Source organism: Microbacterium sp. H1-D42 (assembly GCF_022637555.1).
Taxonomy (GTDB): Bacteria; Actinomycetota; Actinomycetes; order Actinomycetales; family Microbacteriaceae; genus Microbacterium.
Map to the genome: position 1 here is coordinate 1,128,077 of NZ_CP093342.1, position 56,193 is coordinate 1,184,269.

At 68.3% G+C, this 56,193-nt stretch carries 56 protein-coding genes and 1 tRNA gene (2 of these 57 only partly in view); 39 read left to right on the forward strand and 18 right to left on the reverse strand.

What is annotated here, in order from left to right:
- The 10 genes from MNR00_RS05330 to MNR00_RS05375 all read left to right on the forward strand — a co-directional run.
- A protein-coding gene (locus tag MNR00_RS05330) for a heparan-alpha-glucosaminide N-acetyltransferase domain-containing protein (protein ID WP_241928130.1) crosses the window boundary here: on the forward strand, positions 1–874 show its 3' portion. The gene continues 218 nt to the left of window position 1, outside the view; 874 of the gene's 1,092 nt are visible here — the last part of the coding sequence; the start codon falls outside the window, past its left edge; the stop codon is at positions 872–874.
- Between the two features lie 66 nt (positions 875–940).
- The gene (locus MNR00_RS05335) at positions 941–1,744 is read left to right on the forward strand and encodes a CPBP family intramembrane glutamic endopeptidase (RefSeq protein ID WP_241928131.1); all 804 of its coding nucleotides are present in this window, start codon (positions 941–943) and stop codon (positions 1,742–1,744) included.
- A gap of 1 nt (position 1,745) precedes the next feature.
- On the forward strand, positions 1,746–2,468 hold the full coding sequence (locus MNR00_RS05340) for a hypothetical protein (protein ID WP_241928132.1): 723 nt from the start codon (positions 1,746–1,748) through the stop codon (positions 2,466–2,468).
- Complete coding sequence (locus tag MNR00_RS05345) at positions 2,455–2,751, forward strand: transcriptional regulator (protein WP_241928133.1); 297 nt, start codon at positions 2,455–2,457, stop codon at positions 2,749–2,751. The genes MNR00_RS05340 and MNR00_RS05345 overlap by 14 nt, the downstream gene beginning before the upstream one ends.
- 54 nt (positions 2,752–2,805) lie before the next feature.
- A complete protein-coding gene (locus tag MNR00_RS05350) occupies positions 2,806–3,642 on the forward strand; it encodes an aldo/keto reductase (RefSeq protein ID WP_241928134.1) in 837 nt (278 codons plus the stop codon).
- 45 nt (positions 3,643–3,687) lie between these two features.
- Entirely contained in the window at positions 3,688–5,475 is a 1,788-nt protein-coding gene (locus MNR00_RS05355; protein ID WP_241928135.1) for a DUF255 domain-containing protein, read from the forward strand.
- A complete protein-coding gene (locus tag MNR00_RS05360; protein ID WP_241928136.1) occupies positions 5,475–6,113 on the forward strand; it encodes a GyrI-like domain-containing protein in 639 nt (212 codons plus the stop codon). Before MNR00_RS05355 ends, MNR00_RS05360 begins: the two co-directional genes overlap by 1 nt.
- Positions 6,114–6,167: 54 nt before the next feature.
- Entirely contained in the window at positions 6,168–7,100 is a 933-nt protein-coding gene (locus MNR00_RS05365; protein WP_241928137.1) for a hypothetical protein, read from the forward strand.
- On the forward strand, positions 7,097–7,444 hold the full coding sequence (locus MNR00_RS05370) for a GntR family transcriptional regulator (RefSeq protein ID WP_241928138.1): 348 nt from the start codon (positions 7,097–7,099) through the stop codon (positions 7,442–7,444). Before MNR00_RS05365 ends, MNR00_RS05370 begins: the two co-directional genes overlap by 4 nt.
- 81 nt (positions 7,445–7,525) lie before the next feature.
- On the forward strand, positions 7,526–8,449 hold the full coding sequence (locus MNR00_RS05375) for a DUF808 family protein (RefSeq protein ID WP_241928139.1): 924 nt from the start codon (positions 7,526–7,528) through the stop codon (positions 8,447–8,449).
- Positions 8,450–8,492: 43 nt separating this feature from the next.
- On the opposite strand, the gene MNR00_RS05380 is transcribed toward MNR00_RS05375, so the two are convergent.
- From MNR00_RS05380 to MNR00_RS05390, 3 genes are read right to left on the reverse strand one after another with little or no spacing between them, the layout of a single operon-like run.
- On the reverse strand, positions 8,493–8,711 hold the full coding sequence (locus MNR00_RS05380) for a hypothetical protein (protein WP_241928140.1): 219 nt from the start codon (positions 8,709–8,711) through the stop codon (positions 8,493–8,495).
- Positions 8,712–8,748: 37 nt separating this feature from the next.
- Positions 8,749–10,296 (reverse strand): phospholipid carrier-dependent glycosyltransferase, encoded by a 1,548-nt coding sequence (locus tag MNR00_RS05385; RefSeq protein ID WP_241928141.1) that lies wholly within the window; start codon positions 10,294–10,296, stop codon positions 8,749–8,751.
- Between the two features lie 9 nt (positions 10,297–10,305).
- Positions 10,306–11,292: a magnesium transporter CorA family protein gene (locus MNR00_RS05390; protein ID WP_241928142.1), complete on the reverse strand. Its 987-nt coding sequence runs from the start codon at positions 11,290–11,292 to the stop codon at positions 10,306–10,308.
- Between the two features lie 22 nt (positions 11,293–11,314).
- Between MNR00_RS05390 and rsmI the strand changes: the two genes are divergently transcribed.
- Together rsmI and MNR00_RS05400 are read left to right on the forward strand one after the other, a co-directional pair.
- Complete coding sequence (rsmI, locus tag MNR00_RS05395) at positions 11,315–12,130, forward strand: 16S rRNA (cytidine(1402)-2'-O)-methyltransferase (RefSeq protein WP_241928143.1); 816 nt, start codon at positions 11,315–11,317, stop codon at positions 12,128–12,130.
- Positions 12,131–12,265: 135 nt separating this feature from the next.
- Positions 12,266–12,892 (forward strand): class I SAM-dependent methyltransferase, encoded by a 627-nt coding sequence (locus MNR00_RS05400; RefSeq protein WP_241928144.1) that lies wholly within the window; start codon positions 12,266–12,268, stop codon positions 12,890–12,892.
- Positions 12,893–13,079: 187 nt separating this feature from the next.
- On the opposite strand, the gene MNR00_RS05405 is transcribed toward MNR00_RS05400, so the two are convergent.
- Positions 13,080–13,637 carry a hypothetical protein gene (locus MNR00_RS05405; RefSeq protein ID WP_241928145.1) on the reverse strand — a complete coding sequence of 186 codons (558 nt, stop codon included), beginning with the start codon at positions 13,635–13,637 and terminating at the stop codon, positions 13,080–13,082.
- A gap of 156 nt (positions 13,638–13,793) precedes the next feature.
- Between MNR00_RS05405 and metG the strand changes: the two genes are divergently transcribed.
- From metG to MNR00_RS05420, 3 genes are read left to right on the forward strand one after another with little or no spacing between them, the layout of a single operon-like run.
- Positions 13,794–15,386, forward strand: coding sequence for a methionine--tRNA ligase (gene metG, locus MNR00_RS05410; protein WP_241928146.1), 1,593 nt, complete (start codon positions 13,794–13,796; stop codon positions 15,384–15,386).
- Positions 15,387–15,396: 10 nt separating this feature from the next.
- Positions 15,397–16,275 (forward strand): TatD family hydrolase, encoded by an 879-nt coding sequence (locus tag MNR00_RS05415; RefSeq protein WP_241928147.1) that lies wholly within the window; start codon positions 15,397–15,399, stop codon positions 16,273–16,275.
- A gap of 24 nt (positions 16,276–16,299) precedes the next feature.
- Complete coding sequence (locus MNR00_RS05420) at positions 16,300–16,884, forward strand: GNAT family protein (RefSeq protein WP_241928148.1); 585 nt, start codon at positions 16,300–16,302, stop codon at positions 16,882–16,884.
- A gap of 9 nt (positions 16,885–16,893) precedes the next feature.
- Here MNR00_RS05420 and MNR00_RS05425 read toward each other — a convergent pair whose 3' ends face one another.
- Positions 16,894–18,150 carry an MFS transporter gene (locus MNR00_RS05425; protein WP_241928762.1) on the reverse strand — a complete coding sequence of 419 codons (1,257 nt, stop codon included), beginning with the start codon at positions 18,148–18,150 and terminating at the stop codon, positions 16,894–16,896.
- Between the two features lie 82 nt (positions 18,151–18,232).
- On the opposite strand from MNR00_RS05425, the gene rsmA reads away from it, so the two are divergent.
- The 13 genes from rsmA to MNR00_RS05490 all read left to right on the forward strand — a co-directional run bounded on the left by rsmA (position 18,233) and on the right by MNR00_RS05490 (position 33,010).
- Positions 18,233–19,114 (forward strand): 16S rRNA (adenine(1518)-N(6)/adenine(1519)-N(6))-dimethyltransferase RsmA, encoded by an 882-nt coding sequence (gene rsmA, locus MNR00_RS05430; RefSeq protein WP_241928149.1) that lies wholly within the window; start codon positions 18,233–18,235, stop codon positions 19,112–19,114.
- The gene (gene mgrA, locus MNR00_RS05435; RefSeq protein WP_241928763.1) at positions 19,108–20,175 is read left to right on the forward strand and encodes an L-glyceraldehyde 3-phosphate reductase; all 1,068 of its coding nucleotides are present in this window, start codon (positions 19,108–19,110) and stop codon (positions 20,173–20,175) included. The genes rsmA and mgrA overlap by 7 nt, the downstream gene beginning before the upstream one ends.
- Positions 20,176–20,191: 16 nt before the next feature.
- Positions 20,192–21,124 carry a 4-(cytidine 5'-diphospho)-2-C-methyl-D-erythritol kinase gene (locus MNR00_RS05440; RefSeq protein ID WP_241928150.1) on the forward strand — a complete coding sequence of 311 codons (933 nt, stop codon included), beginning with the start codon at positions 20,192–20,194 and terminating at the stop codon, positions 21,122–21,124.
- An 84-nt stretch (positions 21,125–21,208) separates the two neighbouring features.
- Positions 21,209–22,600: a threonine/serine exporter family protein gene (locus MNR00_RS05445; protein ID WP_241928151.1), complete on the forward strand. Its 1,392-nt coding sequence runs from the start codon at positions 21,209–21,211 to the stop codon at positions 22,598–22,600.
- A gap of 65 nt (positions 22,601–22,665) precedes the next feature.
- Positions 22,666–23,478 (forward strand): phosphotransferase, encoded by an 813-nt coding sequence (locus MNR00_RS05450; protein ID WP_241928152.1) that lies wholly within the window; start codon positions 22,666–22,668, stop codon positions 23,476–23,478.
- 12 nt (positions 23,479–23,490) lie between these two features.
- Entirely contained in the window at positions 23,491–25,278 is a 1,788-nt protein-coding gene (locus MNR00_RS05455) for an ABC-F family ATP-binding cassette domain-containing protein (protein WP_241928153.1), read from the forward strand.
- A 10-nt stretch (positions 25,279–25,288) separates the two neighbouring features.
- Positions 25,289–26,287: a LysR family transcriptional regulator gene (locus MNR00_RS05460; RefSeq protein WP_241928154.1), complete on the forward strand. Its 999-nt coding sequence runs from the start codon at positions 25,289–25,291 to the stop codon at positions 26,285–26,287.
- A 159-nt stretch (positions 26,288–26,446) separates the two neighbouring features.
- Positions 26,447–27,901 carry an MFS transporter gene (locus tag MNR00_RS05465; RefSeq protein ID WP_241928155.1) on the forward strand — a complete coding sequence of 485 codons (1,455 nt, stop codon included), beginning with the start codon at positions 26,447–26,449 and terminating at the stop codon, positions 27,899–27,901.
- Positions 27,898–29,091, forward strand: a complete 1,194-nt coding sequence (locus MNR00_RS05470) for a CoA transferase (protein WP_241928156.1) — start codon at positions 27,898–27,900, stop codon at positions 29,089–29,091. The genes MNR00_RS05465 and MNR00_RS05470 overlap by 4 nt, the downstream gene beginning before the upstream one ends.
- A gap of 12 nt (positions 29,092–29,103) precedes the next feature.
- Positions 29,104–30,252, forward strand: a complete 1,149-nt coding sequence (locus tag MNR00_RS05475; protein ID WP_241928157.1) for an acyl-CoA dehydrogenase family protein — start codon at positions 29,104–29,106, stop codon at positions 30,250–30,252.
- A gap of 1 nt (position 30,253) precedes the next feature.
- Positions 30,254–31,021: an SDR family NAD(P)-dependent oxidoreductase gene (locus MNR00_RS05480; protein WP_241928158.1), complete on the forward strand. Its 768-nt coding sequence runs from the start codon at positions 30,254–30,256 to the stop codon at positions 31,019–31,021.
- Positions 31,022–31,067: 46 nt separating this feature from the next.
- On the forward strand, positions 31,068–32,222 hold the full coding sequence (locus MNR00_RS05485) for a thiolase family protein (protein ID WP_241928159.1): 1,155 nt from the start codon (positions 31,068–31,070) through the stop codon (positions 32,220–32,222).
- A 2-nt stretch (positions 32,223–32,224) separates the two neighbouring features.
- Entirely contained in the window at positions 32,225–33,010 is a 786-nt protein-coding gene (locus tag MNR00_RS05490) for a crotonase/enoyl-CoA hydratase family protein (protein WP_241928160.1), read from the forward strand.
- 23 nt (positions 33,011–33,033) lie between these two features.
- Here the strand turns inward: MNR00_RS05490 and MNR00_RS05495 are convergent, their stop codons facing one another.
- Entirely contained in the window at positions 33,034–34,695 is a 1,662-nt protein-coding gene (locus MNR00_RS05495) for an FAD-dependent oxidoreductase (RefSeq protein WP_241928161.1), read from the reverse strand.
- Positions 34,692–36,545 carry a PAS domain S-box protein gene (locus MNR00_RS05500; RefSeq protein WP_241928162.1) on the reverse strand — a complete coding sequence of 618 codons (1,854 nt, stop codon included), beginning with the start codon at positions 36,543–36,545 and terminating at the stop codon, positions 34,692–34,694. Before MNR00_RS05500 ends, MNR00_RS05495 begins: the two co-directional genes overlap by 4 nt.
- A 151-nt stretch (positions 36,546–36,696) precedes the next feature.
- Here MNR00_RS05500 and MNR00_RS05505 point away from each other — a divergent pair, with 151 nt between their 5' ends.
- The 3 genes from MNR00_RS05505 (at position 36,697) to MNR00_RS05515 (ending at position 39,426) form a co-directional block, all read left to right on the forward strand.
- The gene (locus tag MNR00_RS05505) at positions 36,697–37,608 is read left to right on the forward strand and encodes a MetQ/NlpA family ABC transporter substrate-binding protein (RefSeq protein WP_241928163.1); all 912 of its coding nucleotides are present in this window, start codon (positions 36,697–36,699) and stop codon (positions 37,606–37,608) included.
- Between the two features lie 97 nt (positions 37,609–37,705).
- Positions 37,706–38,767: a methionine ABC transporter ATP-binding protein gene (locus MNR00_RS05510; RefSeq protein ID WP_241928164.1), complete on the forward strand. Its 1,062-nt coding sequence runs from the start codon at positions 37,706–37,708 to the stop codon at positions 38,765–38,767.
- The gene (locus MNR00_RS05515) at positions 38,767–39,426 is read left to right on the forward strand and encodes a methionine ABC transporter permease (protein WP_241928165.1); all 660 of its coding nucleotides are present in this window, start codon (positions 38,767–38,769) and stop codon (positions 39,424–39,426) included. Before MNR00_RS05510 ends, MNR00_RS05515 begins: the two co-directional genes overlap by 1 nt.
- A gap of 9 nt (positions 39,427–39,435) precedes the next feature.
- On the opposite strand, the gene MNR00_RS05520 is transcribed toward MNR00_RS05515, so the two are convergent.
- Both MNR00_RS05520 and MNR00_RS05525 read right to left on the reverse strand, forming a co-directional pair.
- Complete coding sequence (locus MNR00_RS05520; RefSeq protein ID WP_241928764.1) at positions 39,436–40,374, reverse strand: pseudouridine synthase; 939 nt, start codon at positions 40,372–40,374, stop codon at positions 39,436–39,438.
- Between the two features lie 16 nt (positions 40,375–40,390).
- Complete coding sequence (locus MNR00_RS05525; RefSeq protein ID WP_241928166.1) at positions 40,391–40,885, reverse strand: MarR family transcriptional regulator; 495 nt, start codon at positions 40,883–40,885, stop codon at positions 40,391–40,393.
- A 102-nt stretch (positions 40,886–40,987) separates the two neighbouring features.
- Between MNR00_RS05525 and MNR00_RS05530 the strand changes: the two genes are divergently transcribed.
- The 6 genes from MNR00_RS05530 to MNR00_RS05555 all read left to right on the forward strand — a co-directional run bounded on the left by MNR00_RS05530 (position 40,988) and on the right by MNR00_RS05555 (position 46,403).
- Positions 40,988–41,059 (forward strand) — tRNA-Gln (locus MNR00_RS05530).
- Between the two features lies 1 nt (position 41,060).
- Positions 41,061–42,491 (forward strand): bifunctional UDP-N-acetylglucosamine diphosphorylase/glucosamine-1-phosphate N-acetyltransferase GlmU, encoded by a 1,431-nt coding sequence (gene glmU, locus MNR00_RS05535; RefSeq protein WP_241928167.1) that lies wholly within the window; start codon positions 41,061–41,063, stop codon positions 42,489–42,491.
- A gap of 11 nt (positions 42,492–42,502) precedes the next feature.
- Positions 42,503–43,537, forward strand: a complete 1,035-nt coding sequence (locus MNR00_RS05540; RefSeq protein WP_241928168.1) for a ribose-phosphate diphosphokinase — start codon at positions 42,503–42,505, stop codon at positions 43,535–43,537.
- The gene (locus tag MNR00_RS05545) at positions 43,534–43,977 is read left to right on the forward strand and encodes an FMN-binding protein (RefSeq protein WP_241928169.1); all 444 of its coding nucleotides are present in this window, start codon (positions 43,534–43,536) and stop codon (positions 43,975–43,977) included. Before MNR00_RS05540 ends, MNR00_RS05545 begins: the two co-directional genes overlap by 4 nt.
- Positions 43,978–43,981: 4 nt before the next feature.
- Positions 43,982–44,833: an FAD:protein FMN transferase gene (locus tag MNR00_RS05550; protein WP_241928170.1), complete on the forward strand. Its 852-nt coding sequence runs from the start codon at positions 43,982–43,984 to the stop codon at positions 44,831–44,833.
- Between the two features lie 34 nt (positions 44,834–44,867).
- Entirely contained in the window at positions 44,868–46,403 is a 1,536-nt protein-coding gene (locus MNR00_RS05555; RefSeq protein ID WP_241928765.1) for a flavodoxin reductase, read from the forward strand.
- Here the strand turns inward: MNR00_RS05555 and MNR00_RS05560 are convergent.
- The 4 genes from MNR00_RS05560 to MNR00_RS17205 form a co-directional block, all read right to left on the reverse strand.
- On the reverse strand, positions 46,397–47,902 hold the full coding sequence (locus MNR00_RS05560) for an ATP-binding protein (RefSeq protein ID WP_241928171.1): 1,506 nt from the start codon (positions 47,900–47,902) through the stop codon (positions 46,397–46,399). The genes MNR00_RS05555 and MNR00_RS05560 overlap by 7 nt on opposite strands.
- A 9-nt stretch (positions 47,903–47,911) precedes the next feature.
- The gene (locus MNR00_RS05565; protein ID WP_277884365.1) at positions 47,912–48,640 is read right to left on the reverse strand and encodes a response regulator transcription factor; all 729 of its coding nucleotides are present in this window, start codon (positions 48,638–48,640) and stop codon (positions 47,912–47,914) included.
- Positions 48,641–48,714: 74 nt separating this feature from the next.
- A complete protein-coding gene (gndA, locus tag MNR00_RS05570; RefSeq protein WP_241928767.1) occupies positions 48,715–50,124 on the reverse strand; it encodes an NADP-dependent phosphogluconate dehydrogenase in 1,410 nt (469 codons plus the stop codon).
- Between the two features lie 143 nt (positions 50,125–50,267).
- Positions 50,268–50,393 carry a hypothetical protein gene (locus MNR00_RS17205; RefSeq protein WP_277884366.1) on the reverse strand — a complete coding sequence of 42 codons (126 nt, stop codon included), beginning with the start codon at positions 50,391–50,393 and terminating at the stop codon, positions 50,268–50,270.
- A 224-nt stretch (positions 50,394–50,617) separates the two neighbouring features.
- Between MNR00_RS17205 and MNR00_RS05575 the strand changes: the two genes are divergently transcribed.
- Together MNR00_RS05575 and pth are read left to right on the forward strand one after the other, a co-directional pair.
- Positions 50,618–51,232, forward strand: a complete 615-nt coding sequence (locus tag MNR00_RS05575) for a 50S ribosomal protein L25/general stress protein Ctc (RefSeq protein WP_241928172.1) — start codon at positions 50,618–50,620, stop codon at positions 51,230–51,232.
- 100 nt (positions 51,233–51,332) lie between these two features.
- Positions 51,333–51,917 carry an aminoacyl-tRNA hydrolase gene (gene pth, locus MNR00_RS05580; RefSeq protein WP_241928173.1) on the forward strand — a complete coding sequence of 195 codons (585 nt, stop codon included), beginning with the start codon at positions 51,333–51,335 and terminating at the stop codon, positions 51,915–51,917.
- A gap of 27 nt (positions 51,918–51,944) precedes the next feature.
- Here the strand turns inward: pth and MNR00_RS05585 are convergent, their stop codons facing one another.
- From MNR00_RS05585 to MNR00_RS05605, 5 genes are all read right to left on the reverse strand, one after another.
- Complete coding sequence (locus MNR00_RS05585; RefSeq protein ID WP_241928174.1) at positions 51,945–52,454, reverse strand: hypothetical protein; 510 nt, start codon at positions 52,452–52,454, stop codon at positions 51,945–51,947.
- Positions 52,447–53,424 (reverse strand): tryptophan--tRNA ligase, encoded by a 978-nt coding sequence (gene trpS, locus MNR00_RS05590; protein WP_241928768.1) that lies wholly within the window; start codon positions 53,422–53,424, stop codon positions 52,447–52,449. The genes MNR00_RS05585 and trpS overlap by 8 nt, the downstream gene beginning before the upstream one ends.
- 72 nt (positions 53,425–53,496) lie before the next feature.
- Entirely contained in the window at positions 53,497–54,390 is an 894-nt protein-coding gene (locus MNR00_RS05595; protein WP_241928175.1) for an exodeoxyribonuclease III, read from the reverse strand.
- 9 nt (positions 54,391–54,399) lie between these two features.
- A complete protein-coding gene (locus MNR00_RS05600; RefSeq protein WP_241928176.1) occupies positions 54,400–55,662 on the reverse strand; it encodes a YihY/virulence factor BrkB family protein in 1,263 nt (420 codons plus the stop codon).
- 21 nt (positions 55,663–55,683) lie between these two features.
- Positions 55,684–56,193, reverse strand: the 3' portion of a protein-coding gene (locus MNR00_RS05605; protein WP_241928177.1) for a succinate dehydrogenase iron-sulfur subunit. Its footprint extends 279 nt past the window's final position; only the last 510 of its 789 coding nucleotides appear in the window; the start codon falls outside the window, past its right edge; the stop codon is at positions 55,684–55,686.

The following is a 56,193-nucleotide window of genomic DNA, read 5'->3' on the forward strand; positions in this document are numbered from 1 at the left end:
GGTGACGCTGATGACGAGGCGCGGGCAGATCCCCGAGGCGCAGATCGCAGCGGTGCGGCTCCGGATGCTGGGACGCGGCGCCACGATCTTCGTGATCGGTGTGCTGCTCGAGGCTCTGAGCACGTCCATCGCGATCATCCTCACTCTCTACGGGGTGCTGTACCTCGTGCTCATTCCCGTGCTGCGGTGGCGCAGCTCGTCGCTCATCATGCTGGCGGTGCCCCTCGGCCTGCTCGGACCAGTGCTGCTGGCCGCACTCGCGCCGCTGCCCGATGACGCGATGGGTCCTGTGCTGGAGTTCCTGCTTCGGGGCTCGTATCCGATCACGGTGTGGCTGTTCTTCGCCCTGATCGGGATGGCGCTGGGTCGGCTGCAGCTGCTGCACATGACGACGGCGTTCTGGTTCACGGGGGCGGGGCTCGTTCTGCTGGTTGTTGCGCATGCGCTGGCGGCCATGCCGGTGCGGGATCGGATGCTGCATGCGGCGGTGTTCGACCTGGAGCCGCACTCGGGGTCGATCCTCGAGCTGCTGGCTGCACTCGGCATGGGATTGCTGGTGACCGGCGGCAGCCTGCTGCTGGCGCGTCCGCTGCGCTGGCCATTGCTGCCCGTGGCTGCGCTGGGGTCTATGCCGCTGAGCGCATACACCGCCCACGTCGTGTCGTACTTCGCGATGGCGGGGCCGGAGGGGTGGCTGGCGTCGCCTGACATCCTGCTCTGGTCGACAGTCATCCTGTTCGCTGCCACCACCCTGTGGTCGATCCTGATCGGGCGCGGCCCACTGGAGACTCTCGTCGCGCGCGTCGGGGACGCTGCCACGCTCATGCGCGCCAGGCACGACGGAGACGGTCGCATGGAGCCGACTGGCCGTTGACCCACAGTGGCCTCTTGCTCGCAGGTGGCCATTGACAGCCAAAGTGGTTTGCGTTACAAAGTAACCATGGTCGCGACGACGAGAACCACACCGGAGAGGGGCGATCTGCCTGTGCGCCCGGGCCTGGTCACCACAGGCTGGGCCGTCGGTCTGCCGCTGCTGCGGATCGCTCTGGTCGCGATCGCCTCGATGCTGGTGTGGCTGATAGCTGGAGCCCAGCCCGACGCCTTCCCTCCGTCGCCACTGCTGTCGTCGATCGCGATGCTGCCGGTCAACATCATCTGCCTGCTGCTCGTGATGCGCCTGGTGCGCCGTGAGGGTGGCAGTGTGCGGGCGATGTTGGGGTGGCAGACTGACCGCATCTGGCGGGATCTGGCCTGGGGGCTGCTCTGGCTGGCGGTGATGTACCTGCCGTTCGTCGGCGTGATGATCGGCATCATGGCCTTGAGATTCGGGCCAGACCTGTTCGACTCCTTCGAGACGGTGTTCGTCAGCGGTGCGCTGCCGGATCTTCCGCTGGGAGTGTGGGGCGTGCTCGGCGCCATCTCGGCGCTCACCTTCGCGCCGCTGAACGCGCCGGCCGAGGAGCTCGTCTACCGCGGCTACGCGCAGGGGCGGCTCGCGCGCCGTCTGCCGCAGGCGCTGGCCATCGCGATTCCGGCGATGCTGTTCGGCATCCAGCACATCTGGTACGCGCCGACGCCGGATGCGGTGCTCATCTTCGTCTGCTGCTTCACCATCTGGGGACTGATCTCCGGTCTCATCTATCGCTGGCAGGGTCGGCTGATGCCGCTGGTGTTCGCGCACGGCCTGGTCAACCTCGCCTTCACCCTGCCCGCACTGTTCATCCCCTTCATGATCGGAGCCTGACATGACCATCCCGGATGACTCGTCGCAGAACGAGGCCCCTTTGAGTGACGATTCCCCCTTGGTCGACGATGCGCCCCTGTCCCCCGCGCAGATGCTCGCTCTCGCCGAAGGGCAGCAGCGTCAGGTGGCCGCCCGCACGGCGGCGTTCGTGCCTTGGCTCCTCGCGGCCTGGGGCGTCGCGTGGCTGGTCGGCTTCGTGGTGCTGTGGCTGGACGCGGGGCGGCATCCAGAGGATCCAGTTCCCACTCTCGCCGCCGGCTTCACATTCGCAGCCCTCCTCATCGCCGCTGGCGTTCTGTCGACGGTGCTCGGTGCACGGTCGGGCAGGGGGCTGCGAGGCACGAAGCAGTCCGCGTTCACCGGCATCGTGTACGGCAACACCTGGTGGCTCGGAAGCATCGCGATCTGGGTGATCGGGCAGGGGCTGGTCCAGCACGGCATGCGCGACGCTCTGCTGGTCACGTTCTACCCGAGCGCGTTCATCCTCTTCGCCGGCGTCATGTACCTGGCGGCCGGACTCATCTGGCCTGCCGCCCCGATGCTCGTGCTCGGCATCTGGTCGGTCATTCTCGCCGCCGTGGGCGCCGTGCTCCCGCATCCGACGGCATTCCTCGTCTACGGCATAGCGGGAGGCGGCGCGTTTCTCGCCGTGGCAGCGTGGGCAGCGTGGTGGCAGCACAGCGAGCGGCGCCGCCTCGGGATCGCCGGGGATGACCGTGGCTGAACTGGATCCGGTCATTCACGCACAGGCGCGTCTGCGGATCGTTGCGGCGCTGGCGACGATCGACGCGGCGGATCAGATCACGTTCCCCCGACTGCAGGAACTGCTCGACATGACAGCGGGCAACCTCTCCACGCACCTCCGCAAACTCGAGGATGCGGCCTACGTCGCTGTCGAGAAGACGCACAAGGGGCGCACGCCCGTCACCTACATCGCGCTGACCACCACAGGTCGGCGTGCATTCGAGGATTACACCGCTCAACTGCGGGCACTGCTGGGCGGATGAACGCCCATGACAGCATCCGATGCGCCCTGTCATGACAACCTCTAGGCTGAGGGCATGACCATCCCCACTCTCGAACTGAACGACGGCAACACGATTCCCCAGCTCGGCTACGGCGTCTTCCTGGTGCCGGCCGATGAGGCCGAGCGCGCGGTCAGCGACGCGCTCGAGGTCGGCTACCGCCACATCGACACGGCGGCGATCTACAAGAACGAAGAGGGCGTCGGCGCCGCCATCGCGAAGAGCGGTATCCCGCGCGACGAGCTGTTCATCACCACGAAGCTGTGGAACGACCGCCACGACGGCGACGAGCCGCGTGCCGCGATCGCTGAGAGCCTCGACAAGCTCGGCCTCGAGCAGGTCGACCTCTACCTGACCCACTGGCCGACGCCGGCCAAGGACAACTATGTGCACGCGTTCGCCAAGCTCATCGAGCTGCGCGAGGCCGGTCTGACCAAGAGCATCGGCGTCTCGAACCACCTCGTCGCGCACCTCGAGCGCGTGGCGGCAGAGACCGGTGTCGTGCCAGCCGTGAACCAGATCGAGCTGCACCCCGCCTACCAGCAGCGTGCCGAGGTCGCCTGGGGTGCCGAGCACGGCATGCTCACCGAGGCGTGGGGCCCGCTCGGTCAGGGCAAGTACGACCTGTTCGGCACGGCGCCCATCGCCGAGGCCGCTGCTGCGCACGGCGCCACGCCCGCTCAGGTGGTGCTGCGCTGGCACCTGCAGAAGGGCATCATCGTCTTCCCGAAGTCGGTGCGCATCGAGCGCATGCGCGAGAACCTCGACGTGTTCGGCTTCGAACTGTCGGATGCTGAGATCGCCGCCATCGATGGGCTCGACCCGCTGGACGGCTCGGGCCGCGTCGGCACGCACCCGAACGAATTCAACTGATCGCCAGTCCCCCCGGCCGGTTGTCGTCACGAGTAGCGTGAAGGCATGACCAACCGGCTGGCGGGGACTCTCAGTCCGTACCTGCGCGCACACGCCGAGAATCCGGTCGACTGGCATCCGTGGGGCGCCGACGCATTCGACGAGGCGACGCAGCGCGATGTGCCGCTGCTCATCTCGATCGGGTACTCCACCTGTCATTGGTGCCACGTCATGGCGCGCGAATCGTTCTCGGACGCCGCGACGGCAGCGCAGATCAACGCCGGTTTCGTGCCCGTGAAGATCGATCGCGAAGAGCATCCCGACGTCGACGCGGCCTTCATGTCGGCGGCGTCCGCGTTCACGCAGAGCCTCGGCTGGCCGCTGACGGTCTTCACGACGCCGGACGGTCGCGCGTTCTACGCCGGCACGTATTTCCCGCCGGCCGCGCGCGGCGGCCTGCCCTCCTTCCGCGACGTGCTCACCGCCGTGACCGAGGCGTGGACCCAGCGGCGCGGCGACGTGATCGAATCATCGGATGCTGTCGCCGGCGCCCTGCGCGAGGCGGCCGCCCGCACACCCTCGCCCCTGCCGGATGATGCTGCTCTGCGCGCAGCCGCGGCGAAGATCCTCGAGCGCGAGGACCGGCTCTTCGGCGGATTCGGCGGAGCGCCGAAGTTCCCGATGGCGACGACGCTGCGGTTGCTGCAGCATCCGATCGCCGCTGGATCGGATGCCGTCGCCCGGGCACTCACCGCGATGGCCGGATCCGAACTGCGCGACGACGTCGACGGCGGATTCTTCCGCTACGCGACCCAGCGCGACTGGACCGTGCCGCACTACGAGCGGATGCTGACTGACAACGCGCAACTGCTCGAGTCCGCGCTCGACGCTGACCGTGACGACATCGTCCGCGGCATCGCGGGATTCCTGCTCGGCGTGCTGCGGCGCGATGGCGGCGGATTCGGCGCCGCCCAGGACTCGGAGTCGTGGATCGACGGTGAGCGCAATGAGGGCGGGTACTACCGCCGCGAGGCGGCCGGCCGCGCAGGTCTCGATCCGCCGGCCGTCGACGGCAAGGTGCTCACCGGGTGGAACGGCCTCGCCATCGGTGCGCTCGCCCGTGCCGGCGCGCGCCTGGGGGAGCAGGCGTGGGTGGATGCTGCGGCAGCGGCAGCATCCGACGTCCTCGCCACCAACCGCGACGCGCACGGCGCGCTGGTGCGCTCGTCGCTCGACGGCGCGGCGTCCGACGCCGTCGCCACCAGAGCGGACATCGGCCTGCTCGCCGAGGGGCTGTTCGCTCTGGCGCTGGCATCGGGGGACCCGGCTTGGGCGACGCGGGCGCTCGCCGTCTTGCACGCCGACGTGCAGCCCGATCCGGTGCTGGCCACCTACGGAATCCCGGCGGGTGCTGATGAGAGCGACGGCGATCTGCCCTCAGGGACGGCGGCGCTGGCGTCCGCTCATCTCACCGCGTGGCGCCTGGGTGCCGGCGACACGCACCGTGAGCGCGCCGAGGCGCTGACTGCGGGGCTGATCGGCAGGGCTCTCGCGCAGCCGCTCGCCTTCGGTGCGGTCCTGCGAGTCGCAGCCGGGCTCGCCGAGGCTCCACGGCAGGTCATCGCCGTGGCATCCGATCGCACCGGCGCGCTCGCCGCGGCGGCGCTGGCCGCCGACGCCGACGTCGTCGCTGCCGTCACTCCGGCGCAGGCGCGCGAGTTCTCGGATGCCGGGTTCGCACTCTTCGATGAGAAGGACGCCACTGATGGTGTCGTCTACGATTGCCGGGCGTTCGTGTGCCTGCTGCCGGTGTCGGAGCCCGCCGAAGTGCGGCGTGAACGGGGAGAGGGCTGATGGCGAAGGTCGATCTCAAGAAGACGCTCGACGCGTACCAGGCGAAGCGGGGCGAGTTCCGTGTCGTCGAGGTGCCAGAGATGACGTACCTGATGGTCGACGGGCGGGGCGATCCGAACACCTCGCCGGCGTACACCGCGGCGCTGGAAGCGCTGTATCCCGTCGCGTACGCGCTGAAATTCGCCAGTGCGCGCGAGCTGGATCGCGACTACGTCGTGCCACCGCTGGAGGGACTGTGGTGGGCAGACGACATGACCTCATTCACCTCGGCGCGCGACAAGTCGCAGTGGCATTGGACCATGATGCTGATGGCGCCGGAGTGGGTTCCTGCGGCGATGGTGAGCGCCGCCGTGGCGAAGGTCGCGGCGAAGAAGGACGCGCCTGCGCGGCTGGACGAGGTGCGGCTCGAGTCGCTGACCGAGGGACTGTGCGTGCAGACGCTGCATCTCGGGTCGTTCGACGACGAGGCGCCGGTGCTCGCGCAGATGCATGACGAGTTCATCCCGGATGCCGGGCTGGAGCTCACCGGAAGGCACCACGAGATCTACTTCAGCGACTTCCGGCGCGTGGCGCCCGAGAAGCTGCGCACGCTGCTGCGGCAGCCAGTGCGGAAGATCGGTCCTGTGTCACCTGCTTGATACACCACGCGACTTCTGTGTACCATCACATCAGTACACGAAGGAGGTCGTCTCATGGCTGGTCCAGCAATCATTCTCTACGCACTGCTCGTCATCGGTGCGGTCGTCGTGGTGTGGCTGATCACCCGTCGTCGTCGCACAGCAGAGCTTCCGTACCTCTCGGGAGGCGAGGCGAGGCGCGCGCCGGTGATCACCGCCGCACGGCGCCGGGCGCTCATCGCCGTGCTGTTCGCGGTCGTGGTGTTCCTGGTCGGCGCCATCGCCGCGGTGTCGATCCCGAACCTGCTCGGGATGCCACTGGCGGTTGCGCCGCTGATCGCCGGCGCGGCGGGGCTGCTGCTGTACGCGGCGACTCCGCCCCGCAGCGTCGAGGTGCCCGACGATCAGCCCCGCACGGCCGGACTCGCCAGACGATCGTGGCTGACCGTCATCCCCGGCGGCTGGCTGCACGCGTCTGTGGAGATCCTGGTCATCTTCGTCGCTGTCATCGTGTTCTGCGGTCTCACTGCGGACGTCGACGAGCAGGGCCGCTCCAGGGCCATCCGATTCGATGCCGTCGATCAGTCGTCCACGGCGTCTCCGTACCCCGGATGGTTCTACGGCGTCCCCGCGCTCATCGCCCTCGCCGTGCTGGTGGTGGCGACGATCGTCGCGCTGCAGCGGATCGGCGCGACTGCGGCGTTCCCACACCCCGACGACGTCGACGCCGACACGCAATGGCGCCGCGCCTCGGCATCCGTCGTGCTCTCCCTCTCGACGGGAGCGGTGCTGTTCCCGCTCGGCGGCATCTCGATGACCGCCGGATTCGCCATGAACAACGCGATCATCGAGAGAGCGACGCCCGTCGTCTGGGACGTCATCGCCGACGTGCTGGTGATCATGGGCATCCTCTCGCTCGTCCTCAGCGTCGTCGCGGTGACGCTGGCCGCCCTCACTGCCTTCACGATCGGCGACAGCGTCGCGCGCGTCGAGAAGGCACGGCGATGATCACCGTCGATCCGGGCAGCGCGCTCGCGCCGTTCGAGCAGATCCGCGTGCAGCTCGCCGACAGCATCCGATCAGGTGAACTCGGCGACGGGCATCGGCTGCCATCCATCCGCCAGCTCGCCGGCGACCTGCGGGTGGCCGCGGGAACCGTCGCCAAGGCCTACGCACTGCTCGAAGACGAGGGACTCGTGCAGACCAGTCGCGCGTCGGGCACACGCGTGAGCGCGGGGCAGGCGCATTCGGATGCAGTGCATGAGGCGGCCCGGGTGTTCGCGGCGGCGGCGGACGGGCTCTCCCTGGAGCAGGCGCTCGGCGCCGTCCGCGCGGTCTGGGCCGCGCGCTGAGTCACACGCGCGATACGCGCGCCCAGTAGTCTTATCGCCTGCGGCGCGCTTCTTCTTCTTGCGCCGCGGGGAAGGATCCAGATGTCGGTTGGTCTGTTGGCGGTCGTCGACGATATTCTCAGCGCCGCGATGAAGGCATCGGCGAAGGCTGCGGGTGTCGTGATCGACGATGCCGCGGTCACGCCCCAGTACGTGCAGGGGCTCACACCGGCACGCGAGCTGCCGGTCGTCGGCAAGATCGCACTCGGATCGATCGGCAACAAGTTCCTCATCATCATCCCCATCGCGCTGCTGCTGACCGCCTTCGCGCCGTGGGCGCTGCCATATCTGCTGATCATCGGCGGCACGTACCTGTGCTTCGAGGGCGCCGAGAAGGTGCTCGAGTGGTTCGGATTCGGGCACGGGCACGCCGATGAAGGCGCGCGCGATGAGAACCGGCTGATCTGGGGAGCGATCCGCACCGACCTCATCCTCTCCACCGAGATCATGCTCATCTCGCTCGCGAGCCTCGACAAGGACTTGGGGCTGTGGCAGACGCTCGGCGTGCTCGCGGTGATCGCGGTGATGATGACGGTCGTCGTCTACGGGGCGGTGGCGCTGCTGGTGAAGATCGACGACGTCGGACTGAAGATGGCGAAGAACCCGGTGCGCCGCGTGCGGCACACCGGCACGCGCATCGTGCGGTCGATGCCGACCGTGTTCCGCGTGATCAGCGTCATCGGCACCGTCGCGATGCTCTGGGTCGGTGGGCACCTGGTCGTCGTCAACCTCGGTGAGGTGGGCCTGCACTGGCTGGCCGACCTGCTGCACGGCGTCGAAGACCTTCTGGCCGCGTTCGGCGGCTTCGTCGTGTGGCTCGGCGGCACCGCGCTGTCGGCGGTGGTCGGCCTGATCGTGGGTCTGATCGTGGTCGGGGTGGTGCTCGGCATCGGTCGGATGCTGGGCAAGAAGCCCAGCTTCGACGAGGGCCACCGCACGGAGAAGGTGGGCGCGGAGGCGCACTGAGCGTGCCGATCTGGCGCCCGCTGCGTCGGGCCCGGGTCTCGCTTCAGTTCTGATTGCGGGGATGCCCGCGCGCCGTGCGCTCATTGCCGCGTCGGTAGTTGCCGGTCAGGCGCGCCATCAGCAGCTGTGGGTCCTCGGACTGCACGCGGGCGAGGAAGTCCGTCGCCTTCGCGCCGCGGAGGGTGGCGGCTCGAATGCCGTGATGCAGGATCACGACGTCGTCGCCTCTGACGATGTGCTCGAAGCCATGTGGTGCGGGCATCCGTCCATTCTGCCGGAGGCATCCGGTGACGGGCGGGTCAGATCCAGCCGGGCAGCCAGTTGTGGATGAGCCAGAAGTCGTAGGGCACGCTCATGCCGGTCCACACCGGGTAGAAGAACGCCGAGACCAGCACTGTCGCCACCAGGAAGACCGCGACGGTGCGCTGCCCGGCCTGTCGGCGGTGCAGCGGTCTGTCTGCATGCCCGGCCAACTCGCGCAGGGCGATTGCGAGCGCGATCACCAGGAACGGCACCATCACGACCGTGTAGAACTGGAAGATCGTGCGGTTCGGCACCAGCAGCCACGGCACGTAGGTCGCCAGCAGCCCCACCAGCGGGTAAGTGAACATCGGACCCACCGGGGCGCGCTCGATCAGCCCGCGCACGAAGCGGTACAGCAGGTAGAGGCACGCGGCGACGCCGCCGTACCAGATCAGCGGGTTCGGCACCGAGGAGATCACCGCGATGCAGTGGTCCGTTCCGCACGGAGCAGGATCGTCGCCGACCCAGATCGCCGTCGGACGCAGCAGCAGCGGCCACTGCCAGGCCGGGCTCGCATAGGGGTGCGGGCTGGCCAGCCCGACGTGGAAGTTCAGCATCGACTCGTGGTAGTTCCACAGCGCGATCAGCGGGTTCGGGTTCGCGCCGCGGTCGTAGCCGCCGGCGGTGACCAGCCAGCCCGTCCACGACACCAGGTACGTCACGAGTGCCGGGCCGACGAGCAGTACGAAGGACGCCAGGCCCTGACGGAACACGGCATCCGTCGGCCACAGCACGATCCCTGCCCGGCGCCGCGCGAGCCCGTCGGTGATGACGACATACAGACCGAGCGCCGCGAGTGCGTACAGACCCGACCACTTCACCGCCGAGGCCGCGCCCAGCGCGATGCCCGCAGCGATCAGCCACGGCCGCGCCCACAGCACCGGACCGAGCATGCGCTGCTCGTCGGCGGGGTTCTCGACCAGGGGAATCGTGCGCCGCCGGTCCAGCAGCACGAACAGGAACCCCAGCACGATGAAGAAGGTCAGGATGCCGTCCAGCAGGGCGATCCGGCTCAACACGATCGCCACGCCGTCGACCGCCAGCATGGCGCCCGCGATCGTCGCGACGGTGCGCGAGCGGGTCAGCTGCAGCGCGATCAGATAGACCACCAGCACTGTGAGCGATCCGAGCAGGGCTGTCGTGAGCCGCCAGCCGAAGCTCGACCCTGGCCCCATCAGCGCCATGCCGAGACCGATGATCCACTTGCCAAGAGGGGGATGGACCACATACGAGCCCTCGGTCTGCAGCGCCGAGTCATCGCCCCCGGGCAGCTGCGTGTTCGCGTCGTCGCCCCACTTGCCCTCGTAGCCGAGGTTCCACAGCGACCAGGCGTCCTTGACGTAGTAGGTCTCGTCGAACATGATCTCGTGCGGGTGGGCGAGGTTCGTCAGGCGCAGCACCGCCGCCACCAGTGTCACCAGCGTGGGCGCCAGCCAAGACAGCATCCGCGATCTGGCAGCATCCGCCACCACCGCGTTGCGCATGCGCTCCCACGCCGTCGCGCGCGCCTGTGGAGGCGGCAGCAGCGAGTCTGTCGAGGTCACCCGATCAGCCTAGGCGGCTCCGGCGTCCGAGCCCGTCCAGCCGCGGCGTCGGAACCACAACCACATCAGGCCGGCCGAGAGCGCCATGGTTCCGAGGCCCAGCCCGATGAACGACCACGGACCGACCAGAACGCGCGAGACCAGCCATCCGAAGTTCATGCCGAAGAACCCAGTCAAGAAGGTCAGCGGCAGGAAGATCGACGCGATGATCGCGAGCTGCTTCGAGGTCTCTCCCTGACGATTCGCGACCGTCGACAGGTAGAGATCCGTGCAGCCCGACACCATCTCGTGGTACGAGTCGAGCTCATCGGTGATGCGGATGAGATGGTCGTAGATGTCGCGGAAGTAGTCGTGGCTGTCCGGCTCGAGCCCGGCGAGATCCGCGATCACCTCGATCTCCCGGCCGAAGACGTCCCGCATCGGGACGACCGCGCGACGCAGCTTCATCAGCAGTCGCTTCAGACGGAATGTCGCATCCAGCTCCGCCCGGCCGGCGCCCGCGACGATGGCATCCTCGAGCGCGCTGATCTCCTCGTCGAGGTCGGCGAGGATCGGGAAGTAGCTGTCGATGATGACGTCGAGGATCTTGTAGACGTAGTACCGCTCCGACTTCGGCACGTTGGAACTCGCCAGCAGGGTCTTCACATGCTGCAGGTCCTGGAACCGCTTGCCGTGCACAGTGATGATGAAGTCGCCGCTGAGATGACAGTGCACCTCGGCGAGTGGATGCTTGTTCTCCCGCTCAGGGTGCACCTCGACGCCCGCGCGCAGCACCAGCAGCGCGGTGTCGCCGTAGACGTCGAGCTTGGGGCGCTGTCCGAGGTTGACGCTGTCTTCGACGGCGAGCGGATGCAGGCCGAGCAGCCCGCCGAGGTGCTCCAGCTGCTCCTGCGTCGGTGAGACGAGATCGAGCCAGAAGAACTCGTGTCGATCCTTCAGGCGGCGGATCTCGTCGTCGTCGATCGAGTCCAGGATCCGGATTGCTGGTGCGCTCACGGGCCCAGCCTAAGCTGGTCGGGTGATCATCCTCGCGGCCACTCCGATCGGCAATCTCGGCGATGCCTCGCGCAGACTCATCGAGGTGCTCGAGAACGCCGAGATCGTCGCCGCAGAAGACACTCGCACCACCCAGCGGCTGCTCAAGGCTCTGCAGATCGAGAACCGCCCTCGGCTGATCGCCCTGCACGATCACAACGAGAAGCACAAGGCGGCCGAGCTGGCAGCGCTCGCCGCCGAGCAGGATGTCGTCGTCGTCAGCGACGCGGGGATGCCCGCCGTCAGCGACCCCGGTTACGGCGTCGTCGCCGCGGCGATCGAGGCAGGCGTCACGGTCACCGCGATCCCCGGCCCCAGTGCCGTGCTGATGGCGCTCGCGATCTCGGGGATGCCCACCGACCGGTTCACCTTCGAGGGCTTCCTGCCGCGCAAGCCGGGGGAGCGTCGCCAGGAGCTTCGGATGCTGGCATCCGAGCCCCGCACCATGATCTTCTTCGAATCACCATCCCGGCTCGCCTCTTCGCTGGCCGACATGGGCGGCGCCTTCGGCGCCGAGCGTCGGATCGCCGTGTGCCGTGAGCTCACGAAGCTGTACGAAGAGGTGCGTCGCGGCACGGCCGACGAGCTCGTCGCCTGGGCCGAGCAGGGTGTGAAGGGCGAGATCGTGGTCGTGGTCGAGGGCGCGGCTCCCGTCTCGGTGTCTGCGGAGGATGCCCTGGCGCAGGTGCAGGCCCTCGTGGCATCCGGAACCCGCCTGAAGGACGCCACCGCCGAGGTCGCCGCCGCCACCGGCCTCAGCTCGCGGGACCTCTACCAGGCCGCCCTCGCCGCCCGCTGATGGCCGGCCGGCCCGTGCCCTCCACCCCAGCACCTGGCTCGTCGAGAGCACGACACCTCGCCGAGTGCACGACTTCTTCACGCCAACAACCCGTGCAATCGGCAGGAACCCGTGCACTCGGCGAATGAGTGCGGCGTGACGGATGCGCGCGTCGGCGCTGCCTACGACACCAGGGCCGCGGAGTACATCGCGCTCGCCGGAGACCTCGAGCAGATGGCGGCGGAAGACCGGGCGGTGATCGCCGCGTGGCGGGACGCCACGCCGGGTCGTCTGCTGGATGCCGGCTGCGGGCCAGGGCACTGGACGCAGTTCCTGCACGAGCGCTTCCTGCACGGCGGACACCGCGATGTGCTGGGCGTGGATCTGTCCGAGCAGTTCATCGTGCACGCGCGGTCGACCTATTCGGAGATCGAGTTTCTCGAGGGCTCGTTCGCCACACTGCCTGTGCCGGATGCGTCGCTCGGAGGCATCCTGGCCTGGTACTCGCTGATCCACACTCCGCCCGAGGACCTGTCCGCGATATTCGCCGAGTTCGCTCGCGTGGTCGCACCGGGCGGCAGCATCCTCATCGGCTTCTTCGACGGCACCCCGCGCGAGCCCTTCGCCCACGCGGTCGCACCCGCATACTTCTGGTCCACGGATGCCCTCGCCGAGCTCCTCGGCGCTGCAGGCTTCACGCCGACAGCATCCGAGCGCCGCCCGCGCGCCGAAGGCGAGATCAGCGTCCGCCCACATGCCTCGCTGACGGCCACCCGCCGCTGACGCACCGCTCGTCGCCAGCCTCCTGCGCGTACGCTTCGCGCGGATTTGTACGCCAAACGCGGACCGATCGTCACGTTCCATCCGTGCGAAGCGCACATTCCCGCGCGAAGCGCACACCGTCCCCACTCACACCTGACCCACGACGGCACGCGGCTGTAGCTGGCGCTTGCCGGCCGCTGGGAAGGGATCAGTCGGCGTGAGGCACCCACACGACGCTAGGGTCGGGGCGGAGGATGAGAACGTCGCCAGGCTCGATCCCCTTGAAGGCAGGGCGAGACCGCATCGGCTCCAGGCCGCCGTTGTAGCTGATGACGTCGTAGTAGTCCGAGAAGCAGAAGCGCTCATAGACCAGCTCGTAGACGTCACCGGCGGCGACGGTGTAACTGACGACTTCGCCCGCTTCGTTGAGGTTGACGGTGCCCTGCGCAAACGCACGCGGGCCGAGGTCGACCAGCTCGCCCTCGAACAGCCCGGTGATGGGACCGCCGTCCGGGTTGAAGCCGTTGCCGCCGTTCTTGCCGTCTTGCATGAGCGAGATGGACGGACGCGCCGACGAGCACGGGTCTTCGGGCGTCTCGGACGGGACCGGCTTGGGCGTGGGGGTCGCGGACGGCTTCAGGTTCGGGGGTGCGGTCTTCTGTACCTGAACAGCCATCGGCGGCGCTGCTGCGGTGCATCCGGCGAGCGCGGTCGCGGTGAAGGCGATCGCGGCGAGCGCGGTGACGTGCTTGACCCTAGGGAGCATGACCTGATCGTCGCATCTACCCGGGTGGAACGCCAGCGGGCAGGCAGAGCTCGGTGCTGCCTCACGCAGAGACGCAGACGAAGCAAGAATCGGAGAGGAGAGAAGCGGATAGTCACGAAGCCAAACACCGTCCGCTTCCCGCCTAGAATCGACAGCATGCCCGCAGGCGATTCCTTCTACATCACCACGCCCATCTACTACCCCTCCGATGTGCCGCACATCGGCCACGGGTACACGACGGTGGCCGTCGACACGCTGTCGCGCTGGCACCGCCAGGCAGGTGATGACACCTGGATGCTCACCGGAACCGACGAGCACGGCCAGAAGATGCTCCGCGCCGCTGCGGCGAACAACGTCACTCCGCAGGAGTGGGTCGACCGGCTGGTCGGCGAGAGCTGGTTCCCGCTGCTGAAGACGCTCGACGTCGCCAACGACGATTTCATCCGCACAACGCAGGAGCGGCATGAGACCAACGTGCAGGTGTTCTTCCAGAAGCTGTACGACGCGGGCTACATCTACGCCGGCGAGTACGAGGCGCTGTACTGCGTGGGCTGTGAGGAGTTCAAGCCCGAGTCCGAGATCGTCGACGGCACCGGACCCTTCGAGGGGCTGAAGGTCTGCGCGATCCACTCCAAGCCGCTGGAGCTGCTGCAGGAGAAGAACTACTTCTTCAAGCTCAGCGAGTTCCAGGACCGTCTGCTCGAGCTCTACAAGACCGAGCCCGACTTCGTGCGCCCCGACTCGGCGCGCAACGAGGTCATCTCGTTCGTCAGCCAGGGCCTGAAGGATCTCTCCATCTCGCGCTCGACCTTCGACTGGGGCATCCCGCTGCCGTGGGACGAGTCGCATGTCATCTACGTGTGGGTCGACGCGCTGCTGAACTACGCCACCGCCGTCGGCTACGGCGCCGATGAGGCCGAGTTCGCGCGCCGCTGGCCGGCGTACCACGTGGTCGGCAAGGACATCCTGCGCTTCCACGCCGTGATCTGGCCGGCCATGCTGATGGCCGCAGGCGTCGATGTGCCCAAGGGCGTCTTCGCACACGGCTGGCTGCTGGTCGGCGGCGAGAAGATGTCGAAGTCGAAGCTCACCGGCATCGCGCCGACCGAGATCACTGACGTGTTCGGCTCGGACGCGTACCGCTACTACTTCCTGTCGGCGATCGCGTTCGGCCAGGACGGCTCGTTCTCGTGGGAGGACCTGTCGGCCCGCTACCAGGCCGAGCTCGCGAACGGCTTCGGCAACCTCGCCTCGCGTACCGTCGCGATGATCGAGAAGTACTTCGACGGCGTCGTTCCCGCTGCCGCCGAGTACACCGAGCGCGACCTCGAGATCCAGAAGACCGTTGCGGATGCCGCGACGGCGGCGGATGCTGCCATCGAGCAGTTCCGGATCGATGAGGCCATCGACGCGATCTGGAAGATCGTCGACGAGCTGAACCACTACATCACCGAGAACGAGCCGTGGGCACTGGCCAAGCAGGCAGACAGCGGTGACGAGGCTCAGCGTGACCGCCTCGGCACCGTGCTGTACACCTGCGCCGAGGGCCTGCGCGCCCTCGCTGTGCTGCTCTCGCCGGTGATGCCGCAGTCGACCGCGAAGCTGTGGGATGCCCTCGGCGTCGAAGGCTCGCTGGGTGCGCTCACGGCGCAGCCGATCCGCGAGGCCGGTGGTTGGGGTGCGCTGAAGTCCGGCACGCAGGTCTCGAAGCTCGCGCCGCTGTTCCCGCGGGTGGAGCAGACCGCCTGAGCGCGCGGATATGAGCGAGAAGTACGTTCAGGCGCGCTCCACTGACGGACGCAAGGATCTGCGGTATCCGGCGGCTCCAGAGCCGCTGGCCGTCCCCGTCTACGACAACCACGCGCACCTCGAGATCACTGACGGCGTCGAACCGCTCACCTTGAAGGAGCAGCTCGATCGCGCGGCGGAGGTCGGCATCGCCGGCGTCGTGCAGGCCTCAGGTGACATCGAGTCGTCTCGCTGGGCGGTGGATGCTGCAGCATCCGACTCCCGCGTGCTCGCGGCCGTCGCGATCCACCCCAACGATGCGCCGGCGTATGCGTCGGAGGGTCGCCTCGACGAGGCGATCGCGGTGATCGACGAGCTTGCGGCACATCCGCGCACCCGCGCGATCGGCGAGACAGGATTGGACTACTTCCGCACCGACGAACCTGGGCGCCCCGAGCAGCACGAGTCGTTCGAGGCGCACATCGCACTCGCCAAGAAGCACGGCATCGCCATGCAGATCCACGACCGCGATGCGCACGACGACGTCCTCGAGACCTTGCGGCGCGTCGGTGCGCCCGAGCGCACGGTGTTCCACTGCTTCTCGGGCGATGAGCAGATGGCGAGGATCGCGGGCGATGCCGGGTACTACCTCTCGTTTGCCGGCAACGTCACGTTCAAGAACGCCCAGAACCTGCGCGACGCGCTTGCCGTGACGCCGCGCGATCGCATCCTCGTCGAGACGGATGCCCCGTTCCTCACGCCCGCGCCGCTGCGCGGCCGCCCCAACGCGCCGTACCTGGTTCCCATCACCGTGCGGTTCATGGCCGCCGAGCTCGGCATGGACGTGGACGAGCTGAGCACGCAGCTCGCCGTCAACACCCTGGCGGTCTACGGCGAGTTCAGCGACTGACACGGTCGCCGCTACTCTGGCCGGGTGCGCTTTCTCGATGAGATCACCCTGCAAGACGACTTCGTGCGGCTCGAGCCGCTGAATCCCGCGCACGAGGAAGACCTCGCGCGCGCCGCGGCGACGCTCTCGCACGCCTGGTACACCTCGGTTCCGGATAGCGCGGGCGTGCCGGCAGAGATCCAGCGGCGACTCGCACTTCGCGATTCGGGCATGATGAACCCCTTCGCGGTGCGGCGGCTGTCGACCGGCGAGGTCGTCGGGATGACGACGTACTGCAACGTCGATCAGCCCAACCGCCGCGTCGAGATCGGCTACACCTGGCTCGGCGCCGGTGCGCACGGAACCGAGGTCAATCCGGCGATGAAGCGACTCATGCTCGCGCATGCCTTCGACGCCTGCGACGCGATCGCAGTGGTCTTCATGACGCACTTCCACAATCGGCAGTCGCGCGCGGCAATCGAACGCCTCGGCGCCAAGCTCGACGGTGTGCTGCGCAACCATCGGATCATGTCGGACGGGTCACTGCGCGACACCGTCGCCTACTCGCTGCTCCCGCATGAGTGGCCGGCAGCGCGCAACGCGCTGGATGCGCGGCTGGCGCGCTATTGAGCGCGCCTTCTACCGAGCCGTGTCCGGCGTGCCGCCGGGCTGCGTCTGGATCGATCCGGTCTCGGTCAGCACCGGCTTCGCGTTCACGATGTGCGAGATCGGCTTCCACACCAGCACCAGGGTGATCGCCGCGCCGACGAACGCGAACCACCACGGGGCGGTGAGACCCCACACCTCGGCGATAACGCCGCCGAGTGCCTGGCCGATGACCATGCCGCCGAACACGCCCACCATGTTCACCGAGGCGATGCGCCCCTGCAGCTCCTGCGGCACCAGGCGCTGGCGGACCGTGGTCGAGATCGTGCCCCAGATGAACGCGTAGAAGCCGAAGAACAGCATGATCACCAGCGCCACCCAGCCGATCGTGGTGAGCGCGAACGCGAGGTGCATCAGCACCTCGAGCGACAGGCAGACGCGCATCATCGTCGCGAACGAGATGTGCCGCTCCAGCCACCCGAAGCTGAATGTGGCCAGCAGGCCACCGGCGGCGGATGCCGTCGTCAGTGCTCCGAAGCCGACGGCGCCCATGTTCAGATGCTCGGTCGCGTACAGCACCAGCACGCCCCAGGGCGCGGCCCAGGTGATGTTGAAGAGCAGGATGATCGCCACCAGCATCCGCACAGGCGGATTGCGCCACAGCCAGCGGATGCCCTCGGCGATGTCGGTGTGCACGGCGGGCTTCTTGTCGGCGCCTTCGCGCGGCGGCACCGGCGTCGCCGCCATCCGCGACACGAGCACGATCGCCATCACGACGCAGAGCACCTCGAGCAGGAACGGCCACGCCGCTCCTGCCGCGAACAGGAACGCGCCGAGCGGGGGCCCTGCGAACTGGTTCGCCACCAGATAACCCGCCTGCAGCCGAGCGTTGCCGACGCCGAGATCAGCGGGCTTGACGAGCATGGGCAGCAGGGTGCTGGCCGCGGTGTCGACGAACACCTCGGCGGTGCCGTACAGGAAGGCGACCGCGAGGACGATCCAGATGTTCGCGGTGCCGGTGAGCAGGAAGACGACGAGGGCCGTGAGCACGATGGCGCGTCCGGCATTGGCGAACATGACCAGCCGGCGGCGATCGAAGCGGTCGGCGATGGCACCGGCATGCAGGCCGAACAGCAGCCAGGGGAGGAACTGCATGACGGCGCCGGAGGCCACCAGGATCGGCGAGGAGGTCATCGACGCGATCAGCAGAGGAGCAGCCGCCAGGGCGACGCCGTCGCCGATGTTGCTGGTCCACGAGGACGCCAGCAGCCAGCGGAAGTCGCGCCCCATGCGGCGCGGCGCGATGAGCTCTCCCAATGAAGTCACCCGGTCGATCTTAGGGTCAGCCACCGACATACGCGAGAATGGACGCATGACCGTCTCACTGCTCGGCGCCACCGAGATCCGCAGGCTTGCCGCCGAGCTCGACGTCACCCCCACCAAGAAGCTGGGGCAGAACTTCGTCGTCGACGCGAACACCGTCCGCAAGATCGTGCACGCAGCAGGTGTGCAGCCGGGGGAGCGGGTCGTCGAGATCGGTCCAGGGCTCGGGTCGCTGACGCTGGCGATCCTCGAGGCGGGGGCATCGGTCACCGCCGTCGAGATCGATCACCGCCTCGCCGAGCGCCTGCCGCAGACCGCCGCCGAGCGCGGTGTCGCCGAAGGCGCCCTCACCGTGGTGGATGCTGACGCGATGCGCGTCACCGAGCTGCCGGGCGACCCCACGATCCTCGTCGCGAATCTGCCGTACAACGTCTCGGTGCCGGTGCTGCTGCATTTCCTGGAGACGTTCCCCGCTCTGCAGCGCGGCGTGGTGATGGTGCAGGCCGAGGTCGCCGAGCGCTTGGCTGCGAAGCCCGGCTCGAAGATCTACGGCACCCCGAGCGTGAAGGCCGCCTGGTACGGACCGTGGCAGCTGCGCGGCACCGTCTCGCGACAGGTGTTCTGGCCGGTGCCGAACGTCGACAGCCTGCTGGTCGGGTTCGTGCGCGACGATGAGCCGCGCGGCAGTGAGGATGAGCGCCGACGCACCTTCCAGATCGTGGATGCCGCATTCAACCAGCGCCGCAAGATGCTGCGCCAGGCGCTGTCCGGCATCTTCGGGAGCTCTGCGGCAGCATCCGACGTCCTGGAATCCGCCGGCGTCGCGCCGACGGCCCGCGGCGAGGACCTCACGGTCGATGACTACCACCGCATCGCCCTCGTCGCGCCAGCGTCGCCGGCCGCGGCTGATCCGGATAGCCTGGCATCGTGACCGAACCCCGCTTCCGCCCTGACGCCCCCGAGATCCACCGCCCGTACGTCGCGGCAGCCGATCGCTACCAGCGCTTCGCCTACCGCCAGGTGGGCTCATCGGGACTGTACCTGCCGCCGATCTCGCTCGGCCTGTGGTGGAACTTCGGCGACAACATCCCGCTCGACAACCAGCGCGCCCTGCTGCGTCACGCTTTCGACAACGGGATCACGCACTTCGATCTGGCCAACAACTACGGTCCGCCGTACGGCTCGGCCGAGAAGAACTTCGGGCGTATCTACGCCGAGGACTTCGCCCCGTACCGTGACGAGCTGATCATCTCGTCGAAGGCCGGCTGGGACATGTGGCCGGGGCCGTACGGCGACCTTGGCAGCCGCAAGTACATCCTCGCCAGCGCCGAGCAGTCGCTCACCCGCATGGGGCTCGACTACGTCGACATCTTCTACTCGCACCGCGTCGACCCGGTGACGCCAGTGGAGGAGACCATCGGGGCGCTCGACACGCTCGTGCGCCAGGGCAAGGCCCTGTACGTCGGCATCTCGTCCTACAGCCCAGAGCGCACCGAGGCCGCGATCGCGGTGGCGCGTGACCTCGGCACGCCGCTGGTCATCCACCAGCCGTCGTACTCGATCCTGAACCGCTGGGTCGAGGATGGTCTGACCGATGTGCTGCGGGCCGAGGGCGTCGGTGCGATCGCCTTCACGCCGCTCGCTCAGGGGCTGCTCACCGGCAAGTACCTCGCCGACGGGACCGCCGAGCGCGCCCAGAAGCGCGGATCGCTCTCGGACAAGCCGCTCTCGGACGAGGGGTTGGCGGTGCTGCGCGGACTGAACGAGATCGCAGCCGACCGCGGGCAGACTCTCGCGCAGATGGCGCTGCAGTGGACGCTGCGCGACCCCGTGGTCGTCTCGGCACTGATCGGCGCCTCGCGACCGGAGCAGCTCGACGAGAACATCGCGGCCGTGAACGGCCCGGCTTTCACCGACGAGGAGCTCACCGCGATCGACGCGCTCTCGCACGGCATCGACGTCAACCTGTGGTCCGTCTCGTCGGACCTGTGACACTCATCGGCAGATCGTGAGCAACGCGTACCGATCGGTTGCCGTGCATGTGCGCGCGCCCGGCAAGATCAACGTCTACCTCGGCGTCGGCCCGCGGCACGATGACGGCTATCACGCCCTCGCGACCGTGTTCCAGGCTGTTTCGCTGTACGAGGACGTCTACGCGCACCCCTCGGACGGCTTCTCGCTCGAGGTCTACGGCGAGGTCGACGTCACGGACGTGCCCACCGACGACCGCAACCTCGCGATGCGCGCCGCGAAGCTGCTCGCCCAGACTGCTGGAGTGACGGCGGGCGTGCACCTGGAGATCCGCAAGGGCGTGCCGGTCGCCGGCGGGATGGGCGGCGGGTCGGCAGATGCCGCGGCGGCGTTGGTGGCCTGCGACGCGCTCTGGGGCACCGAGCTCGGACCCCTCAGGCTGCACGAGCTGGCCGCACGACTCGGCGCCGACGTGCCGTTCGCCCTGCACGGTGGCACGGCACTCGGTGCCGGTCGCGGTGACGAGCTCACCCCGGCCCTGGCCAGAGGACGCTTCGACTGGGTGCTGGTCACCAGCGAGCAGGGCCTGTCGACGCCGGAGATCTACGGTCGCCTCGACGCGCTGCGCGCGCACGGCGAAGCGCTGGCCGACGACCCGCCGATGTCGCTCGAGGTGCCGATCGCGGTGCTGCAGGCGCTGCGCGCGGGGGATGCCACTGGTCTTGCTCCGGTGATGTTCAACGATCTGGAGCGTGCGGCTGTGGACGGTCGTCCCGACCTCGAGCTCGCGCTCGCAGACGGCGTGCGCTTCGGTGCGCTGTCCGGCATCGTCTCGGGATCCGGTCCGACGATCGCATTCCTGTGCGGTGGTCCCGAGATCGCGCGCACCGTGCAGCAGGAGCTGCAGGCCACTGGGCACACGGCCCTGCACGTGCACGGCCCGGTCGCCGGCGCGCAGCTCATAGGCTGAGCCAGGACGAACCGGGCGTTCGATCGAACCGGGGTTCTGCGCCGGGGGTTGAGCCACGCCTGACCCTGCTGTGAAGATGGGGTGATGGCAGCACGGAAGGGCTGGCGGGAGCGCATCGCCGGGGCGATCCACGTCGATCCGGCCGCGCGTCCCGAGACGCAGGCGATCCTCTCGATCGACGAGATGTACGCCCGTCGCGTCATCGAGCTGTCGATGCGCATCGCTGAAGCGCTGATCGCCGTCGGCGCGGCCGCCAACGAGGTGACGCTGTCGGCTTCGCGGGTGACGGCGGCGTATGGCATCCGGCCGGTGCACGTCGACATCACCTTCAACTCGATCGCGGTGTCGTACCACGGGGGCGAATCCGACCTGCCGTTCACCCTGATCCGCGTCGTCCGCGCACCCGTCCCCGATCATTCCAAACTGCAGCAGCTGCAGGCGCTGGTCGTCGACATCGAGGCGGGGCTGGAACTCGATGAGGCGCGCATCCGCTTCCACGTGATCCGCCGCCTGCCGTTCCGCTACCGTCCCGCCGTCATCGTCCTGGCGCAGGGGCTGCTGGCGGTCGGCGTGTGCCTGCTCTACGGCAGTTCCTGGATCGTCACACTGGTCGCGTTCCTTGCTGCATGCTGCGCAGCGCTCGCGCAGCGGGCGATGGCACGGGCGCACGTGCCGTTCTTCTTCTCGCAGGCGGCCGGCGCGCTCGTCGTGACGGCGTTCGCCGCGGCGACGAACTGGCTGCGCGTGCACGACGTGGCGCTGTTCGAGGACGCCCAGCCCGGTGTGATCGTGGCTGCGGGGATCGTGATGATGCTGGCAGGGATGTCGGTGGTCGGCGCCGCGCAGGACGCCATCGACGGTTTCGCACTGACCGCAGGAGGCCGCATCCTCGATCTCGCGCTGCTCACGCTCGGAGTGGTGATCGGCATCGTCGGCGGTGTCGCACTCGCCCAGCGCCTCGGCGTCGGCTTCCCGCTGTCGACGGATCCGCCTGCACTCGGCCCGGTCGGCATGCAGTTCGTCGGCGTGGTCGTCATCGCCGTCTCGGTCGCGGTGTGGAACGGCGCCACCGCGCGCACGATCGTGGTGTCCGCTGTGCTGGGCGCGATCGCGTGGGGCGGATATCTCGCGGCTGTCGCAGGAGACATCGGCGTTCCGCTCGCCAGCGGGGTCGGGGCGCTGCTCGCCAGCTTCATCGGGACCCTGATGGCGCACCGACTGCACGTGCCCTCGATCGCAGTGACCACCGCCGCGATCGTGCCGATGGTGCCGGGCTCAGTCGTCTATCGGGGCCTTCTCGGCGTCGTCGAGGCCGAGGACGATGTCATCAATCTGATGCTCAGCCTCTCGGACTTGCTGCAGGCGGGTGCGATCGGGCTGGCGCTGGCATCCGGCGCCTCGCTCGGTCTGTTCCTCGGTGCGCCGGTGCGTGACACGCTGCAGAGCGTGGTGCGCCGTCGCGGGCGCATCCGCTGACCGGACCACCTCGCCCGGGTTCTGGCTCTGGGTGCGTCGGGTCCATCGGGGCATAGTCTCGATGCATGCCGGCATCCGATCGCCCCACCGAACTCGCACTCGCAGCCTTCGGTGCACCGGATGCTGCTATCGAGCTGCTGCCGGGCGGTCGTGGCCGCACGTGGCGGGCAGGTGCGATCGTGCTTCGGCCGAGTGAGGCCGATGCCGAGGTGAGCTGGAAGGCGGAGGTGCTCTCGACGCTCGCTCATACGGAAGGCTTCCGCGCACCGCGCCCGGTGCGGGCGCTCGCCGGCTCATGGGCGGCTCAGGGCTGGGAGGCCTGGGAATGGCTGCCAGGAGCGGCGGACGAATCCCGCGTACGCGGCGTGCTGCAGGCGGGTGGTGCCTTTCACCGGGCTGTCGCGGCGCTGCCGCGTCCGGGCTTTCTCGACGCTGCAACTGATGCCTGGTCGAGGGCCGACCGGATCGCCTGGCAAGAGGATGAGGTGCCCGCGCGGGCGACGCTGCGGCGACTCGTCGAGGCCTTCGCGCCGGTGAGTGCGCCGTCGCAGATCGTGCATGGTGACCTGCTCGGCAACGTCCTCTTCGCCGACCGGCTGCCACCGACGATCATCGACTGGGCGCCCTACTGGCGGCCAGTGGAGTACGCCTCGGCGATCGTGTTGGCGGACGCAGCTTGCTGGCACGGTCTGTCACCTGCACGGCTGGAGCAGTTCCTGGCCGAAATGCCGAACGGCCCGCAATGCCTGATCCGCGCGCTCGTCTTCCGGATCGCCACCTTCGAGCTGCTCGGAATGTGGGACGAGGCGATGGAGCGGCGCTATGCGGCCACCGTGGCCGTGGCACTGCGCGCCGCCGCGGGGGCTGCCGCGGGATAGCCTGGATACGACATGGCACATCTGCTCGGAGCCGAAGGGCTCCACCTCGAATATCCCACGAAGGTCGTCTTCGATTCCGTCACCATCGGCATCGAGGAGGGCGACCGCATCGGCATCGTCGGTCGCAACGGCGACGGCAAGTCGAGCCTGCTCGCGATGCTCGCCGGACGTCGTGAACCGGATGCCGGCCGCGTGACCGTCCGCGGCGGCACCACCATCGGCGTGCTCGACCAGGCCGACACTCTCGACGACTCGCTGACCGTCGGCTCCGCCGTCGTCGGCGACACTCCCGAGTACGAGTGGGCGGGCGACGCGAAGATCCGCGACGTCATCGCAGGACTCGTCGGCGACCTCGACTGGAACGCCGAGGTCGCCTCGCTCAGCGGCGGACAGCGTCGCCGCGTGTCCTTGGCCAAGCTGCTGGCCGGAGACTGGGACGTCATCGCGCTCGACGAGCCGACCAACCACCTCGACGTCGAGGCGATCACCTGGCTCGCCGGCCACCTCAAGACCCGCTGGGCGCGCAACTCCGGTGCTCTGCTGGTCGTCACGCACGACCGGTGGTTCCTGGATGAGATCTGCACCGCAACGTGGGAGGTGCACGACCGCATCGTCGAGCCCTTCGAGGGCGGTTACGCCGCCTACATCCTGCAGCGCGTCGAGCGCGACCGGATGGCCGCGGTCAGCGAGGCGAAACGGCAGAACCTCGCCCGCAAGGAGCTGGCCTGGCTGCGCCGCGGCGCGCCGGCCCGCACGGCGAAGCCGAAGTTCCGCATCGACGCCGCGAACGAGCTGATCGCGGACGTCCCCGAGATCCGGGACACCGTCTCACTGCAGTCACTCGCGGTGTCGCGACTGGGTAAGGACGTCGTCGACCTGCTGGATGCCGGGGTCGCATTCGGCGACCGTCAGGTGCTGAAGGACGTCGAGTGGCGCATCGCGCCGGGGGAGCGCACGGGCATCCTCGGCGTCAACGGCGCAGGCAAGTCGACGCTGCTCGGCCTGGTCGCCGGCACGATCGAGCCGACCAGCGGCCGCGTCAAGCGCGGAAAGACCGTGCAGGTGCGCACGCTCACCCAGCGCATCGACGAGCTCGAGCAGCACTGGAACGTGCCGGTGCGCACGGTGATCAACGGGCTGCGCACCGAGTACACCTTCGGCGCCGGCTCCAAGTCGCAGAGCCTGACACCTGGTCAGCTGCTGGAACGCCTCGGCTTCACCTCCGCGCAGCTCTCCACGCCGGTGAAAGACCTGTCCGGTGGACAGCAGCGTCGACTGCAGCTGCTGCTCGTGCTGCTCGATCAGCCCAACGTGCTGATCCTCGACGAGCCCACCAACGACATGGACACCGACATGCTGGCGGCGATCGAGGACCTGCTCGACTCATGGCCGGGCACGCTGCTGGTGGTCAGCCACGACCGGTACTTCCTCGAGCGCGTCACAGACCAGCAGTACGCCGTCATGGGCGGCCACCTGCGTCACCTGCCGGGCGGCATCGACGAGTACCTGCGCCTGCGCGAGCTCGAGCAGGCGGCAGGTCCACAGGCTGGTCAGAGCGCTGCGAAGGCACCCAGCCTCGACGGCGCGGCCCTGCGCGCGGCACAGAAGGAGGTGTCGGCACTCGAGCGCAAGATGCAGAAGCTGAACCAGCAGATCGATCGGGCCAAGCACTCGCTCGCCGACCACGATCAGTCCGACTTCGCAGGCCTCGGCGAGAAGATGCAGGCGATCCAGGCGCAGCAGGACGAGGTGGAAGAGCTCGAGTTGCGGTGGTTCGAGCTCACGGAGCAGCTCGACTGAGGGGCATCCCATGAACGTGCGGCACCTGGAGTACTTCCTCGCGATCGTCGAGTATGGCGGGGTGCACCGCGCCGCGGAGGCGCTGCGCGTGGCGCAGTCCTCGGTCTCGCAGACCATGCGCTCGCTCGAGAAGGACATGGGTGCCACGCTGTTCCACCGCGTCGGGCGCGGGATCGTGCTCACCCCTGCCGGGGAGGGGCTGGTGGGCTCTGCTCGTGCCATTCTGCGCGAGGTGGAGAACGCGCAGCGGGTCGTGACCGACATCGCCGAAGCGCGCGGCGGCCACCTCGACATCGCAGCACTGCCCGAGCTCGTCACCGATCCTCTGGCCAACTGGATCTCCAGCTTTCTGATCGAGCACCCGCAGGTGCGCTGCCGGGTCGAGCAGAGCTCCGACGTCGGCAGAGTCACGGAGATGATCCGCAACGGCACCAGCGAGATCGGCTTCGTCAGCGTGCCGAGCGCCGGAGACCTGGAGTACATTCGGCTCGTGCAGCAGGTCTACGTGCTGCTGTGCCCGCCCGGCAGTGAGAGCCGCTGGCCGGATCCAGTGCCGCTCGAGATGCTGCGTGACCAGTCGTTCGTGCTCGGCGAGCGGGACTCGAACGTGCGCGACCTCATCGAGACGACCCTGCGCAGGCACGGTGTCGAACCGCGGATCGTGCTCGAGGCGCGACAGCGCGAAGCCGTTCTGCCCATCGCGCTCACGGGCTCCGGCATGGGCATCGTGCCGCTGCGCCTCGGCGCCGCCTTCTGGCAGCGCGGCGGGGTGGTCCGCGAACTCGAACCGGCCATCTCCACTACCATCTACCTGGTCAAGCGTCCGGGGCAGCTGACCATGGCGGGGGAGTCGTTCCTGGCATCCGCTCGCGCGTCGCTGCAGTCCTGGGTGGACGCCGTCGACGAGCCCGAGCTCACGACGACGCCGCTCATCGAGCGTGCCGCGCAGGCGATGGCGGACTGGGATGAACGTGCGCGCGCCTCGGCCGCGACCCGCAGCGCGCATTAACGGCCGTCGCCGACACCCGAGTCGAGATGCGTTCGGCCACCGATCGTATTTCTTGGTCGGTCTGTCCGAATACTTGTATTGGACGCTATTGGTTTTGTGTCGTTCCATGGATGGATCGGGGATGTTCGATGACCCGAGACGACCAGTTCAAGGATGCACATGTCTTCACAGATTGCTACCAGCGTGGGTACGCCGGTGAAGCGCCCGCAGCGGAAGATGACCCCGGCTCGTGCCTGGACCATCACCCTGCTCCTGGCGATCTTCCTCTTCATCAACTACTCCGACAAAGCCCTCGTCGGGCTCGCCGGAACACACATCCAGGACGACCTCGGCCTGACCGCCCAGCAGTTCGGACTGGTGCAGAGCTCGTTCTACTGGCTGTTCGCCGCCGGCGCGCTGCTGCTCGGCGCGCTCTCCAGCAAGATCAAGCTGCGCTGGTACCTCGCAGCGCTCATGCTCGTCTGGGTCGGCACGATGATCCCGCTGATGGGCGTCATCGGCTTCAGCGCCCTGATGGCCTGCCGCATCATCCTCGGCTTCGCGGCAGGACCGGCGTACGCACTCGCCAACCACTCCGTGCAGCTGCTGTTCCCCGCTGAGAAGCGCGCGCTCGCCTCGGGCGTCGTCACCGCGGGCTCTTCGCTCGGCCCACTGGTGATGGCCCCAGTGCTCACCTGGATCATCGTGCAGTGGAGCTGGCACACCGCGTTCGGCGTGCTCGCCGTCGGCGGCATCATCTGGGCGCTCGCGTGGATCATCTTCGGCGGCTCTGCCACCGATGGCGAAGCAGTCGACGACTCCGCAGACGACGCGGTGTCAGCATCCGCCACCGCCGCCCTCTCGACCAAGGCGGCCGCCCGCGCCGCGAAGAAGGCCGCCCGCAAGGCCGCCATCGTCGCCGAGGAGCCCGCTCACGTGCCCTACCGGGTGCTGCTGGGCACCAGCACGGTCATCGGCATCGCGCTGCTGAACTTCTTCAGCTACTGGTCCACCAGTCTCAAGGTCGCCTGGCTGCCCGTGTACCTGGCCGACGGCCTCGGCTACGACACGATCACCGTCGGGCGCCTGGTCGCCCTGCCCTTCGCCACCGCCGCGGTGTTCTCGATCGTCGCCGGCTACGTCTCCAGCTGGCTGTACAAGCGCGGCTTCTCCCGCCGCGTCTCCCGCGGCTACCTCGCCGGCGGCCTCGTCGCCGCAGCGGGCCTGTCGATGTGGGGCTTCACCGTGGTCCCTCCAGGCTGGTTCCAGCTGACGCTCGTCGCCCTCGCGTTCTCGCTGAACACCGCATCCATCGGCGTCGGCTTCACCGCGCTCGGCGACATCATCAACCCCAAGAAGCGCGGCGGCATCATGGGCGGCATCGTCGCCCTCTCCAGCCTCGCCGGGATCATGTCCCCGCTGGTGCTCGGCTTCACCGTCGGCGGTGCAGGCGCCAGCCCGGCCGACGGCTATGACGCCGGCTTCGCCGTGATCGGCCTGATGATCGCCATCGGCGCCGTCATCGCCACGATCTTCATCCGCCCCGACCGCGACCTCGTCAAGATCAACGACTGGGCCGCCGTGCACGGGGACCTGAGTCAGAAGAACGACACCGAGAAGGCAGGCGACCGATGAGCGCACAGCCCCTCCAGGGTGTGCGCGTGATCGACTTCGGTCAGTTCATCGCCGCCCCGGCCGCAACCCAGATGCTCGCCGACATGGGCGCAGAGGTCATCAAGATCGAATCCCCGTCCGGTGACGCAGCCCGCTCCATCGGCGTCCACGGCGAGGCGATGATCAACGCCTTCAACCGCGGCAAGCGCAGCATCGTCCTCGACCTGAAGAGCGACGAGGGCCTCGACATCGCCAAGCGCCTGATCGCCTCGGCCGACATCGTCGTGCAGAACATGCGTCCCGGCGTGATGGCCTCCTTCGGCCTCGACGGACCGACCCTGCTCGCCGCGCACCCCCACCTCGTCTACGCGGGCATCTCGGCGTTCGGCACCACGGGGCCGTCGAAGATGCGGGCAGGGCTCGACATCACCGCGCAGGCCGAGAGCGGCCTGATGCACATGACCGGCGAGCCCGACCGCGACCCGCAGAAGGTGGGAGCACAGATCGTCGATGCGGCGACCGCGTACGCCGCAGCCGCCGCAGTGCTCGGGGCGTACATCAGCCGCCTGCGCACCGGCCGCGGCGACATCGTCGAGACGTCGCTGCTCGAGGTCGCCATGCACATGCAGGCGCCTATGATCGGCGCGTTCCTCGCGAACGGCGTCGAGCCCAAGCGGGTCGGCAGCGGCCAGCCCACGGTGGCGCCGGCCGCAGACATCATCACCACGGCTGACGGCGCCTTCATCCTCTCCGCGTACTCGCAGGCGCACTTCGCCCGGCTGTGCACCCTCATCGACCGCGCGGACATGATCGACGATGAGCGCTTCGCCACCAACGGCGCGCGCGTGCGCAACCGCCCCGCCCTGCTCAGCGAGCTGCGTCACGCGTTCGCCGCGCACACCACCTCGTCGGCGCTGGAGCTGCTCACCTCGAACGGCCTGGTGGCCGGACGCATCAGCACCTACACGGATCTGACCCACAGTGACGATGTGAAGGCCACCGGCATCCTGATCGACACGCACGGCGCGCTCGGTGCCATCGGCACGGTCGGCACGCCGTACAGCATCGGCACCGCGTCACCCCGCAGCTCCGCCGGAGCGCCCGCTCTCGGCGAGCACACCGCCGAGATCCTCGCCGAACTCGGCGTCAGCCTCGCTGACGCCCCAGAACTCTCGATCGTCGGGGCCAGTGCTCCCGTCGCAGCCAAGTAAGGAAACAGCACCATGCAACGCACCATCTTCAACGAGGACCACGACGCGTTCCGCGACGCCGTTCGCGACTTCATGCGCAGCGAGGTCGTGCCTCACATCGACGACTGGGAGAAGGCCGGCGCGGTACCGCGCGAGGTCTTCGAGAAGACGGCAGAACTCGGCATCAACGGCCTGCAGATCCCCGAGGAGTTCGGCGGCGGCGGCATGGACAGCTTCCTGTTCAACATGATCGCGTTCGAGGAGATCGGCTACGCCGCAGCATCCCTCGGCGGACTGCAGGTGCACCTGAACACCGTGCTGCCGTACTTCCTGGAGTACTGCAACGACGAGCAGCGCCAGCGCTGGTTCCCCGGCTTCGCGGACGGATCGCTGATCGCCTCGATCGCGATGACCGAACCCGGCACCGGCTCCGACCTGGCAGGCATGAAGACCACCGCCGTCCGCGACGGCGACGACTTCATCCTCAACGGCTCGAAGACCTTCATCACCGGCGGCATCAACGCCGACCTGGTCATCGTCGCCGCGCGCACCGCGCACAGCGACACCGACCGTCGTCACGGGCTCACCCTGCTGGTCGTCGAGGACGGCATGCCAGGCTTCGAGCGCGGCCGCAACCTCGAGAAGCTCGGTCTGAAGTCGTCCGACACCGCCGAGCTGTCCTTCCAGGACGTGCGCGTGCCGGCGGCGAACGTACTCGGCGAGGTCGACAAGGGCTTCAGCATGCTGGGCAACAACCTTTCGCAGGAGCGCCTGTCGATCGCGATCACCGCGCAGGCCACGGCAACCGCAGCTCACCGTCTGACGATCGACTATGTCAATGAGCGTCTGGTGTTCGGCAAGCCGGTCGCGCACTTCCAGAACACGAAGTTCGTCCTCGCCGACATCGCCACGCAGCTTCAGGCGGGGCAGAGCATGATCGACCAGGCCGTGCTGGCCCTCGACGACGGCACCCTCACCCCGGCCGACGCCGCGATGGTGAAGCTCTTCGTCACCGAGGCGCAAGGCAAGATCGTCGACCAGTGCCTGCAGCTGCACGGCGGCTACGGCTACATGCGCGAGTACGCGATCGCCCGTCTGTATGCGGATGCCCGCGTGAGCCGCATCTTCGGCGGCACCAACGAGGTCATGAAGGTCGTCATCGCGAAGTCGCTGGGTCTCTGACATGCGCATCGCGAACATCCACGTCGTCGTCACCGGCGGTGCGTCCGGTCTTGGCCTGGCGACCGTCGAGCGACTGCACCGCAGCGGTGCGACCGTCACGATCTTCGACCTGCCGGGGTCTGCCGGTGCGGAGGTCGTGGAACGACTGGGCGAGCGCGTGCGATTCGCCGCTGTCGACATCACCGACGAGCAGCAGGTCGCCACGGCCTTCGAAGACGCGGCCGCCGCCTCGCCGCTGCGCGGGCTGGTGCACTGCGCCGGCCGCGGCAAGCCGATGCGCATTCTCGACCGCGACGGCAACGCCGCGGCGATGGGCGACTTCGCCGGCGTCGTCGAGCTCAATGTGATGGGCACCTTCAACGTGCTGCGCTTCGCGGCTCAGCACATGGCGAAGAACGAGCCGCTGGACGGCGACCGCGGCGTGGTCGTGCTCACCGCCAGCGTCGCCGCATACGAGGGCCAGATCGGGCAGATCAACTACGCCGCCTCCAAGGCCGCCATCGTCGGCATGACCCTGCCCGCCGCGCGCGACCTCGCCAAGGTCGGCATCCGCGTCTGTACGATCGCACCGGGCACTTTCGCCACGCCGCTGCTGCTGAACGCCGGCCGCCCCGACATCGTCGACGCGCTTGCCGCGTCGATCCCACACCCGAGTCGCCTCGGCGACCCCGACGAGTTCGCTTCGCTCGCCGAGCACATCATCTCCAACGGGATGCTGAACGGCGAGACGATCCGCATCGACGGCGCCATCCGCATGGCGCCGCGCTGATCAGCCGCGAACCGACGACGCGAACACGAAGAAGGAAGACAACAACATGCGTGATGCAGTCATCGCCATGGCCGTGCGCAGCCCCATCGGCCGCCGCAAGGGCTCCCTGGCCGGCATCCACTCCGTCGACCTGTCGGCGGCCGTGCTGAACGCCATCGTCGAGAAGGCGGGCATCGACCCCGGCACCGTCGACGACGTGATGTGGGGCTGCGTCGGCCAGGCCGGCGAGCAGGCCAGCAACATCGGCCGCAATGCCGTGCTGTCCGCCGGCTGGCCGGTCACCGTGCCAGGCACGACGATCGAACGCCAGTGCGGCTCGAGCCAGCAGGCGATCCACTTCGCGGCAGCCACCGTCATCTCTGGCCAGAACGACCTCGTCGTCGCCGGCGGTGTCGAGAACATGACCCGCATCCCGCTCGGCACCGCCCGCCGCGGTGGGCCCGGCGACCCGTTCAGCGAGCAGCTGCTCGCCAGCGTCGGCGCCACCGAGCTGAACCAGGGCACCGGGGCTGAGATCCTCGCCAAGCGACACGATCTCAGCCGCCAGTGGCTCGACGAGCTGGCGCTGGAGTCGCACCAGCGGGCCGCCGCCGCGCAGGACGCCGGGCACTTCGTCGACGAGATCGTCGCGATCCAGACCGAGAACGGACTGTTCTCTGCGGATGAGGGCATCCGTCGCTCGTCGACGCTCGAGAAACTCGCCCAGCTCGATCCGGTCTTCGGGGAGGACGGCCGGATGACAGCGGGCAACTCCTCGCAGATCTCCGACGGCTCCAGCGCCGTGATCGTCACCACGAGCGAGAAGGCGCGCGAGCTCGGACTCACCCCGATGGTACGCATCCACTCCATCGCGGTCGTCGGCTCCGACCCGATCGCCATGCTCGACGCACCGGGACCTGCGACCCACAAGGTGCTCGCGCGCGCCGGGCTCAGCCTGGACGACATCGGCACCTTCGAGGTGAACGAGGCCTTCGCGAGCGTCGTGGGTGCCTGGTTCGCAGACACCGGCGCCTCTCGCGCGAAGGTCAACCCCGATGGCGGCGCGATCGCGCTCGGGCATCCGCTCGGCGGCTCAGGCGCGCGCATCGCGACGACGCTCGTGCATCGGATGCTGCGCGACGGCCACCGGTACGGCCTGCACACCATGTGCGAGGGCGGCGGCATGGCGAACGCCACGATCTACGAGAACTTGCGGGTGTGACGATGGGCGCTGACGCCGATATCGCAGAAGAAGCTGTGCTCGAGGAGACCCGCGACGGCATCCTCATCCTCACGCTCAACCGGCCACGTGCGAAGAACGCCATCGATCTCGTCACCGCGACCCACATCGCCGGCGCGCTGGACAGGTTCGACGCAGACCCGGCGCTGCGGGTGTGCGTCATCCACGGCGCCGGTGGCAGCTTCTGCGCCGGGATGGATCTGAAGGCCTTCGCAGCCGGACAGATCCCGATCATCGAAGGCCGAGGCTTCGCCGGAATCGTCGAGCAGCCGCCGCGCAAACCGGTGATCGCCGCCGTCGAGGGCTACGCACTCGGGGGAGGGTTCGAGATCGCGCTGGCGTGCGACCTGATCGTCGCAGGTTCCGACGCGAGGTTCGGCCTGCCCGAGGTCAGTCGCGGGATCACGGCGAACGGCGGGGGACTGCTGCGATTGCGCGAGCGGGTGCCGTACCACGTCGCGATGGAGCTGATCCTCACCGGTCGGATGCTGGGCGCCGCCGAGGCGGCTGAACTGCATCTGGTCAACAGGATGGTCGAGCCGGGGACAGCACTGGAGGGTGCGCTGGAACTCGCCGCCGCGATCGTGCGGAACGCGCCACTGGCGCTGCAGGTCTCCAAGGCCGTATTCACCCGATCAGCGGAGTGGCCGCTCGATGAGCGATTCGCCCGACAGCGCGAGGCGACGGCGGTGATCCGCGGGTCGAACGATGCCAAGGAGGGTGCGCGCGCCTTCGTCGAGAAGCGCGACCCGGTCTGGACCGGCAACTGAGCGCGTCGTCAGGTGCCGCGTGCTCAGGTGCGCAGCACCTGGTGCACGAACTGCACGGCCACGGATCCCTCGCCGACCGCTGAGGCGACGCGCTTGACGGACTGCGCCCGCACATCGCCGACGGCGAAGACCCCAGGCACACTCGTCTCGTACAGGAACGGGTCCCGCTCGCCCTCGGCCGTGCGGTAGCGGCGCTCGCCGAGAGCAGGCCCGGTGGAGATGAAGCCGCGCTCGTCACGGCCGATCTGGGCCGGCAGCCAGTCGGTGCGGGGGACAGCGCCGATGAAGACGAACATGCTCGACGCATCCAGCGACCACTCGGCGTCCTCGGCGACGCCGGCGACGGTGACACGCTCCAAGCGCTCATCGCCGTGCACTTCGCGCACCACCGTGCCGCACTGCACCGTGATGTTCGGGCGCGCCTCGATCTGGTCGACGAGGTAGCTCGACATCTTCGCTCCCAGATCGCCGGCGCGGCAGAGGATCGTCACCGAGCGGGCGTGCGCAGAGAAGAACACCGCGGCCTGGCCTGCCGAATTCGCGCCGCCGACGATGACGATGTCCTCGCCCTCGACAGTGTCGCGCTCGCTGAGAGCTGCGCCGTAGTAGATTCCGCGGCCCTCCAGCCGGTCGCTGCCCGGCACGTCAAGGCTGCGGTACGAGACGCCGCAGGCCAGGATCAGCGCGCCTGCGGTGATGCTCTGACCGTCCGACAGCTCGAGTGCGGGGTACGGACCCGACAGATCCAGAGCGGTGACGGCCGCCGGCGCCAGCACGTCGACCTCGAACCGCCGGGCTTGCGTCACTGCGCGCCGCGCCAGGTCAGCGCCGGCGATGCCGTTCGGGAAGCCGAGGTAGTTCTCGATCCGCGAGGACTGCCCGGCCTGCCCGCCGGGAACCAGCTGCTCGACGAGCACCGTGCGCAGCCCCTCGCTGGCGCCGTACACGGCCGCAGCGAGACCTGCAGGACCTGCACCGACGATCGCCAGGTCGAACGTCTCGCCGTCTGAACGCGTGCGGTGCCCGAGCGCCGCCGCCAGGGCCGCGACGTCTGGGGCAGCGAGCTGGATGCCCGATGGCGTGATCACCAACGGCAGAGCGCCCTCTCCGGCGGCGTCGCGCAGCATCCGCGCCTCAGCGCTGCTGTCGACATCGAGCCACAGCATCGGGATCTGATTCCGCTGCAGGTAGTCGCGGATCACATGCGTCGCCGGTGACCAGCGACTGCCGACCACTCGCGTGACGAGGTCTTCAGGCTGGTGGGCCGCGTGCCAGTCGAGCAGCAGGTCGTCGATGATCGGGAACAGCCGCTCCTCGGGAGGGTCCCATGGCTTGAGGATGTAATAGTCCAGGTGCAGCTCGTTGATCGCGCCGATCGCGACCTCGGTGTCGGCGTACGCGGTCAGCAGCACCGTGCGCACGCCGTCGAACAGCTCAGATGCTGCGCGCAGCACCTCGGTGCCGCTCACCTCCGGCATCCGCTGGTCGGAGATCACGACCGCCACCGCCTCGCCACGCAGCTTCAACTGCTGAAGAGCTGCGATCGCCTCAGCGCCGCCGCTCGCGGTGACCACGCGGTAGTCGCGCCCGTAGCGTCCGCGCAGGTCGGCGTGCACGGCGGTGAGCACGGCGGGGTCGTCGTCCACGGCGAGGATCGATGGGCGGCGGGCTGGTGCGTCGGTCATCGCGCACCCGCTTCCGTCGCAGCGACCTCGGCGTCGGTCGTCGCAGTGTCTGTCGCCTCGGGGCGTCGCAGCGGCAGATGCACCCGGAACACCGTGCGCCCCTGGTGCGAGTCGACGTCGATCGTGCCGCCGGAGCCGCGGATGATGTTGAACGAGATGTTCAGTCCGAGCCCGGTGCCGTGACCAGGACCCTTCGTCGTGAAGAACGGGTCGAAGACCTTGCCGACGATCTCGGGTGGGATGCCGGGGCCGTCGTCCTCGATCTCGACGAGCACCCCGTCGTCGGCCGAGCTGGTGCGGATCGTGAGATGCCCTGTGCCGTGCATGGCGTCGACCGCGTTGTCGATCAGGTTCGTCCAGACCTGATTCAGCTCGCTGCCGATCGCGTCGATGCGCGGCACGTCGGTGCCGTAGCGGCGATCTACCTCGATTCCTGCCCGCAGCTTGGCCTGCAGCATCACCAGGGTGTTGTCGAGACCCTCATGCACGTCGAGATCCTGCACTGGCGCGCGGTCCATGAAGCTGTAGCCCTTCAGCGCGTTCACGATCTGCGAGATCCGACTGGCGCCGTGCCCGATCTGCTCGAGCAGCTCGGCTGCCGAGTACGAGTGCGCGATCACCGTCAGCAGCGGCTGCAGCTGGGCGGGCTGCACCGACGCCGCCAGTTCATCCAGAGCGTCGGCGTGCAGGTCGAGCGCGGCCAGCGGCGCCGCCAACGTCCACCCGTCGGTCACACCGTGATCACCCAGCCACTGCTCGATCCGCTCTTCGCGATCGCTGCGCGTCAGCGGGTCCAGCGCTGTCGGCTCGGCCGCGCGCTGCGCGCCGGCGGCGATCAGCGCGGTCAGCCGCTCGGCATCCGCTTCGCTGAGGCCGATGCGGCCCAGTTCGGTGAAGCCGGCATAGGCGCGTGCGATGGCGTCGCGCAGCTGCACGGCTCCGCGATGCGCGGCGGATGCCGGATTGTTGAGCTCATGCGCCATGCCGGCGCTCAGCCGACCGAGGGTGGCGAGCTTCTCGCTGCGCACCAGGGCGGCCGTGCGCTCGGCGACCTCCTCCTCGAGCTGACGCTGATACGCGGCGGCCAGGGCCTCGGACCGCTTGCGGTCGCTGACATCGCGGAAGAAGGTGTGCGTCGCGATGTACACGCCATCGCGGAACCGACCCGTCGCGTTGCCCTCCACGGGGAACGTGTGGCCGTCCTTCGCGACGAAGGTGACCTCGACATGGTCGAAGGACTGGCCCGTCATCATCTGCCGGATCAGCAGCGAGCAGTGGTCGTGGTCCGCCTCGACGACGATGTCCATCAGGGTCAGACCTGGCAGCTCTTCCGGCGTGTAGCCGAGGTGCTCGTGCCACGCGCGGTTGACGAACGAGAAGTGTCCGTCGGGCGTGATCGACTGCACGATGTCGTGCGATGACTGGATCAGATCGGCGTAGCGCTGCTCGCTGTCGCCCATCGCCTGCTCGGCGAGATGCTCGGGAGTGAGGTCGCGGGCCACAGCGCGGTACGCCTGTTCGTCCGGGATGCCGATCGCCGTCCACGCCAGCCAGCGCGTGCTGCCGTCGCGGGCGACGAATCGCTGCTCGAAGTGACGGACGTCAGCGCCGTCGCGCAGATTCTGCAGCTGCTGTGCGGTCGCCACGGCGTCGTCGGGATGCATGAACTCCAGCAGCGGTCGGGAGGTCAGCTCTTCGCGTGAGTAGCCGAGCAGCTCAGGCCAGTCATCCGACAGTTCACGGAAGTATCCGTCGTATCCGGCCACGCACGCGAGATCCATGCTGAGATCCAGCAGGCGCGCGGCAACGGCGTCCGACCAGCGGTCGATCCCCAGCCGATGTGTGAACATCGTCGTCCTTCCCCACGGCTCTGGTCTCATCGTAGAGCGCGCGAAAGACCGGTGGGGTGTGTGCTGTGACGCCGTGTGACGCCTCGATTCAGAGCCTGGACGGCGCGCACGTAACGTTTCAGAGTCCCCCACGAGAGGAAACGGAAACACCATGTCCCGTCGCATCAGCACCTTCGCGGCCGCAGCAGCAGCGGCCGCCCTCATCGCCTCCCTCGCAGGCTGTGCCTCGTCGCCCGCCGCGGATGGCGGCGCCGACGCACCGTCGGGTGAGAACGACGTCGTCCGCATCGGCGTCGTCGGCAAGAGCGACCCGCAGTGGCCCGCATTCGTCGAGGCCGCGGCAGCAGAGGGCATCGATGTCGAGCTCATCGACTTCGCCTCGTATGAGCAGCCCAACCCGGCCCTCACCGAGGGCGAGCTCGACCTGAACCAGTTCCAGCACATCGTCTACCTGGCCGACTACAACGTCGCCTCCGGCGAGGACCTCACGCCGATCGGCTCGACCGGCATCTACCCGCTCGGCCTGTACTCGCAGAAGGTCGACGATGTGAAGGACATCAAGAAGGGCGAGACGGTGCTCGTGCCCGACGACGTGTCGAACCAGGCACGCGCTCTGCTCGTGCTGCAGTCGGCGGGGCTCATCGAGCTCAAGAGCGGTGGCACGATCTTCTCCGACCTCTCCGACATCGACGAGGCGAAGTCCAAGGTCAAGGTCACGGCTCTCGAAGCCGCGCTGATCCCGAACTCGCTGCCCGACGCGGCCGCCGCGATCATCAACAACGACTTCGTCACGCAGGCCGGCCTGAAGTTCGAGGACGCCATCGCGCAGGACGACCCGTCCGACCCGAACGCACTGCCGTACGTCAACATCTTCGCGGCACCCGCCGATCAGAAGGACAACGAGACGTACCTGAAGCTCGTCGAGATCTTCCAGACCGACGAGGCGGTGCAGAAGGGCCTCGCCGAGGCATCCGGCAACACGATCGTCCCGCTGCAGACGCCTGTCGCCGACCTCGAGGCCTCGCTCGCGAAGGTCGAGAAGGACACCGCTGCACAGGGCTGAGCCAGGCCCTCAGCAGACTGCGAGAGAATCGGGCGGTGCGCATTCGCGCCGCCCGATTCCCGCGTTCGCAGCCAGCCCGCTCACAGAGAGATCAACCATGCCCATCGTGACCCTCACAGACGTCACGAAGATGTACCCTCCTGCCGCCAAAGGCGCAGGCCCCGTCACCGCGGTCGACGGGGTCACCCTCGACATCGAGCGCGGAGACGTCTTCGGCATCATCGGATACTCGGGAGCAGGCAAGTCGACGCTCGTGCGGCTCATCAACGCCCTCGAGCCGACGACCAGCGGCTCGATCCTCGTCGACGGCGTCGACATCACGACGCTCTCCGAGCGCGAATTGCGCACCGTGCGCGGCGGCATCGGCATGATCTTCCAGCAGTTCAACCTGTTCTCGTCCAAGACCGTGAAGGCCAACATCGCCTACCCGCTGAAGCTGGCCGGCTGGTCGAAGGGCGACATCGAGGAGCGAGTCGCCGAACTGCTGCAGTTCGTCGGCCTCGCCGACAAGGCGAAGGCGTATCCGGAGCAGCTCTCGGGTGGGCAGAAGCAGCGGGTCGGCATCGCGCGGGCGCTCGCGCCGAGGCCGGCCATCCTGCTCGCCGATGAGGCCACCAGCGCGCTGGACCCGCAGACCACGCACGAAGTGCTCGCGCTGCTGAAGCGCGTGAACCAGGAGCAGGGCGTCACGATCGTCGTCATCACGCACGAGATGGACGTCATCCAGACCATCGCGACGAAGGTCGCCGTGATGGAGAACGGTCGCGTCATTGAGACCGGCGAGGTCTTCGAGGTCTTCTCGGACCCGCAGAATCCGGCCTCGCAACGCTTCGTCGGAACCGTCGTCAAGGGCATCCCGTCTCCGGCCGAGCGCGCAGCTCTGCGCGAGCGCCACGAGGGTCGCCTCGTCACGTTCTCGTTCCGTGAAGGGGACTCATCCCAGGCGCAGGTCTTCCTCGACCTCGCGCAGGCCGGCCTCGGCTTCGAGCTCGTCTTCGGCGGCATCAACGACATCCGCGGTCGCGCCTTCGGTCATCTCACGCTTGCGATCAGAGGGGCGGATGCTGACATCGATGCGACGCTGCAGAAGATCCGCGCGCATGCATCCGTCACCGAGCTCGCGCAACCCGGCCGTGACGAGTCGGAGGCGGAGCACTGATGGACAAGCTCAACCAGCTGTGGCCCGAGTTCTGGCAGGCCGCACTCGAGACGCTCTACATGACGACGTTCGCGCTCGTCCTGGCAGGGATCCTCGGCACGCTCATCGGCATCGGCCTCTACGTCACCCGGCCGTCCGGTCTCATGCAGAACCGGCTGGTCAACGGCATCCTCGAGCTGCTGGTCAACTTCTTCCGCCCGATCCCGTTCGTCATCTTCATCGCCGTGCTGCAGCCGGTGACCCGCGCCGTGATCGGCATCGGCATCGGCACCACGGCTGGGGCCTTCGCGATCGGCATCGCGGCGGCCTTCGCCATCGGACGCATCGTCGAGCAGCACCTGGTGTCGGTCTCGCCTGGCGTGATCGAGGCCGCGCGCTCGATGGGCGCCGGCCCGTGGCGCATCCTGTTCACCGTCGCGATCCCGGAATCTCTCGGACCGCTGATCCTCGGCTACACGTTCGTCGTCGTCGCGCTGATCGACATGACGGCGATGGCCGGAATGGTCGGCGGCGGAGGCCTCGGCGCCTTCGCGCAGATCTACGGCTTCCGCCGTTTCGAACCCGTCGTGATGTGGGCGGCGATCGTGCTGATCGTGGTGTTCGTGCACCTGGTGCAGATGCTGGGCACGAAGCTCGCCCGCGTCGTCATGCGGCGCTGATACGCACAGTCAGACGCCAGGAGCCTCTTTCAGGGTGCGCTGCGTGGTGAACTCACGCGGCGCACCGCTGAGCGGATCGATGAACCGCAGCTCACGCGCCAACAGCTGCAGGGGCTTGTCGAAGTCGTCCGGCACCTCCGGCAGCAGGTCGGGGTAGAAGCCGTCGTTCAGGATGCCGGCGCCGAGCGCCGAGAGGTGCACGCGCAGCTGATGCATCTTGCCCGAGTGGGGGCGCAGCAGCGTGTGCACGACGTGCTCGTCGGCATCGATCAGCTCGATGAGCGTCTCGGAGTTCGGCTCGCGCTCCGCATCCACCTGCACGCACACGCTCGCACGCAGCTTCTCGATGTGGTTGCGGTAGACGATCGGGAACGGCTTTCCGTCGAGGGCGGGGGATGCCGGATCCCAGCCCTCCGGCAGCGCTGAGACCGCTTCGTAGACCTTCTCGACGCGTCGGTCCTGGAACAGCAGCTGGTAGGCGCCGCGGGTCTCTGGGCGCACCGAGAACATCAGCAGTCCTGCCGTCGCGCGGTCGAGCCGGTGGATCGGGGTGAGCTCGGGGATGCCGAGGCGGTTTCGCAGCCGCACCAGCGCGGAGTTCTGCAGGTACTTGCCACCGGGGGTGGTCGGCAGGAAGTGCGGTTTGTCTGCGATGACGAGGTCGTCGTCCTGGTGCAGCACCTCGACCTCGAACGGGATATCCCGCTCCACCGGCGGGTCGCGGTAGTACCAGACGAACTCCGCAGCTCCCAGCGGGGTGTCGCGGGTGAGGGCGGCGCCGTCGCTTGCGATGATCTCGCCGCGGTCGAATCTCTCCAGCAGGTGCTCGGGATCGAGGTGGAAGAAGCGTTCGGTCATGTACGCAACCGCGGTCGGCCATGGACCTTCCATCGGCAGGTGCAGCCGGGTCGCGCCGACGCCGTCGCGCACCGGCAGCGGGGATGCCATCGCCATCAGCGCACCCTCATGTGTCGAAGCTCAGGCTCAGCTTGCGCAGCAGGCCGGCCAGCCGGTCGCGGTCGGCGCGGGGGAGCGCCTGCAGCAGCTCGGCCTCGGCATCCACCAGGCGGGTGATGGCAGCATCCACCCGCACCTTGCCGTCGTCGGTGAGGATGACCAGGATGCTGCGGCCGTCGGCCGGGTCGGACTCGCGCCGCACGAAATCGCGCGCGACCAGGCGGTCGATCCGGTTGGTCATCGTGCCGCTGGAGACCAGCGTCTGCTGCAGCAGCTGCTTCGGTGAGAGGCGGAACGGGGCGCCGGCGCGCCGGAGCGCCGAGAGCACGTCCCATTCCCACGGTTCGATGTCGCTGCGGTGGAACACCTCGCGGCGTGCGCGGTCGAGGTGCCGAGAGAGGCGATCCATGCGCGAGAGCACTTCGAGGGGTGAGAAGTCCAGGTCGGGGCGCTGAGTGTTCCACGCACCGACGATGCGATCGACCTCATCCGCCTCGCTCATGTCTCCATTATCGCGTGTCGCGGGCGCGGGGCAGGACGAGGCCCACAGGTCGGACATGGCAGAATTGTCAGGCGGCCACACCCACATGGGAGTCGGCCGTGGTCCGCCGTAGTGTAATGGCAGCACGACAGCCTTTGGAGCTGTTAGGTCCAGGTTCGAGTCCTGGCGGCGGAGCATGTCGCAGAATCCACTCGCCATCATCGTCCTCGCCGCAGGCCAGGGCACTCGCATGAAGTCCCGGTTGCCGAAGGTGCTGCATGAGATCGGCGGCAGGCCGCTGGTCGGCCACGTGCTCACGACGGCGCGCGCACTCGGTGCCGAGCACATCGAGGTCGTGGTGCGACACGAGCGCGATCAGGTGATCGCAGCCCTCGTCGACCAGTACCCCGACGCGGTGGTCGTGGATCAGGACGACATCCCAGGCACCGGCCGCGCTGTACAGGTCGCGCTCGACGCACTGCCCGCCGACTTCGACGGCGACGTGCTCGTGCTCTCTGGCGACGTGCCCCTGCTGCAGGCCGACACGCTCGAAGATCTCGTGGCCGGTCACCGCGCAGCATCCGCCGCCGCCACCCTGCTCAGCGCCCACCTCGACGACCCCACCGGCTACGGCCGCATCATCCGCGGCTCCGACGGCGTCGTCGAGCGCATCGTCGAGCAGAAGGATGCCACCGCCGACGAGGCCGCGGTCACCGAGATCAACGCCGGCGTCTACGTGTTCCGCGCCCCGGCGCTGCGCACCTACCTCGCCAAGGTCGACCAGAACAACGCCCAGGGCGAGATCTATCTCACCGACGTCGTCGGCCTGCTGCGCGGTGCCGCCGAGAAGGTCGCGGCCGAGCTCGCCGCGGATGCGGCATCGACGTTCGGCGTGAACGACCGCGCCCAGCTCGCCGAGGCCGGCCGCGTGCTCAACCAGCGCATCGTGCGGCACTGGCAGCGTGAGGGCGTCACGATCATCGACCCTGCGACCACCTGGATCGACGACGACGCGAAGCTCGCGGCTGACGTCACGATCCTGCCGAACACGCAGATCCTGCGGGCGACGGTGATCGCCGCTGGCGCCACCGTCGGCCCCGACACGACCCTCGTGGACTGCGAGGTGGGCGAGGATGCCGTCGTGCGCCGCACCGACGCCAACCTCGCCGTGATCGGCCAGGGTGCGACCGTCGGTCCGTTCTCGTTCCTGCGCCCGGGCACGGTGCTCGGCGCGGGCGGCAAGATCGGCGCGTACGTCGAGACGAAGAACGCGCAGATCGGCGAGAACAGCAAGGTGCCGCACCTGTCGTACGTCGGCGATGCCACCATCGGCCGCGGCGTCAACCTCGGTGCCAGCACGATCACCGCCAACTACGACGACGTGAACAAGCACCGCACCGAGATCGGCGACGAGGTGCACACCGGCTCGCACACGGTGCTCGTCGCTCCCGTTAAGCTTGGTGCAGGTGCGAAGACAGGTGCCGGCGCCGTCGTCCGCAAGGACGTCCCCGCGGGCGCACTGGCCATGAGCGTGGCCCCCCAGCGCAACATCGTCGGGTGGGTCGAGAAGAACAGAGCAGGCACGGGCGCAGCCGATGCGGCGGCCCGGGAACGATCAGCGGAATAGGCGGGGTTCGCATGGGGCACAAGAAGAAGAAGGTTGCACTGGATCGTGAGAACGGGGTCGCACCCGGCCTCATCGCGAAGACCAAGAAGCGCCTCGTCGTCGCCGGTGGGCGCTCTCACCCCGAGCTGACCGCGGCCGTCGCCGCGGCACTCGGCCAGGAGGTCGCCCCGGTCGAGCACCGCACGTTCGCTTCGGGTGAGATCTACGCCCGGTTCGAGGTGTCGATCCGCGGCTGCGACCTCTTCATCGTGCAGTCCTTCGGCGAGCCGGTCAATGAGTGGCTCATGGAGACGCTCATCATGCTGGATGCCGCCAAGCGGGCATCCGCCAAGCGCGTCACCGTCGTCGCCCCTTACTACCCGTACTCGCGCCAGGACAAGAAGGGCCGCGGCCGGGAGCCGATCTCGGCGCGCCTGGTCGCCGACATGCTCAAGGTCGCGGGCGCTGACCGCGTCATGAGCGTCGACCTGCACGCCGCGCAGATCCAGGGCTTCTTCGACGGACCCGTCGACCACCTGTTCGCCAAGCCCGTGCTGCTCGAGCACTTCGAGAGCACCTTGACGCCAGAGGATCGCGAGACCCTCACCATCGTCTCGCCCGACATGGGCCGAGTGCGCGTCGCAGACACCTGGTCGGACAGCCTCGGTGCACCCCTGGCGATCATCCACAAGCGCCGCGACCCGAAGGTCGCCAACCAGGTCTCGGTGCACGAGATCGTCGGTGCTGTCGACGGCCGCACCTGCCTGCTCGTCGACGACATGATCGACACCGGTGGCACGATCGTGAAGGCCGCCCAGGCGCTGAAGGCCAACGGCGCCCGCAAGGTGATCGTCGCGGCCACGCATGCGGTCTTCAGCGACCCGGCATCCGAGCGCCTGCAGGACGACGCGATCGACAACGTCGTCATCACCGACACGATCCCGCTCACCGAATCGCGCCGCTGGGACGGCCTCACGATCCTGCCGATCGCGCCGCTGCTGGCGATGGCGATCAAGCAGGTGTTCGAGGACGGCTCTGTCACCAGCATGTTCGGCGGAGACGCTTGAGTCCTGTCCGCACGGGCACGGCGCTGCTGAGCGTCGCCGGCGCCCTGCTGCTCGCCGGCTGCTCCGGTGCAGCCGACGCCGACACCCGTCAGGCTGATCCGGCACCGACCTCGACCGATGCCACCGCACCCTACGCAGACGGCACCTACACCGCTGAGGGGTCGTATCAGACGCCCGAGACGGTGGAGACGATCTCGGTGACCATGACGCTGAGCGACGACGTCGTGACGGCTGTCGAGGTCGTCGGCGACCCGGTCGCGCCCGAGAGCATCCGCTTTCAGGGACAGTTCACCGCGGGCATCGCCGATGTCGTCGTGGGCAAGAAGCTCGATGAACTCGAAGTCGACCGCGTGGCCGGCTCCTCGCTGACCAGCGGTGGGTTCGATCAGGCCGTCGTACGGATCAAGGACGAAGCGGCGGCCGCTGCCGCGACGGAGTAACCGGATGCCGGTGTGGCGCTTCGACGCGATCGGCACCCTCTGGGAGATCGAGACCGAGGCGCCGCTGTCGTCCGGCCTGCGTGACGGTGTGACGATCACGATCGCGCGCTTCGACCAGGAGTGGTCGCGCTTTCGGCCCGACTCGCTGGTGTCGGCGCTGCGCGGTGGCGGGACGATCGATGCGCCGCGGGATGCCGTGCCGATGCTCGATGCGTACCGCGACCTGGCCAGGGCGACGAACGGGGCGGTGAATCCGCTGGTCGGCGCAGGTCTCGAGGCGCTGGGCTACGACCCGGCACTCACCCTGCGAGATGGTGTGCCCGAGGCGGCGCCGTCGGGGTGGGAGCGGATGCTGACGTGGAGCAGCTCTGCGGTGTCGGTGCACGCACCCGCAGTGATCGACGTCGGTGCGCTCGGCAAGGGGCGCCTCGTCGACCTGGTTGTGGATGTGCTCTCCGACGTGCCGGGACGGGTGATCGTCGACGCGTCAGGCGACCTGCGCGTGCGCGGTGGCACGGCGCGCGTCGCGCTCGAGCACCCGTACGACCCGACTTCGGCGATCGGCATCGCGGAGGTGACCCAGCGCGCGCTGTGCGCTTCTGCGGTGAACAGACGTGCCTGGGGTGACGGGCTGCACCATGTGCTGGATGCGCGCACTGGACTGCCGGTGCGCACGTGGGCGGCGACCTGGGCGCTCGCCGAAGACGCGATGCGAGCGGATGCCGTCGCGACGGCGCTGTTCTTCGATGGGGGAGCGGAGCTGGCCCGGCGTTGGGGCGTCGACTGGGTGCGAATGGCGACGGACGGGCGCGTGGAGCGGTCCCAAGGGTTCGCAGGCGAGCTCTTCCTCTCGTAGATAGGGAAGAGTAGAGGGTGTGACCACCTCTTTCATGGCGCTGAGGCAGCGAGTTCTCGCGGTGCTCGGCGCCCTCTCGATGTACCGACTCGTGCTGTTCGCGCTCATCGCGCTGGCGGTGATCGCGATCGGCCTGTCATTCACCGGGCTGGTCGGGCCGTCGGCGGCCTCGATCCTGGCATCCTTCCTCGTGCTCGCCGTCGTCATCTCGCTCGTCGACGCCGCCGCACAGCGCCTGCTGCGCCTGCCCTGGCGCATCGAGTCATCACTGGTCACCGCCCTGATCCTGCTGTTCGTGCTGCAGCCGTCGCTCACCCTCACAGGTCTCGCCGGCAACGCGCTCGCCGGAGCGCTGGCTGCGTTGTCGAAGTACGTGATCGCCTGGCGCGGGAGGCACATCCTGAACCCGGCCGCCTTCGGCGCGGCGGTGGTGACGATCTTCGGGCTCGGCACCTTCTCGGCATGGTGGGTGGGCGCGCCCGCGATGGCGATCCCGGTGGCCGTGCTGGGACTGGTGGTGCTGTGGCGCACCGAGAAGGTGCGGGTCGTGCTGGTGTTCCTGCTGGTCGCCGTCGGCGTCTCGGTGGTGCGTCAGGCCGTGCAGGCACAGTCAGCGGGCCTTGCGTTCGCCGTGTCGGATGCTGCGCTGTTCGCTCTCACGCAGACGCCATACCTGTTCTTGGGCGCTTTCATGCTCTCGGAGCCCCTCACCCTCCCGCCGCGGCGCTGGCAGCAGTTCAGCGTGGCCGGGCTGGTCGGCGTGGTCGCGGGCTGGCCGATCCTCGTCGGTGGGATGTTCACGCTCGGCCAGGAGCGCGCGCTGCTGATCGGCAACCTGCTGGCGTTCGCCTTCGCGGTGCGCGGCTCCGTGCGGCTGGTCCTCACCCGCCGCGAGTTCGTCACCCCGACCGCACAGGAGCTCACCTTCCGCACCAAGGGCAGGCTCTCGTTCGTGGCTGGGCAGTACCTCGAGCTCGAGGTGCCGCACCGCAACCCCGATGCCCGCGGCACGCGCCGCGAGTTCAGCATCGTCTCGGCGCCGGCCGACCTGCCGACGCTGCGCATCGCCTACAAGGACGGCGATCAGAAGCATCCATCCAGCTACAAGCGGGCGCTGAAGGCCGCCGAGCCAGGGGCCGTGCTGCCGGTGACGGGCACCTGGGGAGACTTCGTGCTGCCGCGGGGCACCGCACCGGTGCTGATGGTCGCCGCCGGCATCGGGGTGACCCCCTTCGTCTCACAGCTGCGCCAGCTGCGGGCCACAGGAGTCGAGCGAGACATCGTGCTGGTGTACGTCGCCGCCGCGGCATCCGAACTCGCCTTCCGCGCCGAGCTGGAGGAGACCGGCGTGCCCACGATCGTGTTCACGCGCGACCAGCCGGCGGATCTTCCGGAGCAGTGGACGTGGGCCCGTGGCATCCGACTCGATGCCGACGGCCTGGAGCGGGTCGTGCCCGACCTCGCGATGCGCCACGCCTACATCTCGGGCCCGCCGCGGCTCATCGCCGACCTCGCGCCGGCGCTGCAGAAGGCGCGGGGTCTGACGACGGACGCGTTCGCCGGTTACTGAGCCGGCGCTGCGGGCGGCGTTGCAGGCGCTGGCTCGGCGGCGGGCAGGTGCACGGTGAACGTCGTGTCACCCGGCTCGCTGGCGACCGAGATCGATCCGCCGTGTCCTTCGACGATCGCCTTCGCGATCGCCAGGCCGAGACCTGTTCCGCCCGATTGACGGGCACGCGAGACATCGCCGCGCGCGAACCGGGCGAAGAGCTCGTCGCGCACCGCGGGGTCGATGCCGGGGCCGTCGTCGTGCACGCGCAACTCGGCTCCGCCGTCTACGGCTGCGACGGTCAGGGTGATGGTGGTGCCGGCAGGCGTGTGGGTGCGGGCGTTGGCGAGCAGGTTCGCCACGACCTGGTGCAGCCGTCCCGTGTCACCAGGGACGGTCACCGGCTCTTCCGGCGCCTCCAGCTTCCAGATGTGATCGGGGCCGGTCGGCTGAGCGTCGGCGAGAGCCTCCACGGCCAGTTGTGAGAGGTCGACGGTGCCGTGCACGAGTTCGGTGCCCTCGTCGAGTCGCGCCAGCAGCAGCAGGTCCTCGACCAGGCGGGTCATGCGCAGCGACTGGGCCTGGATGCGCTCCAGTGCCGAGGTGGTGTGCTCGAGGGCATCCGCCCCATGGCCCTGCCCCAGCGCCCGCAGCGACAGCTCGGAGTAGCCGCGGATAGATGCCAGCGGAGTGCGCAACTCATGGCTGGCGTCGGCGACGAACCGTCGCATCCGGTCCTCATTGCGCTGGCGAGCAGCCAGAGACGTGTCGACGTGATCGAGCAGCGTGTTCAGTGCGACACCGACTCTGCCCACCTCGGTGCGAGGATCGGCCTCGTACTCGGGCACGCGCTCGGTGATGGTCACCTTGCCGCGATCCAGCGGCTGACTCGCGACGCGCGTCGCCGTCGCGGCGACAGCGCGCAGCGGCCGCAGCCCCATGCTGATGGTGAGCGCCGTCGTGATCGCGAGCAGGATCAGGCCACCCAGTGTCGCGAGAGCGACGGTGGTGAACAGCGAGGTCATGGTGCGCTGCACATCTGCCCTGGGAAGCCCGGTGATCACGACCACATCGTTGCTGGTCCGATCGGCCGTGACCCGGTACGACCCGAAGTCAGGCAGGATGACGGTGGCATTGCGCGAGTCGTGCAGCGCCGAGGTCAGGATCAGCAGATCCTCGGCCGAGAGCGCGGTGCGCTCGTCCGGGGTCACGATGATGCCAGACGGCGGGGTGTTCGGCGGGGCCAGCACCAGCAACAGGCTGTTGCCAGCCACCTGCTGACCGTCCATTGCGTATTCGGCAGTCAGCGGCTCTCCGAACACTGCCGCGGTCTGCGCGCGCTTGGTGACGAGCGGCACGGTCTCGGAAGCTGCGGCATTGACCTGCTCCTGCAGCCGGATCTCCAGGGTGTTGCCGAGCGTGGCGCTGGTGATGATCGCGACGATCACGAGAATGAGACTGACGAACCCGATCACCGCGGCCATCAGCCGGGCCTGCAGGCTCAGCGGACGGGCGAGCATGCGTACTCCCTACTGCGGTGCTTTGATCATGTAGCCGACACCGCGAACGGTGTGCAGCAGGGGAGTGCGACCGGCGTCGATCTTCTTGCGCAGGTACGAGATGTACAGCTCGACGACCGACGACTTGCCTCCGAAGTCATAGCTCCACACCCGGTCGAGGATCTGCGCCTTCGACAGCACGCGGCGCTCGTTGCGCATCAGGAAGCGCAGCAGCTCGAACTCGGTGGCGGTCAGCTCGATCTCGTCGTCGCCGCGCATCACCTCGTGGCTGTCCTCGTTCAGTGACAGGTCGGCGACGCGCAGGATCGCCTGCTCGTCCTCGGCGCGACCCTGACCCGAGCGGCGGATGACGGCGCGCAGCCGTGCGATCACCTCTTCGAGGCTGAACGGCTTGGTCACGTAGTCGTCGCCACCGGCGGTGAGGCCGGCGATGCGGTCGGCGACGGCGTCCTTCGCCGTCAGGAACACGACCGGCACCAGATTGCCGGCTTCGCGCAGTCGGCGCAGCACGCTCATGCCGTCGAGGTCGGGCATCATGACGTCCAGCACGAGTGCGTCGGGCTCGAAGTCGCGCGCGACCGTCAGCGCCTCAAGACCTGAGGCTGCCGTGCGCACCTCCCAGCCCTCCATCCGCAGCGCCATCGCGAGCAGGTCGGTGAGCATCGGCTCATCGTCCACGGCGAGAATGCGCAGGGGCGTGCCGTCGGGGCGGCGCAGTTCCGGGTGCTCGGTGCTCATGCATCCATTCTGACGAATCAGCTATGGAAAATCTATGGAACCCGCTGGGTGTGGGCTGGGATCCAGCTATGTGCTCAGTGGGTGTCTTCGGCTTCGATTTCGGTGCGGTTGCCGGACCAGAGGGTGTGGAAGGTGCCGGGTTTGTCGGTGCGGCGGTAGGTGTGTGCGCCGAAGAAGTCGCGTTGGCCTTGGACGAGGGAGGCGGGGAGGCGGTCGGCGCGGATGCCGTCGTAGTACGACAGGGAGGAGCTGAAGGCGGGGGCGGGGATGCCGGCGGTGGCGGCGGCGATGACGACGCGCCGCCAGGCGGCTTGTCCGCGGGTGAGGGCGTCGGCGAAGTAGGGGGCGGCCATCAGCACGGGCAGGTCGGGGGTCTGGGCGTAGGCGTCGGCGATGCGGTTGAGGAACTGGGCGCGGATGATGCACCCGCCACGCCAGATCTTCGCTGTAGCACCCAGGTCGATGTTCCAGTCGTACTCGGCCGCGCCCGCACGGATCTCATCGAACCCCTGGCTGTAGGCGACGATCTTCGACGCATACAGCGCCAGGCGGACATCCTCGATGAACTGCTCGACCTGGTCGTCCGGGACGGTGAACGCCTCATCCGGGCCGGGCAGCCCCCCAGCAGCGGCGCGCTGCTCCGGGTGGGAGGACAGCGACCGGGCGAAGGTGGCTTCCGCGATGCCGGAGACGGGCACGCCCAGGCTGAGGGCGGTCTGCACGGTCCAGGCGCCGGTGCCCTTGGCGCCGGCCTGGTCGACGATGACATCCACCAGCGGCAGCCCAGTGGTGGCGTCGATCTGGCGGAGCACCTCGGCGGTGATCTCGATCAGGTACGACTCCAACTCGCCCCGGTTCCAGTCCGCGAAGATGTCCGCGATCTGCGCGGGGGTCTTGCCGGTGCCGCGGCGGATCAGGTCATACGCCTCCGCGATCAACTGCATATCGGCGTACTCGATGCCGTTGTGCACCATCTTCACGAAATGCCCAGCCCCGTCATGGCCGACATGCGTCACGCACGGCTCCCCCTCCGCGACCGCCGCAATCGACTTGAGGATCGGGCCGAGGGTGACCCAGGACTCATCCGACCCACCCGGCATGATGCTCGGGCCCAGCAGGGCACCCTCCTCGCCACCGGAGATCCCGGCACCGACGAAGTTGATGCCCGTCTCCCGCACCGCCTTCTCACGGCGGATCGTGTCAGGGAAGAACGCGTTACCACCGTCGACGATGATGTCACCCGGCTCGAACACCGCCGTCAACGCATCGATCACCGCATCAGTGGGACCACCGGCCTTGACCATGATGATCGCCGTCCGCGGCTTCACCAGCGACGCGGCGAACTCCTCATACGAGAACGCCGGCACGAACCCCGCCTCCGGATGCGCGGCCACCAACTCATCCGTCTTCACCCGGGAACGATTCAACACCGCCACCGTGTTGCCCTCGCGAGAGGCCAGATTACGGGCCAGATTCGACCCCATCACAGCCAGGCCGACGACTCCGATGTTGGCAGATGCTTCGGGCACAGTGAACTCCTCGAGGGCAACGGGTGGATCGTTATCAGCGTACCGTCACCGATCGTGCACCCGGGCGCATGTGACGCCCCGAACCCTCGGCGCGGAGTTCAGTCCTTGCGGTAGCCGGAGCGGCCCATCGCGAAGAGTGCACCGAAAGTGGCGACGACAGCGCCGACGGCCATGAGCCCGATCAGCCAGAGGATCGCGTGGGAGATGAAGGCGGCATCAAGCATGGCAACAGCATATCGACGTTTCCGGTACGATGGAGGAGTTCCTCGGCGAGGGATGAGTCGTGCACGCGCGACACATCCGTGATCGACGCGGTGATGTGAGCACAGTGGTCCTTCGAAGATCACGGGTCTTCTGAAGATCGTGGCTGCACCTCCTCGTGTCCGAGTCCGAGGCGCCGATCCATGACCACCGCGCGAACATCCCGCGCGTCTGAAGGAGAACCACCATGTCTGACGACAACAAGGTCCACGTCGACCTCCGCACCAACTTCGGCAAGGGCTTCGCCCGTCGCCTGCGCGCCGAGGGCAAGATCCCCGCGGTCGTCTACGGCCACGGCACCGACCCGGTGCACGTCGCACTGCCCGGCCACCAGGTCTCGCTGATCATCCGTCGCGCCAACGCGCTGCTCGACCTCGACATCGACGGCAAGTCGCAGCTCGCGCTGGTCAAGGACGTGCAGAAGGACCCGGTGCGCCAGATCATCGAGCACATCGACTTGCTGGTCGTCAAGAAGGGCGAGAAGGTCGTCGTCGAGGTTCCGATCGTCGTCACCGGCGAGTCGTTCAGCGGCACCATCGTCACGGTGGACGTCGCGACCATCAAGCTCGAGGTCGAGGCCACCCACATCCCCGAGCACCTCGAGGTCAGCGTCGAGGGCCTGGAGGAGGGCGCTCACATCACCGCCGGCGACGTGAAGCTGCCCAAGGGCGCTGCACTGCTCGACGAGCCCGACGTGCTGCTCGTCGCCGTCTCCATCCCGGCCGCTGAGGTCGCGGAGGAGAACGCTGAGGAGGCTGCCGCAGCTCCCGCTGAACAGGCCGCCGAGGCCGCCGCGGAGTGATCCGCTGAGATGTCGACGGAGGGGGCGCGAGCTGATCGCGTCCCCTCTGTCATATCCGGCTCACAATGGTGAGCGACAATTGTCAGCGAGAGGAGCGAGCATGGCGTCCACGTGGCTGATCGTGGGGCTCGGCAATCCGGGACCCCGCTACGCGGCGACCCGGCACAACATCGGTCAGATGGTGCTCGATGAGCTCGCCGACCGCCGCAATGAGCGATTCCGCGAGCACAAGGCCGGCGCGCGCGTCATCGAAACCTGGCTCCGCCCAGGCGGCGACAAACTGGTGCTGGCCAAGCCCAACTCGTTCATGAACGTCTCCGGCACCCCTGTCGCAGCACTGGCGCGCTTCTACTCCGTCGAACCGGAGCACGTGGTCGTCGTGCACGACGAGCTGGACATCCCGTTCGACAGCATCCGACTCAAGATCGGCGGCGGTCACGGCGGGCACAACGGCGTCCGAGACGTCGCCCTCGCCCTCACAACGGCGGAGTTCCCGCGCGTGCGCGTGGGCGTCGGACGCCCTCCTGGGCGTCAGGACCCGGCCGACTGGGTGCTCTCGCCGTTCGGTTCAGCCGAGCAGAAGACGCTGCCGATCTTGATCTCAGACGCGGCGGATGCTGTCGAGCAGCTGGTCGGCGACGGATTGCTCACAGCGCAGCAGAAGCACCACGCACCGCGCGGCTGACGTGCGCGTGCCGCAGCACGCCGGGGCTCAGAGCGACCCGACGGCTGCGCCGACGCCGAATGTCGCGAAGACGGCGAGGAAGAAGAACGCCGGGCCGACCGCCGCGAGAATGATCGCGGTGATCCCGAGGCCGCGGCCACGCCGCTTCGCCGTCGCGATGATGCCGATGACCAGGGCCGTGATGCCGATGGCCGTGCCGACCCAGAACGTCACCTCTGCCCACAGCACCTGCATGCGTGCGGGTGCCAGCAGGGCGAGGTCGTCCTGGAACGTCGACTCGACGCTGACGTCGATGGCCGTGACCGGCACGAGCACGCCGATCTGGTAGCCGAACACCGCGCCGACGATCGGGACGACCACTGCCGCGATCAACGACAGCACCAGCGCGATCGCGCCGGTGGCACGCGATGCCGGGGGCTCGACGTACGGCACCATGTATCCGCCGGCCGGAGCAGGGTAGCCGCCGATCGGCACGCCGTACGCGCCCGAGGGCGGCGCCGGCGGGGGAGGGGGAGGGGATCCGAAGGGCTCAGACACGGCGCAGCAGCCCTACCTTGTCGTAGACGTCGGAGAGCGTGGCGTCCGCCACAGCATCCGCCTTCGCCGCGTTGACCGCGAGGATGCGATCGAGCTCGGCAGGGTCGGCGAGCAGCTCGTTCGCACGCTCGCGCACCGGACCGAACTCCTCGACGACGACCTCTGCGAGGCCCTTCTTGAAGTCGCCGTAGCCACGGCCCGCGTATTCGTCTTCGATGGAGCCGACCTGGCGGCCGCTCAGTGCCGCATAGATCGTCAGCAGGTTCGAGACGCCCGGCTTGTTCTCGCGGTCGAAGCGCACAGAGCCCTCGTTGTCTGTCACGGCGCGCATGATCTTCTTCGCGGACTTGGCCGGGTCATCCAGCAGCCACAGCACGCCGGCGTCGCTCTCGGCCGACTTCGACATCTTCGCGCTGGGGTTCTGCAGGTCGTAGATCCGCGCGGTCTCCTTCTGGATGACCGGCATCGGCACAGTGAACGCCTTGCCGAAGCGCTTGTTGAACCGCTCAGCGAGATCGCGGGTCAGCTCGACGTGCTGCTTCTGGTCGTCGCCCACAGGCACGAGCTCGCTCTGGTACAGCAGGATGTCGGCTGCCATCAGCACCGGGTAGGTGAACAGGCCCACCGACGTGGAGTCCTGCCCGTAGCGCGCGGACTTGTCCTTGAACTGGGTCATCCGACCGGCCTCGCCGAAGCCGGTGATCGTGCTGAGGATCCAGGCGAGCTCCGCGTGCGCACGCACATGCGACTGCACGTACAGCGTGGACTTCGACGGCTCGATGCCGGCGGCGATGTACTGCGCGGCGGTGCGCCGCGTCTTCTCGCGAAGCTCCTCCGGCTGCTGCGGCACCGTGATGGCGTGCAGATCGACCACCGAGAAGAACGCGTCGTACGAGGTCTGCATGTCACGCCACTGCAGGAGCGCCCCGATGTAGTTGCCGGCCTGGAGGGAGTCGGCGGAGGGCTGCATTCCGGAATAGAGGCGTGGTCTGGTCACGGTGTCAATCCTATGGTGCGCGCACGCAACCTCAGGAACCCCGCGTCAGTACGTGTAATCGACGATGACGGGCGCGTGGTCGCTCCAGCGCTCGGCGTACGTGGCGGCTCGGGCGATCGAGTAGCCGGTCGCGCGTGCCGCGAGGGGAGCGGTGGCGAGGTGGTAGTCGATCCGCCATCCGCTGTCGTTGTCGAACGCCTTGCCGCGCATCGACCACCAGGTGTAGGGCCCTTCGACCTCGCCGTGGTGCGCGCGGCCCACGTCGACCCAGCCGAGTCCCTTGCCCTCGCCCTCCGGAGCGTGCGCGCGCGTGTCGCTGAGCTGACCGACCATACCTCGGCCGATTCCCTCCTGACCGACCACGGGCTCGCCAGCGGTGCCGAGGAAGCGGTCGAAGTACGCTCGCTCCCGCGCCAGGAAGCCGGACTTCTTGACGTTGCCCTTCCAATTCAGGATGTCGAGCGGTCGATGCCCCACGTTCAGGTCGCCGGTCACCAGCGCGAGAGCGCCGTCGGCGCCGAGCTGTGACATCCGCTGCTCCATGGCGTCGAGGAACTTCCACTTCTCGTCCTGCTTGGGCGTGTCGGCTTCGCCGGAGTGCACGTACGCGCTCACGACGGTCAAGGGGGTCTCGCCGAGTGCGAAGTCCGTTTCGATCCAGCGGCCGGCGGAGTCGAAGTCGTCATCACCGAAGGTCGTGCGTGAGGCCAGCGCAGGATGGCGGCTGACGACGGCGACGCCTGAACGGCCCTTCGCCGTCGCCTTGTCGTGCACGATCGACCAGTCGGGGAACGCGGCCTCGAGATGCTCGTCGTCAGCACGCACCTCCTGCAGCGTCAGGATGTCGACGTCTGCGGCGTCCAGCCAGCCGTGCAGGCCGTTGCGCACCGCCGCTCTGATCCCGTTGACGTTGACTGAGGCGATACGCAGATGAGGCATGTCACCAGCCTAATGATCGGCTCCGACACTCTTCTGCTTCCTGGCCACGGGGGCAGGCGGCGTGGCATCCTGCACCTGCTTCAGCTCCTCCTGCGCATCCCGTACGGCGCGGTCAGCCACCCAGCGCCGATACCACGGTGCGGTCGCACGCTCGTCGACCGCGGTGCGCAGCCGCACCTGGGCGGCAAGCAGCAGTGCCTGATGCTCCTTCGCCAGGCGCTCGGCCTCGGTCTGCGGGATCAGTGCCACGTGGTTGTCGGATGCGGCCACCGCGATCCACGATGCGGCGACCAGCAGCACGATTCCGATCAGCCGGAACCACAGCAGCAGCACGATGAACACAGTGAAGGTGACCAGCAGAGGGTTGGACGGCGAGTAGCTCAGGAACAGACCGAATCCGAGCTGCAGCACCGTGGTCGCGCTGGCACCGAGGAACGCGCCTGGCAGGATGCGCCGCCAGGTGAGGCTGGTGCCGGTGAGAAAGCGGAACAGCGCGGCGAGCAGAGCCGTGTTCACGACGTAAAGGACGGCGATGGTGAGGATACGGACGCTGGCGCTGAACAACGTCGACGTGTGACTCATCCCGACCAGAGTGAAGACGGTGTTCAGCGCCCAGGTGCCCATGGTGCTCAGGGCCGTTCCGATTAGCAGACCGACGCCGAAGGTGATCGCCGCGAGCAGATCCAGCGACTTCAGAAGGAAGTAGTTGCGGCGGTCAGGCGCGATGCCGAAGACGCCGCGAACGGCCCGGCGAGCGAAGGAGATCGCGCCGATGGCGGTCCAGATCAGGGTACCCAAGGCGATGGCGCCTGTGATCCCCAGCGTGCCCGTCATGCTGGTGGTGATCTCCTGCACATCTGCGACGGTGGCTACGCCGTGCTCGCCGATAAGGCCGGGGATGAAGGTGTTGATGGCGTCGATCAGGTTCGATACGGCCTCGTCGTCGTTGCCCAGCCACAGGCCGACGACGGCGAACGCCACGTAGATCGCCGCGAACGAGGCGAACAGGGTCTGATAGCTGACGCCTGCGGCCAGCAGGAAGCCCTCGTGCTGCAGGAAGTTGCGCCACACGCGCACCGGAAACAGCGCCATGGTGCGGCGGGTCAGTTTCGTGGCCCGCTCGATGGGCACGTCGAACCGCTCGCGCAGGCTCTCCTGCGTGAGTTCCCAGCGCTCGCGCAGATGCTGCTCTTCGCGCGCAGCCTCAGCGGCCACGCCGCGTCTGTCACGCGCGCTGGGACTCGCCGTCTTCGCAGGCTCGGTCTCGGTCACGACCCCAGAGTAGCGATCAGATCAGCGTCCGCCGCGCAGAACGGCCTGCTTGACCTCGGCGATGGCCTTGGTGACCTCGATGCCGCGGGGGCACGCCTCGGTGCAGTTGAAGGTCGTGCGGCAGCGCCACACGCCCTCTTTGTCGTTGAGGATGTCCAGGCGCACGTCGGCCGCGTCATCGCGCGAGTCGAAGATGAAGCGGTGGGCGTTGACGATCGCCGCCGGACCGAAGTATTGGCCGTCGGTCCAGAAGATCGGGCACGACGAGGTGCACGCCGCGCACAGGATGCACTTGGTGGTGTCGTCGTAGATCGCGCGGTCGGAGATCGACTGCACGCGCTCCTTGTTCTTCTCCGGCGTCGAGTTCGCGATGAGGAAGGGCTGCACCTCGCGGTAGGAGGCGAAGAACGGCTCCATGTCGACGATGAGGTCCTTCTCGAGCGGCAGACCCTTGATCGCCTCGACGTAGATCGGCTTCGAGATGTCGAGGTCCTTGATCAGCGTCTTGCAGGCGAGCCGGTTGCGGCCGTT

Coding starts and splice junctions, on each gene's coding strand:
- gndA (WP_241928767.1), bottom strand. CDS start 50,124: ATGGGGTCGAATCTGGCCCGTAATCTGGCCTCTCGCGAGGGCAACACG.
- glmU (WP_241928167.1), top strand. CDS start 41,061: ATGTCGCAGAATCCACTCGCCATCATCGTCCTCGCCGCAGGCCAGGGC.
- MNR00_RS05355 (WP_241928135.1), top strand. CDS start 3,688: ATGACCAACCGGCTGGCGGGGACTCTCAGTCCGTACCTGCGCGCACAC.
- MNR00_RS05565 (WP_277884365.1), bottom strand. CDS start 48,640: ATGAGCACCGAGCACCCGGAACTGCGCCGCCCCGACGGCACGCCCCTG.
- MNR00_RS05475 (WP_241928157.1), top strand. CDS start 29,104: ATGCAACGCACCATCTTCAACGAGGACCACGACGCGTTCCGCGACGCC.
- MNR00_RS05370 (WP_241928138.1), top strand. CDS start 7,097: ATGATCACCGTCGATCCGGGCAGCGCGCTCGCGCCGTTCGAGCAGATC.
- MNR00_RS05480 (WP_241928158.1), top strand. CDS start 30,254: ATGCGCATCGCGAACATCCACGTCGTCGTCACCGGCGGTGCGTCCGGT.
- MNR00_RS05510 (WP_241928164.1), top strand. CDS start 37,706: ATGCCCATCGTGACCCTCACAGACGTCACGAAGATGTACCCTCCTGCC.
- trpS (WP_241928768.1), bottom strand. CDS start 53,424: ATGCAGCCCTCCGCCGACTCCCTCCAGGCCGGCAACTACATCGGGGCG.
- MNR00_RS05500 (WP_241928162.1), bottom strand. CDS start 36,545: ATGTTCACACATCGGCTGGGGATCGACCGCTGGTCGGACGCCGTTGCC.
- MNR00_RS05415 (WP_241928147.1), top strand. CDS start 15,397: ATGAGCGAGAAGTACGTTCAGGCGCGCTCCACTGACGGACGCAAGGAT.
- MNR00_RS05375 (WP_241928139.1), top strand. CDS start 7,526: ATGTCGGTTGGTCTGTTGGCGGTCGTCGACGATATTCTCAGCGCCGCG.
- MNR00_RS05425 (WP_241928762.1), bottom strand. CDS start 18,150: ATGGGGCGCGACTTCCGCTGGCTGCTGGCGTCCTCGTGGACCAGCAAC.
- MNR00_RS05520 (WP_241928764.1), bottom strand. CDS start 40,374: ATGGCATCCCCGCTGCCGGTGCGCGACGGCGTCGGCGCGACCCGGCTG.
- MNR00_RS05340 (WP_241928132.1), top strand. CDS start 1,746: ATGACCATCCCGGATGACTCGTCGCAGAACGAGGCCCCTTTGAGTGAC.
- MNR00_RS05380 (WP_241928140.1), bottom strand. CDS start 8,711: ATGCCCGCACCACATGGCTTCGAGCACATCGTCAGAGGCGACGACGTC.
- MNR00_RS05485 (WP_241928159.1), top strand. CDS start 31,068: ATGCGTGATGCAGTCATCGCCATGGCCGTGCGCAGCCCCATCGGCCGC.
- MNR00_RS05490 (WP_241928160.1), top strand. CDS start 32,225: ATGGGCGCTGACGCCGATATCGCAGAAGAAGCTGTGCTCGAGGAGACC.
- MNR00_RS05540 (WP_241928168.1), top strand. CDS start 42,503: ATGGGGCACAAGAAGAAGAAGGTTGCACTGGATCGTGAGAACGGGGTC.
- MNR00_RS05405 (WP_241928145.1), bottom strand. CDS start 13,637: ATGCTCCCTAGGGTCAAGCACGTCACCGCGCTCGCCGCGATCGCCTTC.
- MNR00_RS05345 (WP_241928133.1), top strand. CDS start 2,455: ATGACCGTGGCTGAACTGGATCCGGTCATTCACGCACAGGCGCGTCTG.
- MNR00_RS05450 (WP_241928152.1), top strand. CDS start 22,666: ATGCCGGCATCCGATCGCCCCACCGAACTCGCACTCGCAGCCTTCGGT.
- MNR00_RS05505 (WP_241928163.1), top strand. CDS start 36,697: ATGTCCCGTCGCATCAGCACCTTCGCGGCCGCAGCAGCAGCGGCCGCC.
- MNR00_RS05495 (WP_241928161.1), bottom strand. CDS start 34,695: ATGACCGACGCACCAGCCCGCCGCCCATCGATCCTCGCCGTGGACGAC.
- MNR00_RS05525 (WP_241928166.1), bottom strand. CDS start 40,885: ATGAGCGAGGCGGATGAGGTCGATCGCATCGTCGGTGCGTGGAACACT.
- MNR00_RS05360 (WP_241928136.1), top strand. CDS start 5,475: ATGGCGAAGGTCGATCTCAAGAAGACGCTCGACGCGTACCAGGCGAAG.
- MNR00_RS05365 (WP_241928137.1), top strand. CDS start 6,168: ATGGCTGGTCCAGCAATCATTCTCTACGCACTGCTCGTCATCGGTGCG.
- pth (WP_241928173.1), top strand. CDS start 51,333: ATGGCGTCCACGTGGCTGATCGTGGGGCTCGGCAATCCGGGACCCCGC.
- MNR00_RS05335 (WP_241928131.1), top strand. CDS start 941: ATGGTCGCGACGACGAGAACCACACCGGAGAGGGGCGATCTGCCTGTG.
- MNR00_RS05470 (WP_241928156.1), top strand. CDS start 27,898: ATGAGCGCACAGCCCCTCCAGGGTGTGCGCGTGATCGACTTCGGTCAG.
- MNR00_RS05465 (WP_241928155.1), top strand. CDS start 26,447: ATGTCTTCACAGATTGCTACCAGCGTGGGTACGCCGGTGAAGCGCCCG.
- MNR00_RS05515 (WP_241928165.1), top strand. CDS start 38,767: ATGGACAAGCTCAACCAGCTGTGGCCCGAGTTCTGGCAGGCCGCACTC.
- MNR00_RS05575 (WP_241928172.1), top strand. CDS start 50,618: ATGTCTGACGACAACAAGGTCCACGTCGACCTCCGCACCAACTTCGGC.
- MNR00_RS05595 (WP_241928175.1), bottom strand. CDS start 54,390: ATGCCTCATCTGCGTATCGCCTCAGTCAACGTCAACGGGATCAGAGCG.
- MNR00_RS17205 (WP_277884366.1), bottom strand. CDS start 50,393: ATGCTTGATGCCGCCTTCATCTCCCACGCGATCCTCTGGCTGATCGGG.
- MNR00_RS05350 (WP_241928134.1), top strand. CDS start 2,806: ATGACCATCCCCACTCTCGAACTGAACGACGGCAACACGATTCCCCAG.
- metG (WP_241928146.1), top strand. CDS start 13,794: ATGCCCGCAGGCGATTCCTTCTACATCACCACGCCCATCTACTACCCC.
- MNR00_RS05460 (WP_241928154.1), top strand. CDS start 25,289: ATGAACGTGCGGCACCTGGAGTACTTCCTCGCGATCGTCGAGTATGGC.
- MNR00_RS05455 (WP_241928153.1), top strand. CDS start 23,491: ATGGCACATCTGCTCGGAGCCGAAGGGCTCCACCTCGAATATCCCACG.
- MNR00_RS05550 (WP_241928170.1), top strand. CDS start 43,982: ATGCCGGTGTGGCGCTTCGACGCGATCGGCACCCTCTGGGAGATCGAG.
- MNR00_RS05560 (WP_241928171.1), bottom strand. CDS start 47,902: ATGCTCGCCCGTCCGCTGAGCCTGCAGGCCCGGCTGATGGCCGCGGTG.
- rsmA (WP_241928149.1), top strand. CDS start 18,233: ATGACCGTCTCACTGCTCGGCGCCACCGAGATCCGCAGGCTTGCCGCC.
- MNR00_RS05555 (WP_241928765.1), top strand. CDS start 44,868: ATGGCGCTGAGGCAGCGAGTTCTCGCGGTGCTCGGCGCCCTCTCGATG.
- MNR00_RS05445 (WP_241928151.1), top strand. CDS start 21,209: ATGGCAGCACGGAAGGGCTGGCGGGAGCGCATCGCCGGGGCGATCCAC.